The sequence below is a fragment of the Pseudomonas sp. Rh2 genome, assembly GCF_040762985.1.
GTDB classification, from domain to species: domain Bacteria; phylum Pseudomonadota; class Gammaproteobacteria; order Pseudomonadales; family Pseudomonadaceae; genus Aquipseudomonas; species Aquipseudomonas taiwanensis.
In genome coordinates, this window is record NZ_CP142890.1 from 3,248,043 (window position 1) to 3,303,452 (window position 55,410).

Annotated in this window: 58 protein-coding genes (2 of these 58 running past the window's edge); 40 read left to right on the forward strand and 18 right to left on the reverse strand. The window is 62.6% G+C overall.

The window, feature by feature from the left end; all coding sequences use genetic code 11:
• Nucleotides 1-192: the 3' end of a YMGG-like glycine zipper-containing protein gene (locus VXM67_RS14550; protein ID WP_023380695.1), read on the forward strand. 279 nt of this gene lie to the left of the window's left edge; only the last 192 of its 471 coding nucleotides appear in the window; its start codon lies beyond the left edge, outside the window; the stop codon is at nt 190-192.
• Between the two features lie 152 nt (nt 193-344).
• Here VXM67_RS14550 and VXM67_RS14555 read toward each other — a convergent pair whose 3' ends face one another.
• Genes VXM67_RS14555 through VXM67_RS14570 form a run of 4 tightly spaced genes read right to left on the reverse strand, consistent with a single transcriptional unit; the run spans nt 345 to nt 3,772 of the window.
• Entirely contained in the window at nt 345-881 is a 537-nt protein-coding gene (locus VXM67_RS14555; RefSeq protein ID WP_027907371.1) for a membrane integrity-associated transporter subunit PqiC, read from the reverse strand.
• A gap of 29 nt (nt 882-910) precedes the next feature.
• Complete coding sequence (locus VXM67_RS14560; RefSeq protein WP_367237105.1) at nt 911-2,551, reverse strand: intermembrane transport protein PqiB; 1,641 nt, start codon at nt 2,549-2,551, stop codon at nt 911-913.
• On the reverse strand, nt 2,535-3,179 hold the full coding sequence (locus VXM67_RS14565; protein WP_023380698.1) for a paraquat-inducible protein A: 645 nt from the start codon (nt 3,177-3,179) through the stop codon (nt 2,535-2,537). The genes VXM67_RS14560 and VXM67_RS14565 overlap by 17 nt, the downstream gene beginning before the upstream one ends.
• Nucleotides 3,176-3,772, reverse strand: a complete 597-nt coding sequence (locus tag VXM67_RS14570) for a paraquat-inducible protein A (protein ID WP_023380699.1) — start codon at nt 3,770-3,772, stop codon at nt 3,176-3,178. Before VXM67_RS14570 ends, VXM67_RS14565 begins: the two co-directional genes overlap by 4 nt.
• A gap of 331 nt (nt 3,773-4,103) precedes the next feature.
• Between VXM67_RS14570 and VXM67_RS14575 the strand changes: the two genes are divergently transcribed.
• Nucleotides 4,104-4,778: a DUF3313 domain-containing protein gene (locus tag VXM67_RS14575; RefSeq protein WP_027907370.1), complete on the forward strand. Its 675-nt coding sequence runs from the start codon at nt 4,104-4,106 to the stop codon at nt 4,776-4,778.
• An 89-nt stretch (nt 4,779-4,867) separates the two neighbouring features.
• Here the strand turns inward: VXM67_RS14575 and VXM67_RS14580 are convergent, their stop codons facing one another.
• Nucleotides 4,868-5,695: an amidohydrolase gene (locus VXM67_RS14580; RefSeq protein WP_023380701.1), complete on the reverse strand. Its 828-nt coding sequence runs from the start codon at nt 5,693-5,695 to the stop codon at nt 4,868-4,870.
• 149 nt (nt 5,696-5,844) lie between these two features.
• Between VXM67_RS14580 and VXM67_RS14585 the strand changes: the two genes are divergently transcribed.
• Nucleotides 5,845-6,798 carry a LysR family transcriptional regulator gene (locus tag VXM67_RS14585; protein WP_027907368.1) on the forward strand — a complete coding sequence of 318 codons (954 nt, stop codon included), beginning with the start codon at nt 5,845-5,847 and terminating at the stop codon, nt 6,796-6,798.
• 314 nt (nt 6,799-7,112) lie between these two features.
• Here VXM67_RS14585 and VXM67_RS14590 read toward each other — a convergent pair whose 3' ends face one another.
• Nucleotides 7,113-7,559 (reverse strand): hypothetical protein, encoded by a 447-nt coding sequence (locus tag VXM67_RS14590; RefSeq protein ID WP_023380704.1) that lies wholly within the window; start codon nt 7,557-7,559, stop codon nt 7,113-7,115.
• 175 nt (nt 7,560-7,734) lie between these two features.
• Here VXM67_RS14590 and VXM67_RS14595 point away from each other — a divergent pair, with 175 nt between their 5' ends.
• From VXM67_RS14595 to VXM67_RS14620, 6 genes are all read left to right on the forward strand, one after another.
• Nucleotides 7,735-8,166, forward strand: a complete 432-nt coding sequence (locus tag VXM67_RS14595; protein ID WP_023380705.1) for an anti-virulence regulator CigR family protein — start codon at nt 7,735-7,737, stop codon at nt 8,164-8,166.
• Between the two features lie 302 nt (nt 8,167-8,468).
• Nucleotides 8,469-9,017, forward strand: a complete 549-nt coding sequence (locus VXM67_RS14600; protein WP_023380706.1) for a phage tail protein — start codon at nt 8,469-8,471, stop codon at nt 9,015-9,017.
• 34 nt (nt 9,018-9,051) lie between these two features.
• Nucleotides 9,052-9,609, forward strand: coding sequence for a phage tail protein (locus VXM67_RS14605; protein WP_023380707.1), 558 nt, complete (start codon nt 9,052-9,054; stop codon nt 9,607-9,609).
• Nucleotides 9,610-9,647: 38 nt separating this feature from the next.
• Nucleotides 9,648-10,187: a phage tail protein gene (locus VXM67_RS14610; RefSeq protein WP_023380708.1), complete on the forward strand. Its 540-nt coding sequence runs from the start codon at nt 9,648-9,650 to the stop codon at nt 10,185-10,187.
• Nucleotides 10,154-10,693: a GNAT family N-acetyltransferase gene (locus tag VXM67_RS14615; RefSeq protein WP_367237106.1), complete on the forward strand. Its 540-nt coding sequence runs from the start codon at nt 10,154-10,156 to the stop codon at nt 10,691-10,693. Before VXM67_RS14610 ends, VXM67_RS14615 begins: the two co-directional genes overlap by 34 nt.
• Before the next feature lie 149 nt (nt 10,694-10,842).
• On the forward strand, nt 10,843-15,525 hold the full coding sequence (locus VXM67_RS14620; RefSeq protein WP_367237107.1) for a putative Ig domain-containing protein: 4,683 nt from the start codon (nt 10,843-10,845) through the stop codon (nt 15,523-15,525).
• 50 nt (nt 15,526-15,575) lie between these two features.
• Here VXM67_RS14620 and VXM67_RS14625 read toward each other — a convergent pair whose 3' ends face one another.
• Complete coding sequence (locus VXM67_RS14625) at nt 15,576-16,067, reverse strand: GNAT family N-acetyltransferase (protein WP_023380711.1); 492 nt, start codon at nt 16,065-16,067, stop codon at nt 15,576-15,578.
• A 93-nt stretch (nt 16,068-16,160) separates the two neighbouring features.
• On the opposite strand from VXM67_RS14625, the gene VXM67_RS14630 reads away from it, so the two are divergent.
• The gene (locus tag VXM67_RS14630) at nt 16,161-16,829 is read left to right on the forward strand and encodes a class I SAM-dependent methyltransferase (protein ID WP_367237108.1); all 669 of its coding nucleotides are present in this window, start codon (nt 16,161-16,163) and stop codon (nt 16,827-16,829) included.
• 66 nt (nt 16,830-16,895) lie between these two features.
• Here the strand turns inward: VXM67_RS14630 and VXM67_RS14635 are convergent, their stop codons facing one another.
• Nucleotides 16,896-17,777: a hypothetical protein gene (locus VXM67_RS14635; RefSeq protein ID WP_104883860.1), complete on the reverse strand. Its 882-nt coding sequence runs from the start codon at nt 17,775-17,777 to the stop codon at nt 16,896-16,898.
• A gap of 205 nt (nt 17,778-17,982) precedes the next feature.
• Here VXM67_RS14635 and VXM67_RS14640 point away from each other — a divergent pair, with 205 nt between their 5' ends.
• The 4 genes from VXM67_RS14640 to VXM67_RS14655 all read left to right on the forward strand — a co-directional run bounded on the left by VXM67_RS14640 (nt 17,983) and on the right by VXM67_RS14655 (nt 22,088).
• A complete protein-coding gene (locus tag VXM67_RS14640; protein ID WP_023380714.1) occupies nt 17,983-18,963 on the forward strand; it encodes an aliphatic sulfonate ABC transporter substrate-binding protein in 981 nt (326 codons plus the stop codon).
• Between the two features lie 16 nt (nt 18,964-18,979).
• Nucleotides 18,980-20,371, forward strand: coding sequence for an LLM class flavin-dependent oxidoreductase (locus VXM67_RS14645; RefSeq protein WP_104881721.1), 1,392 nt, complete (start codon nt 18,980-18,982; stop codon nt 20,369-20,371).
• Between the two features lie 106 nt (nt 20,372-20,477).
• Nucleotides 20,478-21,314, forward strand: coding sequence for a bifunctional allantoicase/(S)-ureidoglycine aminohydrolase (locus VXM67_RS14650; RefSeq protein WP_023380716.1), 837 nt, complete (start codon nt 20,478-20,480; stop codon nt 21,312-21,314).
• Nucleotides 21,315-21,482: 168 nt separating this feature from the next.
• Nucleotides 21,483-22,088, forward strand: coding sequence for an START domain-containing protein (locus VXM67_RS14655; RefSeq protein WP_104881720.1), 606 nt, complete (start codon nt 21,483-21,485; stop codon nt 22,086-22,088).
• Between the two features lie 102 nt (nt 22,089-22,190).
• Here the strand turns inward: VXM67_RS14655 and VXM67_RS14660 are convergent, their stop codons facing one another.
• The 4 genes from VXM67_RS14660 to VXM67_RS14675 all read right to left on the reverse strand — a co-directional run bounded on the left by VXM67_RS14660 (nt 22,191) and on the right by VXM67_RS14675 (nt 24,898).
• Nucleotides 22,191-22,898, reverse strand: coding sequence for an anti-sigma factor (locus tag VXM67_RS14660; RefSeq protein WP_367237109.1), 708 nt, complete (start codon nt 22,896-22,898; stop codon nt 22,191-22,193).
• The gene (locus tag VXM67_RS14665; RefSeq protein WP_027907362.1) at nt 22,895-23,443 is read right to left on the reverse strand and encodes a sigma-70 family RNA polymerase sigma factor; all 549 of its coding nucleotides are present in this window, start codon (nt 23,441-23,443) and stop codon (nt 22,895-22,897) included. Before VXM67_RS14665 ends, VXM67_RS14660 begins: the two co-directional genes overlap by 4 nt.
• 130 nt (nt 23,444-23,573) lie before the next feature.
• Complete coding sequence (locus VXM67_RS14670) at nt 23,574-24,101, reverse strand: DUF3455 domain-containing protein (protein WP_023380720.1); 528 nt, start codon at nt 24,099-24,101, stop codon at nt 23,574-23,576.
• Nucleotides 24,102-24,418: 317 nt separating this feature from the next.
• Nucleotides 24,419-24,898: an Lrp/AsnC family transcriptional regulator gene (locus tag VXM67_RS14675; RefSeq protein ID WP_027907360.1), complete on the reverse strand. Its 480-nt coding sequence runs from the start codon at nt 24,896-24,898 to the stop codon at nt 24,419-24,421.
• A 160-nt stretch (nt 24,899-25,058) separates the two neighbouring features.
• Between VXM67_RS14675 and VXM67_RS14680 the strand changes: the two genes are divergently transcribed.
• From VXM67_RS14680 to VXM67_RS14690, 3 genes are all read left to right on the forward strand, one after another.
• Nucleotides 25,059-26,885 (forward strand): tyrosinase family protein, encoded by a 1,827-nt coding sequence (locus VXM67_RS14680; protein ID WP_367237111.1) that lies wholly within the window; start codon nt 25,059-25,061, stop codon nt 26,883-26,885.
• A complete protein-coding gene (locus tag VXM67_RS14685) occupies nt 26,882-28,618 on the forward strand; it encodes a hypothetical protein (RefSeq protein WP_023380723.1) in 1,737 nt (578 codons plus the stop codon). The genes VXM67_RS14680 and VXM67_RS14685 overlap by 4 nt, the downstream gene beginning before the upstream one ends.
• A 61-nt stretch (nt 28,619-28,679) precedes the next feature.
• The gene (locus VXM67_RS14690) at nt 28,680-30,284 is read left to right on the forward strand and encodes a hypothetical protein (protein WP_367237112.1); all 1,605 of its coding nucleotides are present in this window, start codon (nt 28,680-28,682) and stop codon (nt 30,282-30,284) included.
• 66 nt (nt 30,285-30,350) lie between these two features.
• Here VXM67_RS14690 and VXM67_RS14695 read toward each other — a convergent pair whose 3' ends face one another.
• A complete protein-coding gene (locus VXM67_RS14695) occupies nt 30,351-30,893 on the reverse strand; it encodes an Rrf2 family transcriptional regulator (RefSeq protein WP_367237113.1) in 543 nt (180 codons plus the stop codon).
• A 278-nt stretch (nt 30,894-31,171) separates the two neighbouring features.
• Between VXM67_RS14695 and VXM67_RS14700 the strand changes: the two genes are divergently transcribed.
• The 13 genes from VXM67_RS14700 (at nt 31,172) to VXM67_RS14760 (ending at nt 46,876) form a co-directional block, all read left to right on the forward strand.
• A complete protein-coding gene (locus VXM67_RS14700) occupies nt 31,172-32,374 on the forward strand; it encodes an NAD(P)/FAD-dependent oxidoreductase (protein ID WP_367237114.1) in 1,203 nt (400 codons plus the stop codon).
• Nucleotides 32,375-32,604: 230 nt separating this feature from the next.
• On the forward strand, nt 32,605-34,230 hold the full coding sequence (locus VXM67_RS14705) for a methyl-accepting chemotaxis protein (protein WP_104881716.1): 1,626 nt from the start codon (nt 32,605-32,607) through the stop codon (nt 34,228-34,230).
• Between the two features lie 533 nt (nt 34,231-34,763).
• Nucleotides 34,764-35,825, forward strand: coding sequence for a 3-deoxy-7-phosphoheptulonate synthase (locus tag VXM67_RS14710; protein WP_023380731.1), 1,062 nt, complete (start codon nt 34,764-34,766; stop codon nt 35,823-35,825).
• 78 nt (nt 35,826-35,903) lie between these two features.
• Nucleotides 35,904-36,185, forward strand: a complete 282-nt coding sequence (locus VXM67_RS14715) for a peptidylprolyl isomerase (RefSeq protein ID WP_023380733.1) — start codon at nt 35,904-35,906, stop codon at nt 36,183-36,185.
• Nucleotides 36,186-36,201: 16 nt separating this feature from the next.
• Nucleotides 36,202-38,046 (forward strand): extracellular solute-binding protein, encoded by a 1,845-nt coding sequence (locus VXM67_RS14720; protein ID WP_367237710.1) that lies wholly within the window; start codon nt 36,202-36,204, stop codon nt 38,044-38,046.
• Entirely contained in the window at nt 38,043-39,101 is a 1,059-nt protein-coding gene (locus tag VXM67_RS14725) for a microcin C ABC transporter permease YejB (RefSeq protein WP_023380737.1), read from the forward strand. The genes VXM67_RS14720 and VXM67_RS14725 overlap by 4 nt, the downstream gene beginning before the upstream one ends.
• A complete protein-coding gene (locus tag VXM67_RS14730; RefSeq protein ID WP_023380739.1) occupies nt 39,101-40,117 on the forward strand; it encodes an ABC transporter permease in 1,017 nt (338 codons plus the stop codon). Before VXM67_RS14725 ends, VXM67_RS14730 begins: the two co-directional genes overlap by 1 nt.
• Before the next feature lie 82 nt (nt 40,118-40,199).
• Nucleotides 40,200-41,582: a sigma-54 interaction domain-containing protein gene (locus VXM67_RS14735; protein ID WP_367237115.1), complete on the forward strand. Its 1,383-nt coding sequence runs from the start codon at nt 40,200-40,202 to the stop codon at nt 41,580-41,582.
• A 255-nt stretch (nt 41,583-41,837) separates the two neighbouring features.
• Complete coding sequence (locus VXM67_RS14740; protein ID WP_367237116.1) at nt 41,838-43,229, forward strand: GntP family permease; 1,392 nt, start codon at nt 41,838-41,840, stop codon at nt 43,227-43,229.
• A gap of 10 nt (nt 43,230-43,239) precedes the next feature.
• The gene (gene hbdH / locus VXM67_RS14745; protein ID WP_023380744.1) at nt 43,240-44,010 is read left to right on the forward strand and encodes a 3-hydroxybutyrate dehydrogenase; all 771 of its coding nucleotides are present in this window, start codon (nt 43,240-43,242) and stop codon (nt 44,008-44,010) included.
• A 58-nt stretch (nt 44,011-44,068) separates the two neighbouring features.
• Complete coding sequence (gene eco, locus VXM67_RS14750) at nt 44,069-44,548, forward strand: serine protease inhibitor ecotin (protein ID WP_023380746.1); 480 nt, start codon at nt 44,069-44,071, stop codon at nt 44,546-44,548.
• A 58-nt stretch (nt 44,549-44,606) separates the two neighbouring features.
• Entirely contained in the window at nt 44,607-46,565 is a 1,959-nt protein-coding gene (locus VXM67_RS14755; RefSeq protein ID WP_367237117.1) for an acetoacetate--CoA ligase, read from the forward strand.
• 35 nt (nt 46,566-46,600) lie between these two features.
• On the forward strand, nt 46,601-46,876 hold the full coding sequence (locus tag VXM67_RS14760) for a peptidylprolyl isomerase (protein WP_023380749.1): 276 nt from the start codon (nt 46,601-46,603) through the stop codon (nt 46,874-46,876).
• 50 nt (nt 46,877-46,926) lie between these two features.
• Here VXM67_RS14760 and VXM67_RS14765 read toward each other — a convergent pair whose 3' ends face one another.
• Complete coding sequence (locus tag VXM67_RS14765) at nt 46,927-47,550, reverse strand: LysE family translocator (protein WP_023380751.1); 624 nt, start codon at nt 47,548-47,550, stop codon at nt 46,927-46,929.
• A 138-nt stretch (nt 47,551-47,688) separates the two neighbouring features.
• Here VXM67_RS14765 and VXM67_RS14770 point away from each other — a divergent pair, with 138 nt between their 5' ends.
• Nucleotides 47,689-48,510 carry an AraC family transcriptional regulator gene (locus VXM67_RS14770; protein ID WP_023380753.1) on the forward strand — a complete coding sequence of 274 codons (822 nt, stop codon included), beginning with the start codon at nt 47,689-47,691 and terminating at the stop codon, nt 48,508-48,510.
• A gap of 64 nt (nt 48,511-48,574) precedes the next feature.
• The gene (locus VXM67_RS14775; RefSeq protein WP_023380755.1) at nt 48,575-49,189 is read left to right on the forward strand and encodes a LysE family translocator; all 615 of its coding nucleotides are present in this window, start codon (nt 48,575-48,577) and stop codon (nt 49,187-49,189) included.
• Here VXM67_RS14775 and VXM67_RS14780 read toward each other — a convergent pair.
• On the reverse strand, nt 49,146-49,862 hold the full coding sequence (locus VXM67_RS14780) for a metallophosphoesterase (protein WP_367237118.1): 717 nt from the start codon (nt 49,860-49,862) through the stop codon (nt 49,146-49,148). The genes VXM67_RS14775 and VXM67_RS14780 overlap by 44 nt on opposite strands.
• Nucleotides 49,863-49,937: 75 nt before the next feature.
• On the opposite strand from VXM67_RS14780, the gene VXM67_RS14785 reads away from it, so the two are divergent.
• The 3 genes from VXM67_RS14785 (at nt 49,938) to VXM67_RS14795 (ending at nt 51,512) form a co-directional block, all read left to right on the forward strand.
• Nucleotides 49,938-50,453 carry a DUF3016 domain-containing protein gene (locus tag VXM67_RS14785; protein ID WP_023380759.1) on the forward strand — a complete coding sequence of 172 codons (516 nt, stop codon included), beginning with the start codon at nt 49,938-49,940 and terminating at the stop codon, nt 50,451-50,453.
• 76 nt (nt 50,454-50,529) lie between these two features.
• Nucleotides 50,530-51,273: a carbon-nitrogen hydrolase family protein gene (locus tag VXM67_RS14790; protein WP_023380761.1), complete on the forward strand. Its 744-nt coding sequence runs from the start codon at nt 50,530-50,532 to the stop codon at nt 51,271-51,273.
• Nucleotides 51,270-51,512, forward strand: coding sequence for a hypothetical protein (locus tag VXM67_RS14795; RefSeq protein WP_104881710.1), 243 nt, complete (start codon nt 51,270-51,272; stop codon nt 51,510-51,512). Before VXM67_RS14790 ends, VXM67_RS14795 begins: the two co-directional genes overlap by 4 nt.
• A 4-nt stretch (nt 51,513-51,516) precedes the next feature.
• Here VXM67_RS14795 and VXM67_RS14800 read toward each other — a convergent pair whose 3' ends face one another.
• Nucleotides 51,517-52,017: a methylated-DNA--[protein]-cysteine S-methyltransferase gene (locus VXM67_RS14800; protein WP_023380762.1), complete on the reverse strand. Its 501-nt coding sequence runs from the start codon at nt 52,015-52,017 to the stop codon at nt 51,517-51,519.
• A 193-nt stretch (nt 52,018-52,210) separates the two neighbouring features.
• Between VXM67_RS14800 and VXM67_RS14805 the strand changes: the two genes are divergently transcribed.
• Together VXM67_RS14805 and VXM67_RS14810 are read left to right on the forward strand one after the other, a co-directional pair.
• Nucleotides 52,211-52,426 carry a hypothetical protein gene (locus VXM67_RS14805; protein WP_367237119.1) on the forward strand — a complete coding sequence of 72 codons (216 nt, stop codon included), beginning with the start codon at nt 52,211-52,213 and terminating at the stop codon, nt 52,424-52,426.
• A gap of 61 nt (nt 52,427-52,487) precedes the next feature.
• Complete coding sequence (locus VXM67_RS14810) at nt 52,488-53,150, forward strand: SOS response-associated peptidase (protein ID WP_023380764.1); 663 nt, start codon at nt 52,488-52,490, stop codon at nt 53,148-53,150.
• Nucleotides 53,151-53,153: 3 nt separating this feature from the next.
• Here VXM67_RS14810 and VXM67_RS14815 read toward each other — a convergent pair whose 3' ends face one another.
• Nucleotides 53,154-53,480 (reverse strand): hypothetical protein, encoded by a 327-nt coding sequence (locus tag VXM67_RS14815; protein WP_367237120.1) that lies wholly within the window; start codon nt 53,478-53,480, stop codon nt 53,154-53,156.
• A 415-nt stretch (nt 53,481-53,895) separates the two neighbouring features.
• Between VXM67_RS14815 and VXM67_RS14820 the strand changes: the two genes are divergently transcribed.
• Together VXM67_RS14820 and VXM67_RS14825 are read left to right on the forward strand one after the other, a co-directional pair.
• Entirely contained in the window at nt 53,896-54,138 is a 243-nt protein-coding gene (locus tag VXM67_RS14820) for a hypothetical protein (protein WP_186598532.1), read from the forward strand.
• Between the two features lie 291 nt (nt 54,139-54,429).
• Nucleotides 54,430-54,699, forward strand: a complete 270-nt coding sequence (locus tag VXM67_RS14825; RefSeq protein WP_023380767.1) for a hypothetical protein — start codon at nt 54,430-54,432, stop codon at nt 54,697-54,699.
• 147 nt (nt 54,700-54,846) lie between these two features.
• Here the strand turns inward: VXM67_RS14825 and VXM67_RS14830 are convergent, their stop codons facing one another.
• A complete protein-coding gene (locus VXM67_RS14830; protein ID WP_104881709.1) occupies nt 54,847-55,065 on the reverse strand; it encodes a hypothetical protein in 219 nt (72 codons plus the stop codon).
• A 113-nt stretch (nt 55,066-55,178) separates the two neighbouring features.
• Here VXM67_RS14830 and VXM67_RS14835 point away from each other — a divergent pair, with 113 nt between their 5' ends.
• Nucleotides 55,179-55,410 carry the 5' portion of a hypothetical protein gene (locus VXM67_RS14835; protein ID WP_367237121.1) on the forward strand. The gene runs 5 nt beyond the window's last position, so 232 of the gene's 237 nt are visible here — the first part of the coding sequence; the start codon lies at nt 55,179-55,181; the stop codon falls past the right edge of the window.

Here is a 55,410-nt window from a genome sequence, read left to right on the forward strand (position 1 = left end):
GACGAGGCCAAGCAGCAGTACCGGCAGAACCGCGCCGGTGAAGGGGCTGCGGCCGGGGCCGCCGTGGGCGGTATGCGCCAGCGCCAGGACCGCCGCCAGGACCGCCGCACTCAGGACCAGGCACAAAGCTCGGCCTATGCCAGCGCCTACAGCGGATGCCTTCAGGGACGTGGGTATCAGGTCAATCCATGATCAGCAGTACGAGGCTCTGTACGAAAAGCCTTGGTACTCGGTGATGCTGTGCTGAAAACAGCCTCGGAGTGCTCATTTACAACCCGTAAACTCCGCTTCCTCGGCTGTTTTCGCCTTGCTTGAGCTTCATCTCAAGACTATTCACACAGAGCCTAAGCGGCAGGGCAACGACCCTGCACTGCCGCGCTACGCACCGCACCGGCCAGTTGGCGCAGGTTGCTTTGCTGGGCGCTGACCAAGCTGCTGACACTGGCTTGCGCCGGTGTCTGTACCGTGGTGCGACAAGTCAGCTCGTCCTGGCCAGGCCGCTTCAACCGCCATACCGCCTCCAGCAAAGCGTGCTGGCCTGGCACTGAATCGAAGCGCTGCACGTCAACCCGCAGCACTGAGCGGACACTGCTGCCCACAGGTCCGCCAAGCTGGTCCTGCAGGGCGCTGCGGAACTCATCCACAAGGTTGGCGCCCCACCATTCGGTATCAAGTATTGCCAGGCCGCTCTGGCCCTGGCGCACCACCAATTGCGGTCGATCCACCTGCGGCGGAACACTGACCCGCTCCACCAGCACGTTAGTACCCTCTTCGCGGGTCGGCTGTGGCGGCACCAGAGTATGGTAGTGGGTGGGCGAACTGCTGCAGCCTGCAGCCAGCACCGCCAACGCGACCAGTATCACAGCGTGAATCTGAGGCATCAGGTATCACTCCTCGATCGGGTGCGGGGTCAAGGCTGCACGTCATCGGCACCCGCCGCCTTGGGCCGCCCACGAATCAGCGATTCGGGGTGCCGCCCCAGGAAGTCGGCAAGGTCACGCAGCGAACGCGACATGCGCTCCAGTTCCTGCAGCGCATCGCCCAGTTTCTCCCGCTGCGGCGAATCTTCGGCGATGGCCGAGTTGGCCGTCCGCAAGGTTTTCTGGACATCTTCCAGCGTCGCCTTCACGCCCGGCAGTGTCTGGCCGTCAAAGCGCTTGAGGGTTGCCCTGAGCTCCCGCAGGGTACCGTCCAGGTTGCCGGCGATGCTCTCCAGCGGCAGCTTGCCGAGACGTTCTACCATGTGCTGCAACTGCTCCTGCAGCTTCTCCAGGCTGCCAGGCACCGTGGGCACCGTGATCGGGCTGGCGTTCATGTCGAAGGCCACCTTCGGCGCTGCGGGGTAGAAATCCAGCGACACATACATTTGCCCGGTGATGAGGTTGCCGCTACGCGCCTGGGCTCGCAGTCCGTGCTCGACGAAAGTGCCAATCAGCCGGCGGGCACCGGCATCGTCACCGGGGGTATGGTTGAACGCCTTGAGCATTTTCTGGTGCACCGGGCCCAAGCGTTGCGGATAGATCACCGCATCCACCACCACTGGGAAAGTCTGCTTCTGTTCGTCGTAGTCGAGCGTCACTGCCACCACCTTGCCGAACTCGACCCCCTTGAATTCCACCGGCGCGCCTGGAGACAAGCCGCGCATCGACTGCTCGAAGCGCATGCGCAGGTGCTGCTGCTTGCCCGTGGGTGGCGCCAAAGCCGCGTCGCGGTCGACGAACAGACGAAACTGCTGTTGATCGGGCGCGGGGTCGGCAGGTGCTGCGAAGTCAGGCGCGCCGAACGCCAGGCCACCCATGAGGATGGATGACAGCGACTGGGTTTCGACTTTCAGTCCATTGGCACCGATCTGCATGTCGACCCCGCTGGCATTCCAGAAGCGGGTATCGGCGGTAACGAAGGCATCGTAGGGCGACTGTACGAACACGCCGATGTCCACCCCTTTGCCATCCTGCTGCAGGGCGTAGGAAACCACCTCGCCGACCGGGATCCGCCGGTAGTAGATCGACGAGCCGACATCCAGCGAACCGAGGTCGTCCGCACTCAGGGTGAAGTGCTTGCCCTTCTCGCCATAGGTGATCGGAGGTGGTAGTTCGAGCCCGGTGAAGCGCTTGCGCGGCGCCGTCGACTCACCGGCATCGGCGCCGATGAAACTGCCCGAGAGCAAGGTGTCCACCCCTGAAACGCCCCCGGCCCCGATGCGAGGTCGCACTACCCAATAGCGCGCACCTTCGGTGGCGAACGATTCGGCTTCCTTGGCCAGTTCCACCTGCACCACCACGCTTTCGCGGTCCTTGGCCAGTTCTACCGTGGTGACCTCGCCGATCACCACGCTGCGGTAACGCACCTGGGTCTTGTGCGCCACCAACCCCTCCCCGCTGCGAAACGAGATGGTAATGACCGGCCCCTGCTGCATCCAGTTGCGCACCACCAGCGAGGCGCCCACCAGCAAGGCCAGGATAGGTACGATCCACACCAGCGACACATTCACCCGCCGGGTCAGCACCTGAGGCTGACCTGCTGCCACGGGTTTGTCAGTCTGCTGCGCCATCGCTGCGCTCTCCGTCTTGTGGCTCGCCATCCCAGATCAGTCGTGGGTCGAAGCTCATCGCAGAAAACATCGTCAGCACCACCACCAAACCGAAGAACAGAATGCCTGGACGCGGTTCGATGGTTCCCAGGCCACGCAGTTGCACCAGCGCAGCCACCAAGGCCACCACCATCACATCGAGCATCGACCAATAACCGATCAACTCGACACAGCGAAACAGTTGCGAGCGCTGACGCCTCGCCCAGGTGCTGCGTCGCTGGGCGGTTACCAACAGCAGGCCGAGGGAAAAAAACTTGATCGCGGGCACACCGATGCTGGCGATGAAGATGATCAAGGCAATGTCCCACGCCCCCGCCTCCCAGAACTCCAACACCCCACCAACGATGGTGCTGTCGGTACCCTGGCCAAGCATTTCGGTGTTCATCACCGGCAAGGCATTGGCCGGCACATAGAAGATCAGTGCTGCGCACAGAAACGCCCAGCCACGGGCAATGGGATTGACCTTGCGTCGGTGCAGCGGCGCACCGCAGCGTTGGCAGTGACAGGCATCTTCGCGCAGGTCGCAGGCCTGACCGCAGCCGTGGCACAGGCACACCTGCAGGTCGTCGGCCAACACCGGGACTGTCATACCTGCTCCCACAGGTCGCGGATATCGCGCCCGGCGATGTAGATCAGCAATACACTCAGCGCCGCCAGGGCAATCAGGCCGATACCAGGGATCACATCGAGCAAGCCGGCAAGCTTGATCACCGCCACCATCGCGCCGAGCAGGCAGACTTCCAGCATGCTCCAGGGCCTCAGCCTTTCCAGGGCCTGCATGCAAGCGCCAAACGCGGGTGAACGGCGGCCGGCCATGGCAAAGCTCAATACCCAGCACAGCACGGCGATCTGCAGCACCGGCGCGAAAATGATCGACAGCGCCAGTACCAATGCCATGAACGTAATGCTACCGCTACTCAGGACCATCACCGCGTCCCACAGCGTCGCCGAGTTGGACAGCCCGCTCATGCTGATGGTCATCACCGGGTAGGCATTGGCGAACACCAGCAGCACGCCACCCGTGATGCTGAGCGCCAGGCGCTGTTGGGGAGTCAGCCCATTGTGCCGATACAGCACGCCGCCACAGCGCGTGCACACAGCACTCTGGTGGCGCCGCAGCGGAGCACGGTGATAGACCGCGTCACAGTACTCGCAGATGATCAGGTCATTGCCCTTGCTCATGGCTTCTCTCGCGGCAGGTCCGAATGCCCTGCACAGCCCATATCGCAGGCAAGATTAGTCAAGAAATGGCCAGTGCGTATTGGCCTCGATGTACAGTCGAACAACACCGGGAAACAGTATGTTCACCTCACCCGTGGGCACTTGCGAGTAATAAGGCCTCGTCTAAAGTTTAAATGCCCGAAGCCGACGTTCGCGGGTCTCTCACCATCGCCTCGCAAACCGCGAGAAGAGTGCCTTGTTCCACGATCGCAGAGTTCAAACTTAAATCTTGCGCCACCAAGAGTCGCCCGCATGCCTGCGGGATATCACTCAACGTAGGAAGGAGTGCTGCATGAAAACCCGGCCATTGGTTGCAACCTTGTGTCTTGCTACAGTCATGCTATATGGCTGCGCGAGCAAGTACGTGGAGTCCGATCAGTACTCGGGCTTCCTGAAGGACTACAGCTTACTGAAGGAAGACAAGTCGCCTTCCGGCGCGCCAGTCATGCGCTGGATCAAACCGGATGTCGACGCCAATCGTTATACCAGCGTCTACATCGAACCGAGCCAGCTTTATCCGAAACCCCAACCCACCGAAAAAGTCCCACAGTCGACTTTGACTGGCATTACCCACTACTACGACCAGACCCTCAAAAGCCACTTCTCTGAGGTGTTACCTTTGGCCAAAGGACCGGGTCCACGCGTCCTGATAGTGCGTCCGGCAATCACTGCAGTCAGTGCCAAGACCAAAGGCCTGCGCCCGTATGAAGTCATCCCGATCGCCCTGATCGCAGCAGGTGTAAGCACGGCCACCGGTATTCGCGACCAGGACACCACCATCGCCACCGAGGCGGCGTTCATCGACGGCGGCAACCAGCAGGTGGTCGCCCAGGTGGTCCGCAAGGGTGCAGGTAGCGAGCTTGAAAACGCCGACCAGGTGATGCAAACCAAGGACGCCAAGGCTGTGCTCGATGGTTGGGCCAAAGACATGGTGGCCTCCTTCCAGGCCGCCAAAGGCAGGAAGTGAATCACCCTGCCCCGTTGCCGCGCATGCTTGCAGCGGGGCAGCCCAGCGGACTCCTGCAGTTCACTCATCCTGTACGGGTATCGCAGTGCTCAGGCAAAACCAAACAAGCGCCTTGGGGTGTCCCACATGATCTGACGGCGCTGCGTGGGGTCGGGCACCAGGCGCTCGGCGAGTTTGAGCAACGGGCCGTAATCGACACGTGAGCGTTGGCGGATAAAGGGCCAATCCGAGCCCCAGAGGCAGGCGTGGGGGCCGAACGCCTCGATCAATGCCTGGACATAGGCAGCACTTTGCTCGAACAGTGCCTGCGGCGCGGCGAACTTCTGCATGCCTGACAGCTTGACGGTCGCCCGGCCAGAACCTGCCAGGCGCAGTAACGCCTGGAAGCCCGGTTGTTGCAAGCCGGCAGCAACGTCAGGGCGGCCGCAGTGGTCGATCAGCAACCGCGTTGGCAGGCGCAACAACCGCGCTTGTACGTCCAGTAGCTGGTCTTCGCACACCTGGACCTGGGCGAACAGATCAAGCTCGGCCAGCTTGCCGAACAGGCTTTCGCAGCCGTCGAGGCAGCCTACCCCATAAAGCGCTGGATTGAAGGCAACCCCGACCACGCCTTGCTCCTTCAATGCCGCCAGCTGGCCAAGTTTCATGCCCGGCTCGACCACCGCGATGCCCCTGAAACGGCCCTGCCCGCGCGCCAGCGCATCGAGCAGGCAGCGGTTGTCGGTGTGATAGCCGCTGTTGGGGCCGACCAGCAACGCGTGTTGCACGCCATAGGCCTCCATCACTTGGGTGAACTGCTCTAGCGTGGCAACTTCCTGGCCCGAGGGGGCATAAGGCGCATCCGGATGGTAGGGAAAGCGATCGGGATCAAACAAATGGTTATGGCAATCGATCTTCGGTTCATCAAAGATGTTCATGGACAGCTCCCTGGTTGACGCTTTCTGCGCCTGAACGTAGATCCTGTTATCGTCCGCCATCGTGGCGGCGAGGCTGGAGCGACGATACTGCGCGCCGACGTTTGGCGCTCATACCCAGATGGCAGACATCATAACCAAAGGTAATACACATGCCCCAAGACCCGGACAGCCCAGCATCCAGCGCGATGGTGTTCAAACTGCGGCACATGGAGGTGTTTCGCGCGGTGATGCTGACCGGCTCGATCAGTGCCGCGGCCAAGATGCTGTATGTGTCCCAACCAGCCGTGAGCAAGCTGATCCATTACGTCGAAGGGCGTTTGGCATATCGCTTGTTCGAGCGCATCAACAATCGTCTGGTCCCCACCGAGGAGGCACATGTCCTGTTCCGTGAAGTAGAGCGGGTGTACCAGGCCGCCCTGCAGGTCAACGAGTGCGCGTTGTCATTGGCCTCGGGCAGCCACCGCAACCTACGCATTTCGTGCAGTGCATCGTTGTCGACAGTGGTGATCCCCATCGCCCTGGCGCAGCTCAAGCGCGAGTCGCCATCGCTGACCATCGAGTGGCAGACCTCGCTGATGAACGAGATGCCCAACCAGATCCTGTCGAAGAAGGTCGACCTGTCGATTGCTGCCCTTCCAGTGGTGCATGACCATCTGGTGTCCCAACCGTTCATGCGGGGGCGCATGGTTGCGGTAATGCCTGCCGATCACCCCTTGGCCCAGGAGCCGGCGCTGACGCTGCAGCAGTTGGTGGGGCACGCGCTGCTGCTGTTCCGGCCCGACATGCCGTTTGGCCGGTTGTTGGCGCATGAAATCCAGCGCCGAGGCCTGCACCTTGAGTCGTTGCTGTCGTTCACCAACGCCAACGAAGCTGTGGCCTTGGTAAAGCAAGGCATGGGCATGACCCTGATCGACGAGTTCGTGGCACAGGACAGTGGCCTTGAAGTGGTGCCGCTGGCGGAGGACATTCACTTCGATATCAGTTTCGTCTACTCACGCTTCGAGCCCCCATCCCAAGCTTCATTGCACCTGATGCGGGTGCTGCATGCCCAGGCACTGAAACTTGACAGGGCCATCACCGGGTTCGAACTGCCCCAAGGCTGAACGTCTGTTGCTGTGGCTCACCGCGCTGCCGGTGGACCGCGTGGAGTTGCCTGGGGCAGCCACCAAGCCCTGGCCATGCAGGGCGATGTCCGGGACGCTCGGACGCTGGCGCAGGAGGCCTAGTGCCTGGGGTTCGCTCACGACATTGCGCCGATTGCGCGGATGCCAGTGATGGTGCCTGGTGGTAATCGTCGCCTGCCGGTTGTCGAGCAGATACTGGCAGAGCTGCAGCGCTCGCCTACTTGTCGCGGGTGAAGTCGCGGAGAACGACCCAGCCTATGGCGAGCATAGACTGGGCGTTGCTCATTCAGCCTTCAGCGGTCGTTCTTGGAGGACGAGCGAACGGCATTGCTCAAGCCCTTGGTGTTGTGGTCGCCCGGCGTGGTGCGCGACACGGCGGTCGACTTGGCCAGGCCACGGGTATCCTTGGAATGCGCAACACCGGAGGTGGCGGTGCCGTGCCCACGGTCGTCGTTACGGGTACTGCCGTAGTGATTTCCGCTTACGCCATGATCACGGGTGGCTTTGCCCGCATGCTCACCCGTCGAGCCTTTACCGTTGCCATTGCCGCCCATACCACCCTGGCCGCCGCCATTTCCGTTGCCACCGCCATGACCGCCGCCATTGCCGCCGCCGTGGCCACCCCCGTTACCACCGCCCTTGGCATAAGCCGCGCCAATCGGCGAAACATCAGCCGGTAACAACGCCGCACTCCCCAGCGCAAAGGCACAGGCAAACACGGCTACCAAGGTCTTTTTCATTTTCTATACGCCTCCATGGGCGAGGTGGGATCGCCGTAAGACCGGTGAACCGCCTTTAAGTTTTGTACCAGGCGACGAAATGCAGTGCGTTACACACAGCCACACGGGCTTTCAACACACGCTGGCGGCTTGGCTAAGCTGTAGTTGACCTTCATGTGCTCAAGGAACAGCCCACATGCTCAAGCTCAAGACGCTGCTGTCGACCGCCCTCAGCCTGCTGCTGATGGGTACAAGCCCTGCCCTGCTCGCCGACCCAGGCAAGGGCAAAGGCCACGACAAGGGCGGGCAACACGGAAATTCGGGGCATCAGGGAAACGGCAACGACTGGCATGGTGGCCCATCGATCGATGTGGGCGGCGTGCGGATCATTCTCAACGATAACCGGGACTATTGGAACGCCGGCACTGCGCTGCCACCCGGCATCCAGAAAAACCTGGCACGCGGCAAGCCCTTGCCACCCGGCATAGCCAAGAAGCTCGATGGCCGCCTGCTGGGGCGCCTGCCGCACTACGACGGCTATGAATGGCGGCAGGCTGGTACCGACCTCATATTAGTGGCCCTCGCTTCAGGCTTGATCTACGAAGTGCTGCACGACGTGCTGGACTGATGCACTTACGCGCGGCCTTCGACAGCCGCATCTGATCGTTGCAAATAATCTTCAAATATCCCTGCAAAAATGATGGCATTTACCCATCAGCTAACTAGACTCCAGCTATCTCCGAGGCATCCAGCCTCCTCTGTTCGGGCCCCAAGGAAAGGATCATGCCCAAGCTACTAGCACGGTAGTAGTAGTCGGCCCCCGGCCAAAGCGGTTCTGTCTATCACCTGTTTCGTCGTACGCGGCGCTCAGCTCCCTGCGGAGATGGGCATTTACAGTGCATGCAGTTTGGGTAATGGAGACGTTGAAGCATGGAGAATTTTCTAGGTGAAATCCGCCTGTTCAGCTGGCCGGTGATACCAAAAGGCTGGTTGCCCTGCGACGGCCGGCTGCTGCCGATCGTTCAGAACCAGGCACTTTTCGCATTGCTGGGTGTGCAGTTCGGAGGAGACGGCAAGGCCACCTTCGCACTGCCCGACCTGCGTGGTCGGGTGGCGATGGGGCGCAACGACTGGCCACCCGTGAACCCGGCATTCGCCTCTCACAGCACCGGACAAGCGGGTGGCGTCGAGTCTGTGATGCTGCCGCTCAGCGCACTGCCCGAACACACCCACAGCGTACAAGTCAGCAACGCCACTCTCGGCAATGGCGGCCCGGCCGGCAACTACCCCGCGACCAGCGCCAATGCCAACGGTGTTGCCGCGCAGCCGACCTACATCACCGCCGACACGAACAAGCTGGTGACCCTCCACGCTGACACCATCGCAGCCACCGGGCAGACGCCGATACCCAACATGCAGCCCTCGATCTGCCTGAGCTACTGCATCGCCACCCAGGGCGTCTTCCCGCCACGCCAGTAACGGCTACCACACCTATCATCTCAAGGGGCAAGTCATGTCAGATAACTACCTCGGGGAAATTCGGCTGTTCGCAGGTTCATACGCACCCGTTGGCTGGGCTTTTTGCGACGCATCCGTGCTACCGATCAGCCAGAACGAAGCGCTGTTCTCGCTGATCGGCACCACCTACGGTGGCGATGGCATAACCACCTTCGCCCTGCCCGACCTGCGCGGCCGGGTGGCTGTTGGCACCGGCGCAGGCAACAACCTGACACCCCGTACCCTGGGGCAGATCGTCGGCACCGAACAAGTGGCGATGACGGCTGCCAATACCCCGGCCCACAGCCATGGTTTCAGTGTCACCAACGCCCCCGCCACCACGGCGGAGCCGGCAGGCCCTTCCGCCCACAACACCTGCACCTTCGCCGCCTTCACCCCAGCCGGTCCGGTCAAGGGGCTGTACAGCACGGCAAACACGGATACCGCCGTCACGCTGAACAACGGCGCCTTGGTGCGCTCGGGCGGCATCGGTTCACCACACGACAACATGATGGGGTCGCGCGCCATCAACTACATCATCGCCCTGACCGGCATCTACCCGAGCCAATTCTGAGACCCAGGCCTGCTCTTCACTTTTCAGGGATATGACTCATGGACGCTTTCACTGGAGAAATTCGACTGTTTCCGTATACCTACATTCCCGATGGTTGGCTGCTCTGCGACGGTTCGGCAAGGCCGATCCAGCAGTTCCAGAGCCTCTTTGCCGTTTTGGGGTACGGGTTTGGCGGTAACACCAACCAATTCAACCTGCCCAATCTCAACGGTCAGGTCGCCATGGGCGTGGGTGCCGGCCCCGGATTGACCGCGCGTGCGCTCGATGCCAGCGCCGGAGCGGATGAGGCCACGCTGACACCAGCCAACTTCGCGCCTCATACCCATGCGCTCCGGGCCCAACCTGGGACGAATTTCGCGGCGGCCGTCGATACGCCCACCAGCCAAAGTTTTCTCAGCCAGCCGCGCAACCTGCGCCTGTACAACGGTGTAGCCGGCAACACCGACTACACCTTGGCCCCTGTCACCGTGAGCAAGGCGGGTACCCCGTTCAACAGGACGACCCGCAACGCCCAGCAACCTTATCTGACCCTGGCCTACTGCATATGCTACGACGGCAACTTCCCTGCGCGCCCCTGAGCGAGCGTCTTGCGCTGGCGCTGCCAGTAGGCATCGGGTTTGGTCTTCGGCGGCAGGGCGAAGGTGATGTCAGTCTGCTGCGGGCGCTGTTCGTGGCCCGACGAGGCATCGAGTTCGAGGGCTTGCCCTTGAGCGATGCACAGCGTCTGGCGTTTCTCGACGGCCAGGCCGACCTGCAGTCACGTCACTATGCCGAGCACTATCCACAGGCCGCATTCCTGATCGTCGAACGGGCCGGACAGGCCATCGGTCGCTTGTGCGTAGACGAGAAACAGGCCGAGCTGCGGGTGGTGGACATCGCCCTTATGCCGGCCTGGCAGCGCCAAGGCATCGGCACCGCACTGCTGCGGGCGGTACTGGCGGTGGCGGACCTGCACGGCAAGGCTTGTGCGCTCAGCGTCGACGCCTGCAACCCGGCCCAGGCGCTTTACCGGCGCCTGGGCTTCGAGGTACAGCCCGGCGATGGCCTTTACCTGCCTATGCACCGTTTCCCTGTAACGGCCTGACACGAACACCCAACGCAATGGAATGCGCACATGGACAGTTAGCCATTTTGCCTGAAGTCATGAAGAGGGCCGGCCCATCGCTCAGCCCCAGTTCTCCCCCACTCTGAGTCCGTAGGCGATCACTGATCGGAAACATGGCAGGAAGCCCCATGATGCACTCACTCGCGTACCACCGTGCCTGGCTGACCAGGTCGTTCCTTCTGCTGTGGCTGTCGGCGCTCGCCCTGATGATGCCAGCCCAGGCCATGGCGATGACGTTCAGCCCTGCCCCAGGCAGCAACCTGGGCAGTTTCCCCGCAGGTCAGAGCCTGAGTATCCCGCTGAGCGTCTCAGGCGGCGTCCTGCCGATGACCGGCTGGTACGAGTGCGATGTCAGCGTGACCTACGACCCCTCATTGAAGTGCTTGCCAACAGGCCTGACCATCGCCGAGTCCACGAACAGTGAGTCGACTACCATCAATGGCACCCCAAACGTCGCGCCCGGCGTTTACAGCTTCACCCTGACGGTGTTCGACAGCTTCACTCCCGCGACCGTGAACTACTCGATCACCATCACCGGCGGCCCCACGGTGACCAGCTTGAGCCCCACCTCGGGCAGCACCAGCGGGGGCACCAGCGTGACCATCAGCGGCACTGGTTTCACCGGCGCCACAGGGGTGGCATTTGGCGGCAACGCAGCGACATTCTCGGTCAACAGCGACACCTCGATCACCGCGACCACCCCCAGTGGGTCAGCGGGTACCGTGCCGGTGGTGGTCACCACGGCAGCGGGCTCCTCCGTGATCAATGGCAATAGCCAGTACACCTACGTCGCACCGCCCATTGCCGGTGCGGTGAGCGCAACTGTGGCAGCCAACAGCAGTAGCAACCCCATCCCCCTGAACCTTAGCGGCGGCGCGGCCACCAGCGTGGCGGTGGCCAGTCAGGCCAGCCATGGTACGGCGACCGCCAGCGGTACCAGCATCACCTATACGCCCACAGCAGGCTACTCAGGCCCAGACAGCATCACCTATACCGCTAGCAACGCCATTGGCACCTCCGCACCGGCAACCATCAGTTTCACGGTTTCGCCGCCCACCTTGGCACTAAGCCCTGCGACCTTGCCCAGCGGAACCGCTGGCACCGCCTATAGCAGCACGTTGAGCGCCAGCAACGGCTCGGCGCCTTATAGCTTCAGCCTTACCAGCGGCGCGCTTCCCCCCGGACTGAACCTCAGCGGCAACACGCTGGGTGGAACGCCGTCCGCCAGCGGTACCTTCAACTTCACCGTCACCGCAACCGACAGTTTCGGTGCCACAGGGTCGCAACCTTACGCCCTGTCCATCGCAGCGCCGACGCTCAACCTCACGCCGACCTCCCTGAGCGATGCCAGCGCAGGAGTTCCTTACACCAGCACCTTCAACACCACGGGCGGTACGGCACCCTACAGTTATGCCATCATCGCGGGCAGCCTTCCGGCTGGATTGGCCCTGATCGGGAATGCGCTGAGCGGTACGGCCACCGTCAGCGGCACCTTCACCTTCACCGTCACGGCAACCGACGCCAACAGCTTCACCACCTCGCGCAGCTACACCTTGACCGTGGCGTCACCGACCATCACCGTCTCACCGGTCTCCCTGAGCGGTGGCATCGCTGGCGTGGCCTACAGCGCTACCCTCGGTGCCAGCGGCGGGACTGCGCCCTACACCTTTGCCGTGACGGCGGGTGCTCTGCCAAGTGGCATGACCCTCAGTGGCGACACCCTGAGCGGTACGCCTACCGCCGATGGCACCTTCAATTTCACCGTCACCGCAACCGACGGCAATAACTTCACTGGTTCGCGGGCCTACAGCCTGACCATTGTCCAGCAGCCCCCCGTGGCGGGCACCGTCAACCTGTCGGTGGCGGCCAATAGCACCACCAACGCGGTCACACTCAACCTCGGTGGGGGCCCTGTCAGCAGTGTTGCCGTGGTCAGCGCGGCCAGCCATGGCACGGCAACCGCCAGCGGCACCAGCATCACCTACACCCCGAATGCCGGTTACTCCGGGGCCGACAGCTTCACCTACACCGCCACCGGCCCGGGCGGTACCTCGGCACCGGGCTCCGTCAATATCAGCGTGGGCGCCCCAACCCTGGTCATCACCCCTGGTACCTTCGGCGGTGGCATCGTCGGCTCGGCGTACAGCACCCCACTCAGCAGCGTGGGCGGCACCGCACCCTACAGTTACAGCGTCACTGCCGGCAGCCTGCCCACCGGCCTCGTCCTGTCCCCGGCCGGCGTACTCGGCGGCACACCGACCAACAGCGGCAGCTTCAACCTGACCATCACCGCCACCGACGCCTACGGTGCCACCGGCAGCCAGGCGTACACCTTGGTAATCGCTGACCAGGCGCCGGTGGCCGGTGCGGTCAGCACTACGGTCGCTGCCAACAGTTCGACCCATGCCATCCCCCTCGCTTTGAGTGGCGGTCCGGTCAGCAGCGTGGCGATCAGCACCGCCCCCAGCCACGGCACCGCAGTGGTCAGCGGCACGGCGATCAGCTATACCCCCACGGCAGGTTTCTCAGGCAGCGACAGCTTTGCCTATACCGCCACCGGCCCCGGCGGCACTTCGGCGCCCGCCACGGTCAGCCTGAGCGTGACCGCACCGACCCTGGCGCTGAATCTCGCCAACCTGGTCGATGGCACCCTGGGCACTGCGTACAGCGCCAGCCTGGGTGCTTCAGGGGGCACCGCGCCTTACACCTATGCGATCAGCACAGGCAGCCTGCCAGCCGGTCTGAGCCTGTCACCGGCCGGCGTGCTCAGCGGCACGCCGACCAGCAATGGCAGCTTCGCCCTCACCTTCACAGTAAGCGACGCCTATGGCGCGGTCGGTAGCCAGGCTCATACGCTGGTGATCGCCGACCGCGCCCCCATAGCTGGCAACAGCAGCGCCACGGTTGCTGCCAACAGTTCAGCCAACGCCATCAGCCTCGCCCTCAGCGGCGGCGCCGCGACCAGCGTGACCGTGACCAGCGCTCCCGCACATGGCAGCGCCATCGCCAGTGGCCTGGGTATTCGCTACACCCCCAGCGCCGGGTACTCCGGCAGCGACAGCTTTGCCTATACGGCCAACGGCCCTGGCGGTACTTCGGCACCGGCGACGGTGACAGTGTCCGTCAGCGCACCGACCCTGGATGTCGAGCCCAGCGCTGGCAGTGTCGAAGGCGGCACCTTGGGCAGTGCCTATCGCATGAGCTTGCGCGCGCTCGGTGGCATGGCGCCGTACCGCTTCACCTTGAGTGCGGGCAGCCTGCCGACAGGCTTGGTCCTGGACAGCGGCAGTGGGGTGATCAGCGGCACGCCCCAGAGCACAGGCACCCACACCCTTGAGGTGACTGTCACCGACGTCAACGGCGCGGTCGGTACCTTCAGCTTCGCCCTGAGCATCGCGGCCCAGACGGTCACCGTGGTGTCGTCCAACGAAGCCCTGGTACCTGGCCAGGTGGCGAGCGTCGACCTGACCCAGGGTGCCACCGGTGGCCCGTTCCTGCGCGCGCGGCTGTTATCGCTCAGTCCGGCATCAGCCGGTAGCGCAAGCCTGAGCGGCCCGTTCACCCTGCGCTTCGCACCGACCACGGTGTTTGCCGGCACTGCCGTAGCCACCTTCAGCCTGGAAAATGGCAACGGCGGCAGTGCAACCGGCACCGTGACCTTCACCGTGCAGGCCCGCCCAGACCCCGGCCAGGATGCCGAAGTGATCGGCGTGCTCAACGCCCAATCACGCGCCGCTGAACGTTTCGCCAGCACCCAGATGGACAACTTCAACCGCCGCCTGGAACAACTGCACCGGCCAACCTGTGACCGCAACGCGTTTAACGCCAGCGTCAAGCATGGGCGCGAAGATGTGCGCCTTGGCGATCTGGGCAAGGCGCTGCGCGATGAACTGCAAGGCAACGACGCGGAGTCGGATGAGCAACGACGCAAGGAACGGGACAGCGCGCGGACAATCGATGGTGAATGCCGTGAGGCGCCGCTGGCCTTCTGGACCGATGGATTCATCAACACCGGCTCCAATCGCGCCCGTGGCGCCAAAGACAATAGCTACACCACCTATGGCTTGAGCGCCGGCGTGGACTATCGTCTTTCACCACGGACCGTGGTGGGCATGGGGGTCGGTTACGGCACCGACCGCACCGATGTCGGCGACCATGACACCCACAGTGAAGGTGATGCGCTGGGCCTGGCGGCCTACCTGAGCACCCATCCGCTGTCGGAGGTGTATGTGGACGCGCTGCTTGGCTACAACCGCATCCGCTTCGACTCGCGCCGCTACGTCACGTCCGACCCGTCGAACGGCTACGCCCACGGCTCGCGGGATGCCGACCAGTGGTACGCGTCGCTGACCGCCAGCTACGAGTACCGTGCCGGCGCGCTTTCACTGGCCCCGTATGCACGGGTCAACGGCAGCGTCACCACGCTGGACGACTACCGCGAGCGTGGCGGTGGCATCTATGGCCTGAGCTACGACGAGCAGCATCAACGCACCTTCACCTCGTTCCTCGGCCTGCGCGGTGCCTACGACATCCAGACCCGCGCTGGCGTGCTCACGCCGCGAGTGGGGCTGGCCTGGGGCCACAACTTCAGCCATAGCGACGACTACCGCATGCGCTACACCGACCAGGGCGACGACGGTGTGCTGTATCGGCTGTCACCCGACCCGATGGACAGCAACTTCATCGACCTGGACACTGGGCTTGAGTTGAGCCTTGGGCGCAGTTGGCGTCTGGGCCTGTCCTACAAGACGGCCCTAGGTAGCGACGAGCGCAACGAGATGTTCCGAATCGGGCTGGACGGACGCTTCTGACCCGCGCGCCGCTTCAGGGGCTGCCCCATCAGCCTGTGAAGCGGCATCGCTCACAGCGTCATTTCCATCTCGTGCCAGGCCATGCCACCATGGTCGGATGCCGAGGGCTGCACGTAGCGGTATCCCATCTTCTCGTACAGCGCCACGTGCCTGTCCTTGCACATCAAGTGAATGCGGCGCTTGCCCATATCCCGCATGCGTTTGACGAATTCGCTCATCAAACGACCCGCATGGCCTTTGCCCTGGTGGGCCGGATCGACCACTACCGACATGATCACCACGTTCGGCGCAGCGGCGTCATGGCCTACCAGCGATTTGAACGCTTCGTCCGACATCACCACTTCCCAGGCACAGCCACTGTTGATGAAGCCGATCACCTCACCAGCGTCCTCGAGAATCAAAAACCCTTCAGGGTACTGGTCGATCCGCTTGCGGATCTTTTCCAGGGTCGCTGCCTCGTCGCCTTCGTAGGCCGTCGACTCGATCTGGAAACAACGCTCGGCGTCGGTGGGTACGGCAGTTCGGAAGGTTGCAGCGCTCATCGGGTTCCTCGCAAATAGCAGGCGGCAAAAAGCGATAGCTTACCGCTTTTTATTGCCTATGCTTGAACCGCCTCCCCCTCATTGGACCTTGCCATGTCATCACCCGAGAGCGATCTGCAAGCGAGCTGGCAGCGCAACGCCCAATCCTGGATCGACGCCGTGCGCAGCGGTGCCATAGACAGCAGGCGGCAGGTGACGGACCAGGCGATCTTACTGGCCATTCTCGGTCGTCAACCCAAACGGGTGCTGGACCTGGGCTGTGGCGAGGGCTGGTTGCTGAGGGCACTGGCAGAACGCGGCATCGAGGCCGTGGGGGTCGATGGAGACGACGGATTGGTGCAAGCAGCGCGATCGGCTGGGTCGACACTGGTCTACCAGGCCAATTATGGGCAGTTGGTCGATGCCGAAATAGACGTGGGTTCAGGTTATGACCTGATCTGTGCCAACTTCGCGCTGCTGCATCAGGACATCATCCCGCTGCTGGCGGCCATGAACGCATTGCTCACCCCAGGCGGTGCGCTGGTGGTCCAGACGCTGCACCCCTGGAGCGTGGCTGCCGGGGACTATCAGGATGGCTGGCGAGAGGAATCATTCGCCGGAATGGCCGGGCAGTGGCAGCCGATGCCCTGGTACTTCAGGACCTTGTCCAGTTGGCTGAATGCGCTGGAGATGGCTGGGTTGCAGTTGGTCTGCCTACAAGAGCCCCAGCACCCGCAAAGCAGTGTGCCCCAGTCGTTGTTGATGATTGCGCAGCGCCGTTGACGTCATCGGTACTATCGCCTGCAAGCCGGTGCCTGCTGTGTCACTCCTAAGGAGGCCGTGGGTCATTCACTGCAGTGTCGCGGTGACGGGCGCCACAGGCGGACGCAGGTGCAACACGCGGTCTCGCCCACCTTCAGCCAGCAAGTATCCGCCCTTGCCGTCCGGCACGATCGCCTGGGGCGCTTTGAGGAAGGACAGCACGGTGTGCTGGTCGCCCTGGGCATCGATACGCAGCAACCGTGCACGATGGGTGTTGTCTTCGCTGATCCACAGGCCGCGCTGGTCGCAGAAGAGGAAGGTCGGGTTGCGCAGGCCTTCGACCACCACCGGGTCCTGACCATCGTCGGACACCGCACGCACTTTGCCAGTGGCTTTCTCGGTATACAGCAAGCGCCCGTCGCTGCAGCGGGTCAGGCCTTCAGTTTCAGTCAGGCCCGAGCGCAAGACATCGAGCTGGCCACTGTGCCAGTCGTAACGCAGCAAGCGGCCATTACCTTTGCGGTCTTCGATGGCGTAGAGCGTGTCGCCGTCGTTCCACAGGCCCTGCACACTGTCGCCCTCGAACAGCGCAGTGACCTGACCATCACGGGCAAGGCTTACGGGCGCTCGACCACCTTCCTGGCTGAACACCCATCCCCCTTGGGCGGCCACCATGCCATCTGGCTTGGACAGATGATCGACCAGCACCACCCGGTCGCCTTGGGCAGTGATCTTTAGGATGCTGCCTTTGCCATCGTCCAGTTCGCGGCTGACCAGCAGGCTGCCGTCGGCCTGGGGCAGCAAGGAAGCGGCTTTGTCTACCTGGCGATGCAACACTTCGACGTCCCAACCCTTGGCAGCCTGCACTGGATAGAAGCTCTGCCAGGCGAAGAAACCCAAGGTGGCAGCCAGCAGGCTGGCGGTGGCGGTCAGGGCAATACGCGTGCTGCGCTGGCGCAGGGTGGGCATGGACACAGGCTCCTTGAAATGGCCCGTCGATGCTAGCAAGGCAATGTGAAAAAAATGTCGTTGACACCGCTGAAGGTAATCAACAAAAAGGATATAAAAATAAGAAAACAATCTAACTAAGGAGAATAAAGGAATTGAAAGCAACAGGCCTCCTCCTTAGGCTGGGTTCACGGTTTGCCCTATAAGAACTGAAGGAGCGTCAGCCATGTCCAAACGAACTTTTTCCCCTCTGCGCCGCCTGCTGCTCGGAGGCCTGCTGGCCGGTGTCGCCAGTGCCCTGCTGCCGTGGTCCAACGCCCTGGCCGAAGAGGCCAGGACACTGCGCATCGGTTATCAGAAATTCAACAGCATCAACATTCTCAAAGGCAGCGGCGCACTGGAAAAAGCCCTCGCGCCACAGGGGGTGAACGTCAGCTGGCATGAGTTCGCGGCTGGCCCGCAATTGCTCGAAGCCCTGAGTACCGGCGCCATCGACCTCGGCCACGCCGCCGATGCCCCGTCGGTGTTCGCCCAGGCCGCTGGCAAGCCTGTGGTGTACCTGGCCGCTGAGCAACCCTACCCACGGGGCATCGGTGTGGTGGTGCGCGAGCAGGACAACCTCGGCTCGGTACAAGACCTCAAGGGCAAGCGCGTGGCCACTGGCCGTGGCTGGAACGCCCAGTACCTGCTGGCGGTGGCCCTGGAGCAGGCTGGCCTGAGTTACAGGGACATCACCCCGGCCTATGTCAACAATGCCGCCGATGCGGTGGCAGCCCTGCAGTCGGGCAGCGTCCAGGCCGTCACCCTTTGGGACCCGTTCCTCGCTGCAGCCGAAAGCCAGCCCGGCCTCAAGAACCTGCGCGATGGCAGCGGCCTCTCCAACAACCGCACGTTCTACCTGTCCACCGCAACATTCGCCGACCAGCACCGCGACCTGCTCAAGACCTTCTTCTCCGAGTTGGGCAAAGTCAGCCAGTGGGCCAACGCCAAACCGGGGGAAGTTGCAGCCTTGCTGGCACCGCAATTGGGTATCGACGCCAAGGTGCTGGAAGTGGCCAGCGAGCGGCGCAACTACAACGCCGTGGCCATCACTGCGCAGATCGTCGCCGAGCAGCAGAAACTGGCCGACACCTTCCAGGGCCTGGGCCTGATTCCGCACAAGCTGCACGTGGCCGACGCGGTCTACCCAGCCTCCGTGCTGCCCTGAGCGGAGCTTGCCTACCATGCCACGCCCGATCCGCTTCAACGCCTTCAGCATGAACGCTGCCAGCCATCAGTCCCCCGGCCTGTGGCGACACCCGCGCAACACCAGCGTGGCGTTCAATCGCCTCGACTACTGGACCGACTTGGCCCGCCTGCTGGAGCGCGGACTGTTCGACGCCTTGTTCATCGCCGATGTACTGGGGATCTACGACGTGTACCAGGGCGGGCCACAGGCAGCCCTGCGCGGTGGTGTACAGGTGCCGGTCAACGACCCGTTGCTGCTGGTGCCGGCCATGGCCGGGGTGACCGAGCACCTGGGTTTTGGCGTGACTTTCTCGCTGACGTACGAGCACCCCTACCCGTTCGCCCGGCGCATGTCGACGCTCGACCACCTGAGCAACGGCCGGGTGGGCTGGAACATCGTCACCGGGTATCTGGACAGTGCCGCGCGCAACCTGGGCCTTGCCCGGCAATTGGGTCATGACCAGCGCTACGACCTGGCCGAGGAGTACCTGGAGGTGTTGTACAAGCTCTGGGAAAAAAGCTGGGACGAGGACGCCGTGGTGCTGGAGCGCGAGACGGGCCGCTACGTCGAGCCGTCCAAAGTGCACGCCATCGGCCATCTGGGCGAGCACTTCCAGGTCCCAGGCATGCACCTGAGCCAACCGTCGCCGCAGCGCACCCCGGTACTGTTCCAGGCTGGCGCCTCGGCGCGCGGCCAGCAGTTCGCCGCGCGCCACGCCGAATGTGTGTTCATCAGTGGGCCGACGCCCACGGTGTTGCGCCGCTATGCCGAAGGCATCCGTCAGGCCAGTGACGCACAGGGTCGCGGGCGTGATGAGGTGTTGATCTACGCCCAGGCACTGTTGATCGTGGCGCCAACGCGGCAAGAGGCCGAGGCACGTTTTGCCCAATACAGACGCTATGTCGACCTGGATGCCGCCCTGGCCCTGCTATCGGGCTGGACCGGTATCGACTTCGCAGGCCTGGACCCGGACGCGCCCATCGAGTACGTCGAGAACGACGCCGGCCGCGCCGCGCTGGCCGCGTTCACCGCCGCCGACCCGAACCGCCGCTGGACCGTACGCGAAGCCGCCGAGTTCATCGGCTTGGGCGGGCGTGGTCCGGTGCTGATCGGCTCGCCCGGCGAAGTTGCCGACCAACTGGAAACCTGGCTCGACCAAACCGGTATCGACGGATTCAACCTGACCTATGCGGTGCAACCGGACGACCTGACCAACGTGGTGGAGCTGCTGGTGCCGGAGCTCCAACACCGTGGCCGCTACCCCACGGCCTATACGGAGGGCACCTTGCGGCACAAGTTGTTCGGTCAAGGCGCGCACCTACCCGGGGCGCACGCTGGGCGTCAGGTCAGCATTCAGCCGGCAAATACCGGGTATTCCAACATTTAATTTGTGGATGATACAGGCTCGCCCCTATGCTGTCCGTGCATCCCCTGCGCCGCACCGGCCGGTGCGGTTCACGGCACGGGGAGAGAACAACAAGTCGAGATTGTCCATGTCGAATCATTCGTACTTCGCCCCCCACGGTGGGCACCCGGCTCAGACCGAGCTGTTGACTGACCGTGCCATGTTCACCGAAGCCTATGCCGTCATCCCTAAAGGCGTGATGCGTGACATCGTCACCAGCCACCTGCCGTTCTGGGACAAGATGCGCATGTGGGTCATCGCCCGCCCGCTGACTGGCTTTGCCGAGACCTTCTCGCAGTACATCGTCGAAGTGGCCCCGGAAGGCGGCAGCGAGCGCCCGGAACTGGACCCTAACGCCGAAGCCGTGGTATTCGTCGTCGAAGGCGAAATCGACATCACCGTCGAGGGCAAGCACCACACCCTGGGCCAAGGTGGCTATGCCTTCCTCGCCCCTGGCGCCGAGTGGAGCCTGCGCAACAACAGCAAGGCCAACTGCACCTTCCACTGGCTGCGCAAGCACTACCAGAAAGTCGAAGGCCTGGACGTGCCGGAATCCTTCGTGACCCACCGCGACAACGCCACCGTCATTGAAATGCCGGGCACCGAAGGCCGTTGGGTTACCACCCGCTTCGTCGACATGGCCGACATGCGCCATGACATGCACGTCAACATCGTGACCTTCCAACCGGGCGGCGTGATTCCGTTCGCTGAAACCCACGTCATGGAGCATGGCCTGTACGTGCTGGAAGGCAAGGCGGTGTACCGCTTGAACCAGGATTGGGTCGAAGTGGAAGCCGGCGACTTCATGTGGCTGCGCGCCTTCTGCCCGCAAGCCTGCTATGCCGGTGGCCCAGGCAAGTTCAGCTACCTGCTGTACAAGGACGTCAACCGCCACGTGCACCTGACCCTCAACCCACAGCGTTGAGCCCAGGCTGACGGCCATCGATCACGCCGACTGCCACAGGAACGAGCAGGTCCTGTAGCAGTCGGTTCGCCGGCGCAGCGCTACCTCGCAGCCCCATGCCACTGGCGCTTGTGGCGCGCTTTTTCTTTGCCGCGCATACTGCTACTCCCCCCTTGCGCGGTGTCCATCATGCTCCGCTACCGCCTGTTCGCTGCCCTGCTTTCTCTCTCGCCCATCGGCCCGCTGGCCGCTGAAGACTGGAACCTGGCCTATGACCGCGAAGGCATCAAGGTGTACCTGAGCGCTGTCACCGACTCACCCTACCAGCAGTTTCGCGGCGTCAGCCGGATGAAAGCCAGCGTGCGCACCCTCACCGACCTGCAGGAAAACCTGCGTGTCGCCTGCAAATGGCTCTACGCCTGCGCCCAAATGCGTCTGCTGGAGGTAGCAGGCGACAGCACCTGGGTCTACCTCACTACCAACCTGCCCTGGCCCACCATGCCGCGTGACATCGTGGTGAAGGTGACTACCGAGCGCCTGGAAGACGGCACCCTGTTCCGTCATCTGAGCGCCGACCCGGACAAGCTGCCCGAGGTGCCGGGACTCATTCGCGTACGACGGCTCAGTGGACAATGGATCATGAAGCCGTTGGGTGAGCGCGATACCGAAGTGACCTATGCCCTACAGGCAGATCCCGCCGGGGATGTACCCGGTTGGCTGGCCAACCGTTTCGTGGTGGATGCGCCAGTGGTCACCCTGCGCACGTTACGCGCCGTGGCTGAGCGCCAGCGTTGAGGCCAGGCCCGCGCATGTGGTTGCTACGCGGTGCCAGCAAGCGCCGCCAGCGAGGGCCTGCACCTGGGTTTCGCGGGCAAGCCCACGCCCGGCCCGCCCGGATCAGATCACCTTGACTGCACGGCCGATGAACTTTACCGGGCCCGTGGGGGCACCGGTAGGAGACCCTCCCGCTTTTTCAAGCGTCAACTCGAACAACTGGTTCGGCTCGAGCGCTGGCAGGCGCTTCACAGGCACACGGTAGGGCTCGCCCGGCTTGACCAACCCCAGCGAAACAGGTGCGCGCCACTGTTCACCTTTGGTCCAGAACTGCAAGGTCATGCCATCGGGCACAGTATCGCGGCCAAGGGGTATCAGTTCGATCATCCGCGCATCATTGGCGTGCACTACCCAGCCAGGGGCTTGGCCCGACGGCGCCACGAGCACGACTACATAGGTGGTCTCCGGTGGTGTGCGGGTCCACAGCGCCAGGGCCAGAAGCAAGCTTGCAGCCAGCCCGGCAGCACTCAAGCCTTGCCACAGGCCGACGCGGCGCCACCGACTGGCATAGCGCGGACCTGGAGATTGGGACTCGTCAAGGCTGCGCTCAATGCGCCACCATAGGCGACGCGGGGGCTCGAGGGGCTCGGCCAGCTGGGTCAATGCGAGCAGTCGGGCCTCCCAAGACTCGACCGCAGCGCGTGCGGCGGGCTCTGCTGAAAGCCGCGCGTGCAAGGCGGCACGCTGCTCTGCATCCAGGGTTCCCAGGACGTACTCGGCCGCCAGATCGTCCAGCTCCTGATCACCTGCATCCACTGGGGTACCTTTCATGTCATGCACTCCCGCAAGGCCTTCAGGCTGCGCTTGATCCATGCCTTCACAGTGCCCAAGGGGGCGCCGAGCAGAATCGCGATTTCAGCGTTGCTACAGCCATCGACATAAGCGTGCAAGATGCAGCGCTGCGCGGCGGGCTGCAGTCGCTCAAGGCAGCGGTAGATCTTCGTCGACCCTGACCATAACTGCATGTCGCCACCGTCGGCCGGCAGCGTCAGCGCGGCCACCATGGAGGTTTCGTCCAGGTCGGTTTGGCAACGACTGTCGCGCACGTAGTTCAAGGCCAGGTGACGCGTGACGCTGTAAACCCAGCCGCGCGCTGAACCTCGCGTCGAATCGTAACTGGCGGCGCGCGTCCAGATGCGCAAGAAGGCATCGTGAACGATGTCTTGCGCTGCCGCCGGGTCCCGCGCGATGCGTTGAACGACCCCGAGCAAGCGGGCCCCCTCATGCTCGTACAGCGCCTGTAAGGCGCGGCGGTCTCCCTGGGCGCAGGCAGCGAGGCAGCCCTCGTAGTCAAAAGCAACAGCGGGCGCGTTCAAAGGTGGGACGCTCCTTTCATCATGCTCACGACGATGCCCCTGGCAACCCGCCAGGGGCTCGTCCAGCAGCGTAGCTGAGCAATGGAGACAGCGCTTCAAGCCCTGGTTACCCAGGCCGTCGGGTGGATCGTCACTTGGCTGACCAGAACACGTAGTCCGCCTGGTACTTGACGATCTGCTGCGCCCCTTTGTTTTGCTCCGTGCAACTCACCGCCGGTGCCACACCGCCACGGGTGGCGAGGCGCTGTATGTAGCTGACGCCTTGCATGGCGCCCGCACCGTCTGCCGGGTTAGCTTTGACCAGTTGATAAGGCAGGTCGCCTTTGGCCGCAGGCGCAACGGCGAGCTGGGTGCCAGTCACTTTCGAGCCATCCTTGGCTTGCCAGGTGGCGGGCGGACCGAAATAGTCACCCACTGGCTTACCAGCGCGGTCATTCAGAACGGCTTTGGGGCCAATGAAGAACCATTCTGTTTGACCTGGCGCATTGGCCTTGTCTCTGCACTCGTAGGTAATGTCCCCCACCCCCACGGTTTCCAGCATGACTTTGTGGCCGTCGGGTACCTTGACGGCATCCGGAATGCCAGACTGGGCATGGACGGGGGTAACCCCGAGTGCAAGACAAATCGCGAGCATTGCGGTTACGGGCTTGGTGCTCATAAGGAAGCTCCTGAAGAGGGTATCGGCAGCGCGATGAGCGACTGCCTGATAATCACTACCCGCCAACTGCCGATATGGATGCACTGCCGCGAAAAAATAGAGGGGCCGGAAGAGACCTCGAATGGATAAGGGCCAATGGCGACTGCGCAGAAAGGTCTTTTGGTTTCCGCGAGGAAGCAGCAGGGTATGTTCCTGCAACTGCTCATCCCGCTGATGTCGAGCAGCTCATCACGCGTCAGTGGATGGGGCTGGGAAATGGAAAGAGAGACCCACCGTGCGAATCTGCGATGGTTGCCCTTCATTCAGCTAACACAACGTCAGACATCGACGGCCCGGTGTAACCCACCTTCCAGCGGTAGCTCGTAGGATTTCTTCACCGTACGCACCACCAGGGTGGAAGAGTAAGTGCGAATCGGAATATCCCGGTACGTATCGAGAAACCGGTAGATGTAGTCGGTGTACTCGGTGGCGTCGCGAAACTTGGCAACCATCACGAAATCGAACTCGCCGGTCATCAGGTAGCAATCCTGGATCTCCGGGTGGCTGGCGAGGATGTGCTGCATCTTGCGGTCGATGTCGTTGCTGTCGCGATCGAGCTTGACCAGAAAGAACGCGGTCACCTGAATTCCCAGTTTGCGCTCGTCCAGTATGGCGACCTTGGCCTTGATGATGCCGGCGCTCTCCAATCGCCTGATCCGCCGGTAGCAACTGGTGGAAGACAGCCCGACGCTGTCGCTGAGCAATTCCAGATTCTGGCTGCAATCCTTTTGCAGCTTTCCAAGAATCTTCAGATCCATGGCGTCTGTCATTTTTCCCGTGTCTTCCTTGAAAAACTGCAATGAATCCGCCACGAGGACGCGCCAATTTGCACGATTCCCTGCGGGCTGGCTCTTTACCATCAACTGAGCTTAGCAGCCCGGCCAAATCTGGCCCGCAGGGCCGCATGAGAGGGACCTCATGATCATTGCCAAACCCACATGGGCCGCGGACATCCACGGCCTTTTCACCGCCCCGTACTGGATTCCCGCCGCGCAGCGAGCGGACGTGGCCGCCTCTTGGATCGGGTGCATGAATGCCTATTTCGTGTATCTGGACGACCCTGGGTCGGTAAAGGCCTGGTCAGAAACCATTTACCAGCACCTCGCCTCGCGCAACATGCCGCTGACGCTGGACCAGCAGCAGTTCTGGCCAATCGATGCGCTGGAAACCTTCAGGTTGTGGGTCAACCAGGGCTGGCGCCTGGACGACAGTTCTCCCTTCGACCTGGCCGAGCGCATCCCACCGCCGGACCTGCCGCAGCCGGTCAAGCGGGTGAGGCAGGACATCCGCGCCCTGAGCCTGGAGGAGCTGAACCTGTACCGCGCGCGCTTGGACGACGTGATGCACGTGGGCGCCCCTGACAGCGGCTCGCCCTGGCAACGTTACGCCTATATCCACACCAATTGGTGCCTGCATTATCAGGAGGCCTTTGCGCTCTGGCATCGGGCCTACCTGTTGTACCTCGAAGAACTGATCGACTGCGCAATCCCGTACTGGGACTGGATGGCCGAAGACGCCAGCGTCGATGGCAGCGCGCAAGCCGGCCTGCCCCAGGCCTTCCTCGATGAAACCTATGTGCACCCGCACACCGGCCAGACCCGGCCCAACCCCTTGCGCTATGCGGCTGCCAAGGATGGCTGTTCCAAGGTCTGCGCCAGCGGCGCGGGCGACGGGGTGGATTGCCGGTACGTACAGCGCGATCCATTGTTCTACACCCATGGCGACGAGTCGCGCTTCGCTCGCACGCGCTTGTTCGGCATGAGCCGGATCTTCCAGCAGCAGGTGGTCGATGCCCTGAAGTTCGCCACCTTCAGCCAGCCACAGGGCGTGCCCGGCTATCCATGGGCCAACATTCCAGTGTTCGATCCACCCCAGGAAGACCGCCTGTACCCCAATCGCAGCCTCAACTTCGATGGCCTGTACGAGCAACCTCATGACAACTACCACGGTTGGATCGGCGGCGACATGGCCGATAACGCCTACACCGCGTTCGATCCGGTGTTTTGCTCCTACCACGCCAACATCGACCGCATGCTCGAAGTCTGGATCAGGGCCCACCCCGGGGCGCAATTCACCACGCAGTGCCTGCTCCAGCCGTTCGTTGGGCGTGACGCCACGCAACTCAACTTCACCACTGCCGACCCTTGGCGCTACACCACCCTGGGTGACATGGCCCAGGACAGCCGACACATCGGTTACGACTACGGCGTGCCGGTAGCCCCGCAGTTTGGCGCACCCAAGGCAGCCAACAGTGCCTGCTGCAAGCACAGCGCAACATCCGCCTCGACTGCGGATACCGCTGCAGGGCCCGGGCCGTGGGTGGTGTTCGACCATGTTCGTTGCACCCATGACACCTACCTGATCGACGTATTCCTCGACCAGCCCGACGCCAGTGCGCAACACGTAAGCGCCGACAACCCTCATTACGTGGGGCGCTTCAGCCGTATCGGCATGGGGTTGGTGGACGACAAGGGCCGCTGCATCACCCACGGCGTGTCCCGCGCACTGAATGCGGCCCGCAATGCCAGCGCGCTGGGTCTCTCGCCCGACGCTACGACGCCGTTATCGCTGGTGGTCACACATGTGGACAGCGGCCGCGTGCTGACACCCGACCAATACACGACCCTGCCTGGATTCATCGCCCGACTGGTGTGGGATGACCCGCGCCAAACCCCTGCCGGTCCGCCCCCGGTGACCGGCTGTTGTTCTGCTTCCACCTCACGCCTACCAGGAGAACCGACATGAGCACGTCCTTCACACAGTTCACCTCGCCCGCCGGCCAAGCCCCCAAGGACTACAACAAGCTGGGCCTGGAAGACCAGTTGCCGCAGTTTGAAACCGACTGGAACAACAACCTCACCGGCTGGACCCAATCGTCCATCATCGGCAACCCCTGGTCCAACCTTAACGACGCCCCCCGCTCGGGTTACTACAATCCGCTCGTCGAAGGCTTCGGTGACGTGACTGTCCCCGCGATCACCTGGGCGCCCTTCCCCAACCGGCTCTGGACGTTTTTCTACAACAACGGTGCGGCGATCGTTCCCCAACTGGGCGGCAACGCCATGACTCTGGAGCAGGTGATGGAATTGGCCGATCACGGCCAGATCACCCTCAACAACACCCTCTACAAACTCTACGATCCCGACAACCAAGGGACCTTGCTGCAACTGCCGGCCAAGCGCTGCCCCAGCATCGACTGGAAAGGCCAGTACACGGCGTTCTCGCCCTCCGGCCCACGGGGCTGGCTCGACGAGTACTGCGAGTGGTCCATCGTGCGCGATACCGACGGCAACATGCGCAAGATCACATTCACCTGCGAAAACCCCGCCTATTTCCTGGCCATGTGGCGCATCGATCCGAACGCGGTACTGGGCCTGTACCGGGACTACATCGACCCGAACGTGCAACTCGAAGACCTGTACCTGCGCTATGCCGTCGATTGCCCGACCGGCAAGGCCGGAGATCCAGTGATCGACCCCACCACCGGCCAGCCGGCCTATGACACGGTCAACAAATGGAACGCCGGTACGGCCTGTGTACCCGGCCAGTACGGCGGCGCGATGCACCTGACGTCCGGCCCCAACACCCTCAGTGCCGAGGTGTACCTGGCTGCCGCCGCCACCCTCCTGCGACCGGTGAGCAGCAGCCAGAACGCCCAGTCGCTGATCTGCTGCGCGCAGTACGGACAGAACTATCGCAACTCCGACCCGCACATCGGCTTCATGGCCAATACCAAGGCGGTGAACAATCGGCTGTCGCTGACCAACCCCATTGGCCTGTACCTGCAACAGCCCACCGATTTCAGCGCCTGGAAAGGCCCGCAGGGCCAGGACGTGAGCCAGTATTGGCGCATCACGCGCGGCACGGCCAAGTCGGCGGCCAACGGCTCCGACCAGATCCTGCAGGCGGTGTTCGAGGTTCCGCAAAGCGCAGGCTTCTCGATCAATGACATCACCATCAATGGCCAACGGGTCGACTATGTGTGGGTCATCGCCCAACAACTGCTGGTGGGCCTGAGCGTCACCGCCAAGCCGATCACCGTCACACCCCCGTCGTTCCCTTGCGTACAGGCGCGGGTTGAGGGGCTGCAACCCTGGCCGGTTCAACTGCTGCCAGTAGACCTGTTCTACGGACAATCACCCACCGACCTGCCCGCCTGGCTTGCACCGGGCAGCAGCAACTCGTTCGTACTGGTGGTGCAGGGCGCCGACCCGAGCACCACGACGCAGAATGCACGGGTGCAATTCTCCAACCCCGGCATCACGGCGCAGGTCACCCACTACCTGCCAGACGCATCCGCCATTCCCGGACAGACCAACTCCGGCGGTACCCAGGCCTACATCCTCACCATCACGGTGAGCCCGACGGCAGCACCCGGTCTGGTCATGGTGCGCGCGCTCAATCCGGGCGAAGACGCGAACGTGAGCGCGGCCGATCACCCTTGGGAGGCCGGCCTGGCGCTGGTGCCCGGCGCCTGAACCACGCCCCTCTCGTGCCGCACCTTCGGGTGCGGCTTCACAGCTTGCAAGGAGCGCAATGATGTCCAGGTCACGCTTCAGTCTCATCTCGCTGTTGAGCGGCATGTTGCTGTATCTGTCGGCCCTGCCTCCCGCTGCGGCAGCCACGATGTCGGATGCCGACAGCTGTGTGCAGCAGCAATTGGTGTTCAATCCGGCCAGTGGAGGGTTCCTGCCGGTCAACAACTTCAATGCCACCAACCAGGCGTTCATGAACTGTTTTGCCTGGCAGTTGTTCATCGCCCTGAACTGGCCGGTCAATCCCGGCTGGCCTGCCACCGCCAGCCTGGCGGGTGAACCCGACATGAACAGCACCCTGGCGCAATTCGGAGTGCCCTCTTCCCCAGGGCAACCCATGAGCGTGGCGCCCGTGTGGGCCAGCTACAAAGATGCCAACGACATCTTCCTGCCCGGCGCGCCCACGCCCACCGGTTGGGGCGTGCAAACCATGGTACCGTCCGGTTGCAGCACCCAGGGCAGTCTGAAGGCCCTGAAGGTAGGTGCACGCAAGTTCATGAATGCCACCTCAGAAGGCGCGATCAACGCCTTGCATGGTTTCCACCTCTCGACCGGGACGGTCGCTTCTATTCCCGACCCCGTCATGGAAGCGTCCGGCGGCTGGCTGACGGACCAGTCTGGCAACTTGGTGTTCTTTGAACGCAAAGTGGGCAAGGCCGAGTTCGACTACATCGTCGAGAAGGGGCTCTATGATGCCGCCAATCAGTTGAAGGTCGCGCAAAACCTCGATGGCAATACACCGGAAGGCCTGTCGCTGCCCCTCGGCGAGCCAATGCGTTCGCTGCCGCCGACCCCTGTGCCACAGGAGCAGCTGGGCGCGCTTGAGCTCAAGGCCGCGTGGCGTGTGCTGACCGGCAAACCCGAGCTGTTCGGGCGCTACCTGACCACCGTCGCCTGGCTCAAACGCCCCGACACACTGGAGTGCACCCAGGAAGTGGTGGGGCTGGTGGGCCTGCATATCATCAACAAGACCCAGGCGTCGCCCAATTTCATCTGGACCACCTTCGAGCAGGTGGACAACGTGCCCGAACCGGACCAGGCCCCGCCGCAAGGAACCCCGCCGAACGGTTTCTCTTTCAACAACCCCGACTGTGGGAGCGGCCCTGCGTGTGAACCCAATGTGGCTCGTATCCAGTGCAAGCAATACCACCCCGACAAGGACTGCACCGATCTCTTTCCACGCGACCAGCCGGTACAGACCACCCGTGAGCACCCCGTCCCCAGCGACCTGCAAGCCCTGAACAGCGCGGTGCAATCCAACTTTGCACAGCAGACCCACGGCCAGTCGGTGTTCCAGTACTACAAGCTGATCAACGTACTGTGGACCCTCGCGCCCAATCCTCCCAGCCCGGAGCCGGGCGCCAATGCCCAGGTGCCGCTGTCATACGGGCCGTTCATCAGTCAGGGCAACGTGCCGGTGGCCAACACCACCATGGAGACTTACGTACAGGGCGATGACTGCAACAAATGCCATCAGTACGCGACGATTGCCGGCAGCCCCTCCTTGGCCTCGGACTTCTCCTTCCTGTTCAACAGCGCGAGTTCCGCCGGCCATAAAAGCCTGATCAAGCGCGTCAAAGCCTTCGAAACGCTCACGGACCGCCCCTGACGCGCAAATGAGGTGATCGCTGTTCGCACCGAACTGGGCCCCGGAGCCGGTGACGCAGGATGAAAGCTACACCTGCTTCACCGGTATCTCTAAGGCGCCGCCCTTTCCCTCGCGTCGCTCACTGATCCACGCGTTGACCTGCTGGCCAAACGCTGCCGGCGCTTTGCGCCCGAAACGCCGGGCAAGGTCAAGGATAGTTTGCTGGGCCAGCGCTTCCTCCATGCGTTTTTGTGCATTGAGCATCACCGCGTGGATCGCACAGGTGCCCTCGGTCGCCCATCCAGGAGGCGAGCCATCAAAGAGTGTGCAGCGCTCGCGAATTTCTCGGCAGTCGAAGATTTTCTTCGGGCCATCGATCGCCGTGACGATGTCGAGCACGGTGATTTCATCCGACGGCCGCGCCAGGCGGAAACCGCCACGCACCCCTTCGGTCGCCGCCACCAACCCCGCGCGCGCCAACTTGGTGAAAACCTTGGCCAGGTACTCCTGCGGCACGCCTTGCAACTCGGCCAGGTCGCGGACGCTGGACTCGCGCATCTCACCACGCTCGTCCACCAAGTACAACAAGCAGTGGATGCCGTATTCGACCCCAGCACTGTAGAGGGACATATCTATCTCCGACTAATCCTGTCGCAAATGTTACGCGCTAACCGTCGTAATAGCAAAGTAGTCGATCGCCGTTCGTCGTTCACAAACATGCCTAAACCGCTGTTACAACCCCGGGATAAATGGCTTTCTCTGCGATTGATCGTCATCTTGCCAGGCGCCGAAGAGAAAAAAAGCTTGCGGCCATCAACTACGATCAATACAGTCGTAGTTATTCGAACGACTCAGCTGACGTCATCGAATCCTTCCAGACCTCGTGAACGACCCCTGCGGAGCCCCTCATGAAATCCAACATCCTGATCATCGGTGCCGGCTTTGCCGGTGTTTGGAGCGCCCTGAGCGCCGCCCGCCTGCTGGACCAGGCTGGACGCGACGATGTGCGCATCAGCGTGCTTGCACCACAACCTGAGCTGCGCATTCGCCCGCGCTTTTACGAAGCGGATGTCCACAGCATGAAAGCGCCGCTGGGCGAGCTTTTCGAAGCCGTTGGCATTCACTTCATCCAAGGCAGCGCCGACACCATCGACGCCCAAGGCCGCAGCGTCAGCTACACCGACAATCACGGCCAGCTGCAACGGATCACCTATGACCGTCTGATTCTCGCCGCCGGCAGCCAAGTCGCGCGCCCCGCCGTGCCGGGCCTGGTCGAATACGCTTTCGATGTCGACCAGATGGAGTCGGCCATGCGTCTTGAACAGCATCTTGTAGCCCTCGCGTCGCGACCGGAGTCGCCAGCACGCAACACCGTGGTCGTGTGTGGCGGTGGTTTCACCGGCATCGAAACAGCAACTGAAATGCCAGCTCGCCTGCGGTCGGTGCTGGGCGAACAGGTTTCGTTACGGGTACTGGTCATCGACCGTGGTGCCACCGTGGGAGGGGCGCTTGGCGCAGGCATCACACCTTCGATCGTCGCGGCCTGCGAACAAGCGGGCGTGCAATGGCTGACCGGCAGCTCGGTAGTAGCAGTCGATGCCGGAGGCGTGACCCTCGACAACGGCGAATACGTCGCTAGCCATACGGTTATCTGGACAGTCGGCGTGAAGGCCAGCCCACTGACCGCGCAAATTGCCGGAGAGCGCGACAGCCTTGGACGTCTGCGGGTCGACGAGCACCTGAAAGTGATCGGCCAATCGCATATCTATGCCACCGGCGATACCGCTTGGGCGGCGGTGGACGATCTGGGCAACCACGCGCTGATGACCTGCCAGCATGCCATCCCCATGGGCCGCCACAGTGGTAACAACGCAGCGGCCGACCTGCTCGAGCTGCAACCGGTCGCCTACCGTCAACCCAAGTACGTCACCTGCCTGGACCTTGGTGAATGGGGCGCGGCATTCACCGAAGGCTGGGAACGTGAGCTCAAGCTGCAAGGCCTGGAGGGTAAGCATCTCAAACGCCAGATCAACTCGGTATGGATCTACCCGCCCGCTGCGGACCGTACCCAGGCCCTCGCAGCTGCCGACCCGTTGATTCCTGTCGTCTGACCGCCAGGGAACTGACAAGTCCGCCAACGAGGGCGGACGCGTCTTTTGCACAACGAAGTTGAATGGCTGTTCAGCAATGATGGCACCGTGGCATCATTCAAACAAAAAAGAAATGAGGGTGAGAAAAACACACTTAATTCGCAGCGCATCAAGAGCCTGGCGCCAGCCCCAGTGACCCGGCCTTGCGACCATGCTCTTGACGCCTGCACGACGACGTCAAGGAGCAATCAATGCAGCTAAGGAATATGAAGATCGGCATTCGCGCTGCCAGCGTGTTCGCCTTGTTGGGCATCCTGGTCCTGGCCATGGGCCTGATCGCGCTATTCGAAACCCGGCAAATGGACAAGGCCACGGATGAGATCCGCATGACGTGGATGCCTTCGGTGGTCGCATTGAGCGAGATCAGCAGCAATCTCGGTCGAGCCCGTGCCATCACCCTGCGCGCCGCACTGGACGACAACGACAGCGAACGCGCCCGCAACATCGAGCAGCTCAAAGGCATCAACGAGCAGTTGCAAAGCGGCCTCAAGGACTATGAGACAACCATCATCGACGCCGACGACCGCGCCCTGTTCGCTGCATTCACCACGGCTCACCAGCAGTACTACGAGGGCCAGGCCCTGGTGATCGAAGACCTCGCCGCCGGCCGTATCGCTCAAGCCAAGCAGCGTATCAGCGGCCCGCTGACCCAGCACGCCGATAGCATGATGAAGGCCATGAGTGCCCTCATCGCCTACAACGGCAAAGGCGCCGAAGACGCTTCGCAACGCAGCAGCGACATGGCGGACGAAGCCTTCCTGGCCATCACTGTTTCGCTGGTGGTCATCATGCTCGCCCTTGCCGCCATCGCCACCCTGCTCACGCGCAGCATCGTCGTGCCACTGGGCGAAGCCGTGAGCGTGGCCGAGCGCGTCGCTACCGGTGACCTGACCCAGCCGATCAAGGTGAGCGGCCGCGATGAGCCCGCCCTGCTGCTGGGCGCACTGAGCCGCATGCAGGAGAGCCTGCGCGACACCATTCGCAAGATCGCCGCGTCTTCCGACCAGCTGGCGTCGGCATCCGAAGAGCTGCACACCGTCACCGAAGACACCAGTCGCGGCCTGCACCAGCAGAGTGCGGAAATCGACCAGGCCGCCACTGCGGTCAACCAGATGACCGCCGCGGTGGAAGAAGTGGCCAACAATGCGGTGAGCACCGCCGATGCCTCCAAGGGCGCCGACCGCACCACTCGCGACGGCCGTGACCAGGTCAACCAGGCCCTGGAGTCGATCCAGCATCTGGTCCAGGACGTCTCCGGCACCTCACAGGAGATCGAACAGCTGGCCAGCAACGCCAACGAAATCAGCCGCGTGCTCGACGTGATCGGTGCCATCGCCGGTCAGACCAACCTGCTGGCCCTCAATGCCGCCATCGAGGCCGCACGCGCCGGTGAAGCGGGCCGAGGTTTCGCCGTAGTGGCTGACGAAGTCCGCGCCCTCGCCCACCGTACCCAGCAGTCCACCGCCGAGATCGAGCAGATGATCGTCGGTATTCAGTCTGGTACCGAACGGGCAGTGTCCGCCATGCACAGCAGCCAAGGCCGGGCCAACGGCACCCTGGAGGTGGCGCAATCAGCAGGTCAGGCGCTGGAAGTGATCGCCGAGGCAATCGCCTCGATCAACCAGCGCAACCTGGTGATCGCCAGCGCGTCCGAGCAGCAGGCGCAGGTGGCACGCGAAGTGGATCGCAACCTGGTGAACATCCGTGATCTGGCGATGCAGACCTCAGCGGGGGCCAACCAGACCAGCGCGGCAGCCCAGGACCTCTCGCGCCTGGCGGTTGACCTGAACGGCATGGTGGCGCAGTTCAAGGTGTGATCGGCTCAATAGTATTTATCCATTGAATACCGCGCGGCACCTGAAGTATGCTCGGGCTCATTCATTGGAGAGCAACATGCCGAAACACACCTGCAACCCCGCCAAACACACCGGTCGCACCGCGCGTCCCGTGCTGGCCGTTGCTGGCTGCGAGGCTGTCGCCAGCTTTTATTTTGGGTATTGGTTTAGCCACTAGGCGCCGCTGATACCCACACGGCGCCCACTTTCGAGGGGCCGCCGAATACGAGAATACTCAAACCCCCGGTCGGCTCCCCGACCGGGGGTTTTGCTTTTCAGGCCATCGACAACACCGATTCACACTGAGGACAGATTCATGAACTACGCCACTTACTGCTACGCAAATACCTATGCCTGGCGATTTAGCCAATCCCGTTCGGGCCAGCCTGCCGCCTCCGTACGGTCGATCTCCGGTGGCACTGCCGCACAAGAACCGAATTTGACGATCTGTCGAACACCTCGATAGGGCCGATCGAGCGGGCCAGCACCCGCCGTCCGCCCAGGGATACCACGCCATGCAAGCTTCCAACCTCGCCCTGCCCCTTTCCCAGCCTCAAGCTGCCAACACCACCGTCAGCAAGCGCCTGCCCAGCCCGCACTTGCTCAAGCAGCAGATGCCGCTGTCCCTCGAGCTCGCCCAACAAGTCCAGGCCCACCGCCAAGCGATCCGCGCCATTCTCGAAGGCCGCGACGAACGTCTTTTGGTAGTCGTCGGCCCGTGCTCGATCCACGACCCGCGCTCGGCCCTGGAATACGCCGACCGCCTCGCAGCCCTCAGCCGCGAAGTGAACGACCAGCTGTTGCTGGTGATGCGTGCCTACGTCGAAAAGCCACGCACCACCGTCGGCTGGAAAGGCCTGGCCTACGACCCGCACCTCGATGGCAGCGATGACATGCACTCGGGTATCGCCTTGTCCCGTGGCCTGATGCTCAACATGATCGAGCGCGGCCTGCCGATTGCCACCGAACTGCTGCAACCGATGGCCGCCAGCTACTTCGACGACCTGCTGGGCTGGGCCGCCATTGGCGCACGCACCACCGAGTCGCAGATTCACCGCGAGATGGTCAGCGGGCTCGAACTGCCAGTGGGCTTCAAGAATGGCACCGATGGCGGTGTCGGAATCGCCTGCGACGCCATGCGTAGCGCCGCCCATCCCCATCGCCACTTCGGCATGGATGCGCAGGGCTACCCGGCGATCATCGAAACCCTGGGCAATCCGGATACCCACCTGGTACTGCGCGGTGGCCACAAAGGCCCCAACTACGACGCACAGAGCATCGCCCAAGCCCGCCAGGGCCTGGCCAAAGCAGGGCTGGCAGCACGGATCATGGTCGATTGCAGTCATGCCAACAGCGGCAAAGACCCGGCTCGCCAACCGGCCGTGTTCGAGCAGGTGCTGAGCCAACGCCTGGCCGGTGATCGCTCGATCGTCGGCGTGATGCTCGAAGGGCATCTGTTCGACGGTTGCCAGGCACTGGACAAGGGCACGTTGAAGTACGGCGTGTCGATTACCGATGGTTGCCTGGGTTGGGCGTCGACCGAAACGCTGTTGCGTGACGCGGCAGCGCGCTTGTAGGAAACGTACAGCAAGCCTTGCGAGACATATCCCAGACAAGTGCGTTAGGCTTGCTTTTTTACCCAAGGAGTAGTTCCCATGGCACGTGCCACTGCCCGCCACATCCTGGTCAGCTCGGAAGAGAAATGCAACGAGCTCAAAGCCCAGATCGAAGCCGGTGCCGACTTCGCTGAAGTCGCCAAGGCCAATTCCACCTGTCCGTCCAGCCGTCAAGGCGGTGACCTGGGCTCGTTCGGTCCAGGCCAGATGGTTCGCGAATTCGATACCGTGGTGTTCAGCGCCCCGCTGAATGTTGTCCAAGGCCCGGTGAAGACCCAATTCGGTTACCACCTGCTGGAAGTGACCAGCCGCCAGGACTAAGTCACCGTTGCCGGTGATGTTCCCCAGGGGAGCAAGCGTGTGGGGACTCGCACTGTTGTGCCTGTCCCTCACAGCCAATGCAGCCCCCACCCACGCCCTCACCGTCTATGGTGAAGCCCCCCGTTATGGCCAGGCCTTCCGCCATTTCGACTACGTCAACCCCGATGCACCCAAAGGCGGTAGCATTCGCCGTTCGGCCATCGAAATCGGCCAGTTCGACCACATCCTGCCCTACATCGACAAAGGCATCGGTGTTTCCGAGGTCGACGGCTGGCTGTATGCGCCCCTGGCAGTGCGCTCGTTCGACGAACCCTACACCGTCTACGGGCTGATCGCCCGGCGCATGGAACGTGGGCCAGACGATGCCTGGCTGCGTTTGGAGATCGACCCGCGCGCCACCTTCGCCGATGGCAAGCCGGTGCGCGCCGAAGACGTACGGTTTACCTACCAGTTGCTGATGAGCAAGGGCAGCCTCAAGTTCCGCACCCAGTTCGCGGAAGTTACCAGCGTGACGGTGGAAAGCCCGCATCGGGTACGCTTCGATTTCAAGCAACCCCATGGCCGTACCCTGGCCTTGGACGTGGCCAGCCTTCCGGTACTGCCTGAGCACGACTGGCAGAACCGTGACTTTGCCAATGGCGCAGGCTTTGAAAAGCCCGTCGGTAGCGGCCCTTACCGAATCGGCCGGATCGACAACGGCCGCAGCATCACCTTCGAACGCAACCCCGGCTGGTGGGCCAAAGATTTGCCGGCCAGCCGTGGCCGCTACAATTTCGACCAGATCCGCATCGAGTACTTTGGCGACACCGAAGTGGCCCGCCAGGTGCTCAAGGGCGGCGGCTACGACTACAACCGCGAGTTCTCCGCAACGGCCTACACGCTAGGCTACAATGGCGCGCAGCTGGACGATGGTCGCTTGCAACGGGCCCATCTAGGCCCTGCCAAGCCGCAAACGGCCCAGGGCTTCGTGTTCAACCTGGACCGCCCGCAATTCAACGACCGCCGTGTGCGCCAGGCGCTGGCGATGCTCTGGGATTTCGAATGGAGCAACCGGCAGATGATGCGCCGCCTGTACATCCGCCAGCAGAGCATGTTCTCCAACACCCCCCTTGCTGCCCGTGCGCTGCCCGACGCCAGCGAACTGCAGGTGCTCGAACCGCTACGGGGCAAGGTCCCCGATGAAGTATTCAGCCAGGTGTATACGGCACCGGTGACCGACGGCTCTGGCATCATCCGAACTCAGCAGCTGCAGGCACTGGCCTTGTTGCAGCAGGCCGGCTGGCACCCCCAGGGTGACCAGCTAGTGAATGCGCAGGGCGAACCGCTGGCGTTCACCTTCTTGAACGGCCAGTCCGGGATGGAGCGGCTGCTACTGCCGTGGAAGCGCAACCTGGCGCAGATCGGCATCACGCTGAATATCCGCAACGTCGACTCGGCTCAGTACATCAACCGTCTGATGGCCCGAGACTACGACATGATCGTCACCGGCTACCCTGTCACCTTGTCGCCCGGTGCCGAACTGTACAATTACTTCGGCTCGGCAGCGGCCAACGACCCGGGGTCGAACAACCTGATGGTGCTCAAGGACCCGGCGGTGGACACCTTGATCGATGGCCTGGTCCGCGCCAGCACCCAGGCCGACATGCTGCGCCACGCCCATGCCCTGGACCGGGTGCTGCAATGGAACTACTACTGGATCCCCAACTACTATCCACCCGGCAGCTCCACCGTCTGGTGGAACCGTTTTGGCCTGCCCAAGGTCCAGGCTGCCTATGATGAAGGCCTGGACACCTGGTGGGAAATCAGCCCGACCGCACTGACCAATGCGCAGATGGCCGAGCGCCGGAAGATGTCGCCATGACTGCCTATATCCTGCGTCGCCTGTTGTTGATCGTGCCTACCCTGCTGGCCATCCTGCTGGTCAACTTCGTCATCGTCCAGGCTGCGCCGGGCGGTCCGGTCGAACAGGCGGTGGCCAGACTGCAGGGGCTGGGTGGCGGTGCGCCCGGGGCACGGGCCGAGGCCGTGCATGGCGAGTCTCGCGCTGGCCGTGGCCTGGACCCCAAGCTGCTCGAAGAGATCAAGCATCAATACGGCTTCGACAAGTCCGCCCCCGAGCGCCTCTGGTTGATGCTCGAACAGTATGCCCGGCTGGATTTCGGCCAGAGTTTCTTCCGCGGCGCCAAGGTGACCGACCTGATTCTGGAGAAACTGCCGGTGACCCTGTCCCTGGGTTTCTGGGCCACCCTGATCACTTATCTGGTGTCCATCCCGCTGGGGATCCGCAAGGCAGTGCGCCACGGTAGTCGCTTCGATGCCTGGAGCAGCGCGCTGATCGTGGTCGGCTATGCCCTGCCCTCGTTCCTGTTCGCCCTGTTGCTGATCGTACTCTTCGCAGGTGGCACCTCGCTCAACTGGTTCCCGGTGCGTGGGCTGGTCTCGGAGAATTTCGACCAACTCAGCCTACTGGGCAAGGTCGCCGACTATTTCTGGCACCTGATACTGCCTGTCGGATCGCTGGTGATCGGCGGTTTCGCCACGCTCACGCTGCTGACCAAGAACGCTTTCCTCGACGAGATTTCCCGCCAGTACGTGGTCACGGCGCGGGCCAAAGGCCTCAGTGAGCGCCGGGTCCTGTACGGGCATGTATTGCGCAACGCCATGCTGCTGGTCCTGGCCGGCCTGCCCCAGGCATTGATCACAGTGTTCTTCGCCGGTTCGCTGATGATCGAGGTGATTTTCTCCCTCGATGGCCTGGGCCGCCTGAGCTATGAGGCCGCGGTGTCGAGGGACTACCCGATCGTGTTCGGCACGCTGTTCATCTTCACCCTGGCGGGGTTGCTGATTCGCTTGATCGGCGACTTGTCCTACACCCTGCTCGACCCACGCATCGACTTCGACGCGAGGGTACGCTGATGCTTTCGCCTGTCTCCCGCCGCCGCCTGCAGCGTTTTCGCAACCACCGCCGCGGCTGGCTTTCCTTGTGGCTGTTCGCCGGATTGCTTGTGCTGAGCCTCGGCGCCGAGCTAGTGGCCAATGACAAACCCTTGCTGCTGGGCTACAAGGGCGAGTTGTACGCTCCAGCGTTCAAGCGCTACAGCGAGCAGCAGTTCGGCGGCCAATTGCCGTTTCAGCCTGACTATCGCAGTGCCTATGTGCGCCAACTGATCGAAAGCCAGGGTGGCTGGATGCTGTTCGCCCCAATTCCCTTCAGCGCCGACACGCCAAACTACGACCTGCAGGTGCCCACACCCAGCCCACCCAGTGCCAGCAACTGGCTGGGCACCGACGACCAGGGACGCGATGTACTGGCCAGGGTGCTTTATGGCACACGGGTGTCGCTGCTGTTCGCCTTCGCCCTTACCGTCGTCAGTGTGCTGATCGGGGTAATGGCCGGCGCCCTGCAGGGCTACCACGGCGGCTGGGTCGACCTGCTCGGGCAACGGTTGCTGGAGGTATGGTCAGGGTTGCCGGTGCTGTACCTGCTGATCATCCTCAGTGGTTTTGTCGAGCCTGACTTCTGGTGGCTGCTGGGGATCATGGCGCTGTTCTCATGGCTTAGCCTGGTCGATGTGGTGCGCGCCGAGTTCCTTCGTGGGCGTAACCTTGAGTACGTCAAGGCCGCCCGTGCCCTCGGGTTGCCCGATACCCAGGTGATGCTGCGGCATATCCTGCCCAACGCCATGAATGCCACCCTGACCTTCATCCCCTTCATGCTCACCGGGGCCATCACCACCCTGACCGCATTGGACTTCCTTGGCTTCGGCATGCCGGCAGGGAGCGCTTCGCTGGGCGAACTGGTGACCCAGGGCAAGCAACACCTAGAGGCACCGTGGTTGGGCTTTACCGCGTTCTTCGCCCTCGCGGTGATCCTGTCGCTACTGGTGTTCATTGGTGATGCCCTGCGCGAAGCTTTCGATCCTCGCCGCTAGCGCGGCGCGGACAAGGCAGCACAGTCTTCACCCAGGCCATACCTCACCGCATAATGCGTCTCCCCCTCAACAGGCCTCCTCCATGCACGACAGCGACAGCCTCAAGGACTATCCCCAGGTAAGGCAACTGGCGATCCGCTCGCTGTTCGAGATCATCGAGCAATCCAGCGAAGGCACGGTGATCGTCGACCGCCAGGCCCGCATCGTCTGGATGAACGAGCGCTATGCCCGGCGCTTTGGCCTGGCCGATGCCGCGAGCGCCATCGGCCAGCCGTGTGAGTCGGTGATCCCTGGCAGCCTGATGCGGGAGGTGGTCAGCAATGGCCGGCCAATCCTGCTGGACATGCTCGACACCCACAACGACCCATTGGTGGTCATGCGCTTGCCCATCCACGATGACCAGGGCGCGCTGATCGGGGCCATCGGCTTTGCCTTGTTTGACGAACTGCGCAGCCTGTCGCCACTCCTCAAACGCTACTCGAGCATGCAGCAGGAATTGGCGTCCACCCGCTCACAGCTAAGGGCACGTCAGGCCAAGTACAGCTTCGCCCAGTTCGTCGGCAGCAGCGCGGCCAGCCTCGAGGCCAAGCGCCGGGCGCGGCGTGGCGCGAGCAGCGATTCGCCCGTGCTGTTGCTGGGCGAGACCGGCACCGGCAAGGAGTTGCTGGCCCATGCGATTCATACCGCCTCGGCGCGCGCGCACAAGGCGTTCGTCAGCATCAACAGCGCGGCCATTCCAGAGACCTTGCTGGAGGCCGAATTCTTCGGCACCGCCCCAGGTGCCTTCACCGGCGCCGACCGAAAGGGCCGCAGCGGCAAGCTGCAACTGGCCGAGGGCGGCACGCTGTTCCTGGACGAGATCGGTGACATGCCGCTGGCCCTGCAGAGCAAGTTGCTGCGCGTGCTGCAGGAAAAGGAATACGAGCCTGTGGGTTCGAACCAGATGCTGCGCAGCGACGTGCGGATTATCGCCGCCACCTCCATCGACCTGCAGGCCGCCATGGACCGTGGAGCATTTCGCGCCGACCTGTATTACCGGTTGAACGTGCTGCCCATCGACGTGCCGCCATTGCGTGAGCGCCTGGAAGACTTGCCAGCGTTATGCGAAGCGATCCTGGCCGAGCTGGGCAGCCAGTACGAGTTGGAGCCCGAGGCATTGCAGCTATTGGCCCGGCACGCGTGGCCAGGAAATATCCGGGAGTTGCGCAATGTGTTGGAGCGGGCCACGTTGTTGGCCGACCAGCCGCGGCTGGGGCCTGCGGAAGTACGCTCGGCGCTGGGGCCATTTAGCCCGGTGGCGGCGGCTGTGACGCGGCAAACATACCGAGAGGCCTGTGAACAGTTCGAGCGCAAGTTGATTGGCGATGCCTTGCTGGAATGTTCGGGGAATGTGCCGCACGCCGCGAAGTTGTTGGGGCTGGGGCGCTCCACCTTATACAAGAAGATGGTGGCGCTTGGGCTTTAGTCTCATTTTTGAGATTCTTGTCTCTATATAGGGATACCACCCCAACCGCCGGCAATCCTTCGCCTACACGACACGTGTTAGGACCCGGCGTGCCGGCGAGGGACTGCAAAGCGGGCCCAACCGTCTCAAATCAGAGACAAATACGTCATAACCACCAAATTTATCTATGTAATTCAATCACTTATAAGGTTGGCACGATTCCCGCTATCCCCTGGTAACCGATAACAACAAGACCCACCCAGGAGATTCATCCCGATGACCGTGCTCATCGCACTGGCCGCCCTGGCCCTGCTGATGCTGGCCGCCTACCGCGGCTACAGCGTGATCCTGTTCGCCCCTATCGCCGCCCTCGGCGCGGTACTGCTCACTGACCCGGCCGCCGTGGCCCCCGCATTCACCGGGGTGTTCATGGAGAAAATGGTCGGCTTCATCAAACTCTACTTCCCGGTCTTCCTGCTAGGCGCGGTGTTCGGCAAGCTGATCGAACTGTCAGGCTTCTCTCGCTCCATCGTCGCGGCTGCCATCGGTCTGCTCGGCACCCGGCAAGCCATGCTGGTGATCGTACTTGTCTGCGCCTTGCTTACCTACGGGGGCGTGTCGCTGTTCGTGGTGGTGTTCGCGGTTTACCCGTTCGCCGCCGAAATGTTCCGCCAAAGCGACATCCCCAAGCGACTGATCCCGGCGACCATCGCCCTCGGTGCGTTCTCCTTTACCATGGACGCCCTGCCCGGCACGCCGCAGATCCAGAACATCATCCCCAGCACATTCTTCAATACCACCGCCTGGGCCGCACCCTGGCTGGGACTGATCGGCACCTTGTTCGTGTTCTGCGCAGGCATGCTCTACCTGCAACGCCAGCGCAACAAGGCCCAGCGCGCAGGCGAAGGCTATGGCAAGGACCTGCGCAACGAGCCGGAGACCGCCCCCGACCTGACCTTGCCCAACCCCTGGCTGGCCTTGTCGCCCCTGGTGCTGGTGGGGGTCATGAACCTGCTGTTCACCCATTCGATTCCACAGTGGTACGGCCCCAGCCACACCCTGCAACTGCCGGGCATGAGCGCGCCGGTCAACAGCGACGTGGCCAAGCTCACGGCCATCTGGGCAGTGCAGGCAGCCTTGCTGGTGGGTATCTTGATGGTACTGGTGTGTGCCTTTGGCGCCATTCGTGCACGCCTGGCGGAGGGCACCAAGAGCGCGGTCAGTGGTGCGCTGCTGGCGGCAATGAATACCGCCTCGGAGTACGGTTTCGGCGCAGTGATTGCGTCGCTGCCGGGATTCCTGGTACTGGCCGATGCCCTGCGCGCCATCCCCAACCCGCTGGTCAACGAAGCCATTACCGTCACGCTGCTGGCGGGCATCACCGGCTCGGCATCCGGTGGCATGAGCATCGCCCTGGCTGCCATGAGCGAAAGCTTCATCGCCGCTGCCAACGCCGCCAACATTCCGCTCGAAGTGCTCCACCGGGTGGCCGCCATGGCCAGCGGCGGCATGGATACCCTGCCGCACAACGGCGCGGTGATCACATTGCTGGCGGTGACGGGCCTGACCCATCGCGAGGCCTACAAAGACATTTTCGGCATTACATTGATCAAGACCCTGGCGGTATTCGTGGTCATCGCCACTTTCTACGCCACCGGCATCGTCTAAGGAGCTTTACATGACGCTCAACGGCAAGACTGCACTCGTCACCGGTTCCACCAGCGGCATTGGCCTGGGCATCGCCCAAGTGCTGGCGCGCGCGGGTGCCAACATCGTGCTCAATGGCTTCGGCGACCCGGCGCCAGCCCTGGCCGAGATCGCCCGCCACGGCGTGAAGGTAGCGCATCACCCGGCGGATCTGTCCGATGCGGCCCAGATCGAGGCGCTGTTCGCCCTCGCCAATCGCGAATTCGGCGGTGTCGATATCCTGGTCAACAATGCTGGTATTCAACATGTGGCGCCGGTGGAGCAGTTCCCGGTACAAGCCTGGGACAAGATCATCGCCCTCAACCTGTCGGCGGTGTTCCACGGAACCCGGCTGGCGCTGCCAGGCATGCGCGAACGCAACTGGGGGCGGATCATCAACATCGCCTCGGTGCATGGCTTGGTCGGCTCCAGCGGCAAGGCCGCGTATGTGGCGGCCAAGCATGGCGTGGTCGGGCTGACCAAAGTGGTCGGACTGGAAACCGCTACCGACAACGTCACCTGCAACGCCATCTGCCCTGGCTGGGTGCTGACGCCATTGGTGCAAAAGCAGATTGACGACCGTGCAGCCCATGGCGGCGATCCGCTGCAAGCCCAGCACGACCTGCTGGCCGAGAAACAACCTTCATTGGCCTTCGTCACTCCCGAGCATCTGGGTGAACTGGTATTGTTCCTCTGCAGCGAGGCCGCAAGCCAGGTCCGCGGCGCCGCCTGGAACGTCGATGGCGGCTGGCTGGCCCAATGACAGAGGGCGACCGGGGCCTGGCGGCGGCATTGCACCCGTTTGATTGCAAGGAGGCCCTATGCGCCCTACCCGTCTGTTCGCGATGTGTTCCCTGACCCTGGCCATGGCCGCCCCGGCGATGGCCGCCAAACTTGAAGATGTCGCACCCTACCCCAAGGCTGAAAAAGGCTTCACCCGGCAGGTGATCCACCTGCCGGCCCAGGCCGATGAATCGGCCCACACTCTGGAAATCCTGGCAGGCAAGACCTTGCAGGTGGACTGCAACCGCCAGCGCCTGGCCGGCAGCCTGGAAGAAAAAACACTGCAAGGCTGGGGTTATAGCTACTACCGTCTGGAGAAAGTCGGCGGCCCGGTCAGCACCCTGATGGCCTGCCCGGACGGCAAGAAGACCGAGGCCTTCGTGCCAGTGGTCGGTGAAGGCTTCATGGTCCGCTACAACAGCAAGCTGCCGGTGGTGGTGTATGTACCCGAAGGCGTCGAAGTGCGCTATCGCGTCTGGTCGGCATCGCAGGACGTACAAAAGGCTAAAGTGGAATAAGAGACCCTCTGTGGGGCTGCTTCGCGGCCCCACGCCCCAGATCCTGCGGAGGTTCGGCATGAACGATGTGCTCTGGCGCCCCTCCACGGCGCAGATCGAGGCCAGCCGGATGGATGCGTTCCGTCGCCGAGTCAACCTGCGCTACAACCTTGAACTCAACGACTACCCGGCGCTGCATCGCTGGAGTATCGAGCACCGCGCCGCCTTCTGGCAGACGCTGGCCGAGTACTTCCATGTGCGTTGGCATACCCCTGCCAGCCAGGTGCTCAGCGAAGGGCCACTGATGCCGGACGCCCGGTGGTTTGCCGGCGGGACCCTGAATTTCGCCGAGCACTTGCTGCACCGGCGCGATGATCGTCCGGCGCTGATCAGTGTGCGCGAGGATGGCCTGCGCGTGGTGCTGACCCATGCTCAACTGGCAAGCCATGTCGCCGGTCTGCAAAGGGCCTTCATCGCCGCCGGCATAGGCGTCGGCGATCGGGTAGCAGCGATCATGCCCAACACCTGGGAAACCCTGGTAGCGATGCTTGCCTGCACCAGCCTCGGGGCGGTGTGGTCCAGTTGTTCGCCGGAGTTTGGCTTGCACGGCATTATCGACCGCTTCGGGCAGATCGAGCCGAAGCTGCTGATCGCCTGTGCTGGTTATCACTACGCTGGCAAGACCCTCGACCTGGTGGACAAGATCAACCAGGTCTGCGCCCAGTTGCCAGGCCTCGAACAGTTGCTGATAGTGCCCTACACCCGCACCCAAACCCACGCCGATGCGTTCAGTGCACCGCAGGCAAGCCTGTGGGACGATTTCTACCGGGCCGGCGGTTCACCCAACTTCGTCCCGCTGCCGTTCGATCACCCGCTGTACATCCTCTACTCCAGCGGAACCACTGGAGTACCCAAGTGCATCGTTCATGGCGCCGGTGGCGTGCTGCTGCAGCACCTCAAGGAGCATGGCCTGCACAATGACCTGAAGGCCGACGATGTACTGTTCTACTACACCACCTGCGGCTGGATGATGTGGAACTGGCTGGCCAGCGGCCTGGCGGTCGGGGCCACCTTGCTGTTGTATGACGGCTCTCCCTTCCACCCCGGCCCCGAACGACTGCTCGACCTCATCGACGCCGAGGGCATCCGTGCCTTCGGCACCAGTGCCAAGTACCTGGCCGCACTGGAGCAGGAAGGCATCGAGCCGTGCAACAGCCATCGACTCGACAAGCTGCGACTGATCATGTCCACCGGCTCACCGTTGTCGCCGCACAGCTATGACTACGTCTACGGCAAGATCAAGGCGGACCTGTGCCTGGCGTCGATGTCGGGTGGCACCGACATCGTCTCGTGCTTCGTGCTCGGCAATCCGACCTTGCCGGTACGCCGCGGCGAAATCCAGTGCAAGGGCCTGGGTATGGCGGTCGAGGTGTGGGACGAACACGGCAGGCCGATAACAGGTGAGAAGGGCGAGCTGGTGTGCATCCATCACTTCCCCTGCATGCCGCTGGGTTTTTGGAACGACCCCGATGGCAGCCGCTATCACGACGCCTACTTCAGCCAGTTTCCGGGTGTCTGGGCGCAGGGCGATTATGCCGAGCAACTGACCAGCGGGGGCTTAGTGATCCACGGTCGTTCCGATGCGGTGCTCAACCCTGGAGGGGTGCGTATCGGCACGGCGGAGATCTACCGCCAGGTGGAAAAGGTCGAACAAGTGCTGGAAAGCGTTGCCATTGGCCAGGAGTGGCACGGCGATGTGCGTGTGGTGCTGTTCGTGCGCCTGCGCGACGGTCTGCTCCTGGATGACGATCTGCGCCAGCGTATCCGCCAGGTGATCCGCCAGTACACCACACCGCGTCATGTACCGGCGGTCATCGCGCAGGTCACCGACATTCCCCGCACCATCAGCGGCAAGCTGGTGGAATTGGCGATTCGCAACGTGGTGCATGGGCGGCCGGTGAAGAACACCGATGCCTTGGCCAACCCAGAGGCACTGGACCAGTTTCGCGACCGCACGGAGCTGCGCGATCAGGCATAATGTCGCCCTTTTTTGCCCCGAAGCACAGGTGTCCCATGAAAGCCCAAGCCCGCCATATCCTGGTCAAGACCGCTGAGGAAGCCGAGAAGCTCAAGCAGCGCATCGCCAACGGCGAGGCTTTTGACGTATTGGCCAAGAAGTTTTCCACTTGCCCATCGGGCAAGCGCGGTGGCGATCTTGGCGAAGTACGCCCCGGGCAACTGGTAGGGGCAATCGACCAGGTGATCTTCAAGAAGGCGTTACGTGTGGTGCATGGGCCGATCAAGAGCAAGTTCGGCTATCACCTGGTGCAGACCTTCTACCGCGACTGATCGAGCAGTCACCGCGCAAGCCACGGCGTCAACCTGGGCTTGAGCCAATCCTAGCGACGTGCCGCCAGCAGTCCGAGGCCAGCGCAGCCAAGCAAGGAGGCGCTGACCCGGTTGAACAACCGACGCGGCGCAGGCTGGCTGAACCAGCGTTGCAGGTATGCACCAAGCCCGGCGTAGAGGGCGATGGCGGCCCACTCCAGCAGCAGGAACAGCACGCCCAACCACAGGAACTGCTCACTCACAGGCGTGGCGCTGCCCACGGACACGAACTGTGGCAGGAAAGCGGTGAAGATCAAGATGGCCTTGGGGTTGCCCGCTGCCACCCAGAACTCCTGACGAGCCAGGCGCCAGGTGCCGCGCGGATGGTCGGCTGCCAGCACGGCATCACCCACTGGAGCACGCCACAACTGCCAGGCGATATAGAACAGATACGCTGCGCCCACCACCTTGATCGTCAGGAACAGGTATTCGCTGGTGTGCAGCACCACGGCCAGGCCCATGGCCGCCAGCGCGATCATGCCACTGAAGGCGACGATTCGCCCGCCGCCGGCGACACAGGCCGTACGCAGGCCATAGCGGCTGGCGTTGTGCAGCGAAAGCAGGTTGTTTGGCCCCGGTGCCATGTTCAGGGCAAAGCAGGCGGGTATGAATAACAGCAGGCTCGACAGGTCCATTCGCGTTCTCCCAGACGTCAAGTGCTTATTTCGACGTTCGCCCGCACCAGGGTCAAGGTACAGCCATGGGAAAAAACTGTACGGTCGCCCCCTTGGCCTTGGCGCTGGTAAGCTGCCTGAGTGATCAAGGAGCCTGCCATGCCCTCTTCCTCGTCCCCCGCGCTGTGGCGCGATGCGGCGCTGCCCTTCGTCGAAAGCCGCCGCGCCTGCGATAGCCGGGCCTGCTACAAGGCCCATAGCCACCCAACCTTCTCCATGGGTGCGGTGGATGCCGGCAGCAGCTATTTCACCGGCGCCGGTGCCGGGCAAACGCACCTCACCCCTGGCACCCTGGTGCTGGTTCCGGCGCAGCGTGTGCATGCCTGCAACCCCGAACCCGGTCAGGCCTGGAGCTACCAGATGCTGCACGTGGACGCGCACTGGCTGGCGCAGTTGCGTCTGGAGTCCGGTCTTGCCGCAGCCGAGACCGGGGCCCCCGCACGCATCAGTCGATCCCCTGCGCTGTACCGTGAGTTCTGCGATCTGAACGCCCTGCTGTTCTCCACGGCAGCCGCGTCGGAGAAGGAAGCTGCACTGGTAGCCTTCCTCGGCGACCATGACTTTTCCGTGCATCCGCCACTGTATCCTGCACCTGCGCCGTCGCTGGATGCGCCCACACTGAGAACACTGATCGAACGCATGGAAGCCGACGACCCGGCTGAACTGAGCCTGGCTGCGATGGCCAGCCAGGCAGGCCTGGGCCGCTATCAGCTGATCCGTGCCTTTCGCGCGGCCACCGGGATGACGCCCCATGCCTACCTGCTGAACGCTCGCGTCAATCGGGGGCGGCGTTGGCTCCTTCAAGGGCATGACCTGGCCGAAATCGCCTATCGCTTGGGCTTCGCCGACCAGAGCCATTTCCAGCGAGTGTTCAAGGCCCATGTGGGTGTGACACCAGGGCAGTACCGGGCCACGCAATAATCTTCAATACGCGCCATCGGGCCGACGCCAGACTGGGGTTTTGATAACCCGAGTGACCTGCCTCATGGAGCAGTTTCTGATTGTCGCCTTCGCCCACTTCCTTGCCCTGCTCTCGCCCGGCCCGGACTTTTTCCTGGTCGCCCGAAGTTCGGTATCCGCTGGCTGGCGAGTTGCCAGCGGCGCATGCCTGGGTATCGCCTTGGCCAATGGTCTTTTCATCGTCAGCGCCTTTGCCGGCCTTTCCATCCTGCGCGACGGCAGCGCCTTGTTTATCGCCTTGCAAGTGGCTGGCGCGGGTTACCTGCTGTACATCGGTACGTTGTTCGTTCGCCACGCCGGGAAAACCGAATTGGCAATGGCAGGCGAAGTGCAAGCGGCCGGTGGCTGGAGCCGCTGCTTGGGCATGGGCTTTTTATCCGGAATCCTCAACCCGAAGAACGCCTTGTTCTATGCAAGCCTGGCCAGCATGGTCGCCAGCAGCAGCGGTGCCTGGAAGACCGTCTACGCTGGCTGGATGTTCAGCATCGTGCTGGTCTGGGACCTGCTGGTCGCTGTGACCATCGGCAATCGCAGGGTGCTGAAACGCTTCGCGTACGCCTTGCCGTGGCTGGAAAGGCTCAGTGGCGCATTGCTGATCATGTTGGCCATGGCGCTATTCGGTCACCTGGTAGCGGGTTGACCAAGGTCAGTGTGCGCAGGTCCATCAGGCTGAAATGACCAAGGTTCCAGCCGCCGGTATCCAAGTGCCAGACATTGCCCAGCAGCGTGGCCTCGACCAGCGGCGTATGCCCCACCAGCAGTGCCCGCAGACCTTCCACCGCGCGGCTGTCGCGTTCGTACAGGCGCCTGCGCGACCACTGGCAGAATTCGCAGACTTTGGGTTCGAGCACGCCTTCGAGTTGGTCACGCAGCACGCTCCAGTCGGCGAACGGGCTGTCAGCGTGCAACAACCCGACAAGGCCTTCGGAGGTCTGTACTTCCATGGCGATTGGCAAGCGCTCGAACGCATCGACGAAACGCTGCTGATCCGTCCTGGGCAGATCCAGAAACCAACCTCCGCCGGCAGAGCGATACATCTGCGGATCCAGCTGACCGCCGTTGAGGTGGTTCACCGCCAGCGACTCGTGGTTACCCTGCACGGCATGAAACCAAGGCCGGGCAAGCCAATCCAGCACCGCTTCGCTTTCCGGGCCCCGATCCACCAGGTCACCGACACTGAACAGGCGATCTACCTCGGGGTCGAAACCCACGGCATTCAACAACTGCTCAAGGCGGCTGAAATGCCCGTGGATATCACCCACCGCCAAGTCACGCCCCTTGCCATTGGCGGTTACCCGCCGAAACCGGCTCATTGCACTATTCCTCTACGGCAGCTCCCATGGCAGGCGTAAAATGGTTTGACACGCAGTCCGCTCCGGAGGTGCCTCGTGCGTAACGTCCTTGCCTGTGCCGTGCTCATGGTGCTTTCACTCAATAGCATGGCACAAGGCACACAAACCCTGCAGGTTCAGGTGCATTTCGATCACCCTGAGCACTTCCGCGATGCCAGGCTGGATCGCGCAGGTTACGCACGTGGCGCTGACGACTACGTCCTGAAGACCCTCACGCACTATCTGCAAAAGCTTGGCCAGCGCTACCTGCAACCCGGCCAGCAACTGGTCATCGATATCCATGACATCGACCTGGCTGGGGGCTTCGAACCCTGGCACGTCAATGCCTACGATGTACGCTTCATGCGCGAGACCACCTGGCCGACCATCGACCTGAGCTACACCTTCAGCCAGCCGGGCAAACCCGACCAGCATGCCCAGGAACGGGTCAGCGACAAGATGTACCTCAGCCGCCCCGGACGGGTAGCCAGCAGCAGCGAGCGCCTGTATGCGGAAAAAGCCATGCTCGCCGACTGGTTCCGCCAGCGTTTCGCCGCCCAGCCAGCGTCATGATGGTCTCTTCACTGGCGAGGCGTAGCGTGCCGGTAGTATCCTCGGGGTTTGGATCCGTACCAAGGAAGGGCTAGCCATGAAACTCTGTGCCATACAACTGGCGTCGCACAAGGGCGACCTGGATAGCAACCTCGACCGCCACCGCTACTGCATCGAGCAGGCCGCCGCCCTGGGCGCCAGGCTGGTGGTGTTTCCCGAACTGTCCCTGACCGGTTACGAGCCGACCCTGGCCCGCCAATTGGCCCTGCCCCTCTCATCTGCCCGACTGGACCCGCTGCAAGCACTCTGCGACCACCATGACATAACGGTTGCAGTGGGCCTGCCACTGCCGACCCCCAATGGCATACAGATCGGCATGCCCATCCTGCGCCCGGGCCAACCCAGGCTGAGCTATGCCAAGCAGCGCTTGCACGACGATGAGCTGCCGTTCTTCACGCCTGCCGGGCAGAGCCTCGTATTCGAGGTAGACGAACACACCATCGCGCCAGCCATCTGTTACGAATCCATGTTCATGGCACATGCCGAGAAGGTCCGCGCCCAAGGGGCTGGTCTGTATTTGGTCAGCGTCGCTAAAACCGTCAAGGGTATCCGCGAAGGTTACGAGCACTACCCGGAGGTGGCCCGGCGTTTGAACATACCCGTATTGATGGCCAACTGTATCGGGCCGGCAGACACCTTCATCGGGGCCGGCGGGTCCGCGGCCTGGGACCCTCGAGGGCAGTTGCTGGCGGCATTGGATGAGCGGACCCAAGGCCTGGTGATGCTCGATCTGGCGACAGGCAGTGCCACTGCCCTGGTGTTACCGGAACTGCCTGCATGAGGTATCTGCTGCTTGCCTTGGCATGTTACGGGGCCACCTACTACCTGGTCGGTTTGACGATTCAAGGCCAACTGGCAAACATCGCCGACGGGCTTAGCCATCGACCGGATGCGCCAACGCCCGCTCAATATCTGCGCGAAGTACGCCACCAGGCGCGCCGCGCCCATCGTCACTACACGTTGTTGGCTGGCTCGGTACTGGCACTTGGGTGTTGCCTGGTGGTCAGTTGGGCAAGCTGAACGCCTACCATTCCAGCGCCAGGCTCTGCCGTCCTTCCAGTGCCAGCAAGTATTGCTTGGCCTGCAAACCACCCGCGAAGCCGGTCAAGTTGCCGGAAGCGCCGATCACCCGGTGGCAGGGCGCGATGATCGAAATCGGATTGCGCCCGTTGGCCGCGCCGACGGCCCGAACTGCGCTGGGGTTGCCGATCTGCCGGGCAATCTCGCTGTAGCTGCGGGTTTCACCGAAAGGAATGGTCAGCAGCGCCGCCCACACCTGGCGCTGAAACTCGGTGCCGACAAAATCGAGCGCCAATTCGAAGCGCTGCCGGGTACCGGCAAAGTATTCACCCAGCTGACGAGCGGTTTCGCGCAACAGCGGATGGTCGTCGTCGCGCTGCAGTTCGCCAAGGCAAACGCGGTTTTCACGTTCATGCTCCCACAGGACGGCTGCCAAACGCTGGTTGCGGGCCACCAGGGTCAGCGTGCCGACAGGGGATGCCATCAGGGTGAATGAACTGGACATGGAAGATTCTGCTCAGCAAGACGTTCGCCGCACTCTAACCCTGCCTGCGGCGCCCTGCACCCGCTTTCTTGCTCAAGCAACGCCAGCCGCGGGTGTACCGACGGTAAGCGAACTGTCATTTATTCATGAGCTTCCTTGATGCTTATCCGCAGCAGGACTAATACTTAGATCTCTGCCTGGGGAGGCACAAAAAATGCAACCAAGATTCGTTATCGTTCCGGCGGTACCCATCGAAAAGGAGTCATTTCGTATCGGTGCGCGCTACTATGCGGCGACCACGGGTGGTGGCTTCGACATCTACGATAACCAAGCCAAGGAGCGGCTCAAACCTAGCTATCCGGACAGGACGGCCGCAGAGGCGCAATGCGTTCGCATGAATGCCGCGGGTGATGTGCCCCCCAAGTCGTGAGCCAATCGCCACCTTGAGAGCGGCGACGCTATGCAGACAGTTCCGGCAGGAGGGTTGGTTGATGTGCGGGCGCCTCTCTCAATACCGTGGCATTCACGAGTTCGTCGACACCCTTGGTATGCCCGGAGCCTGGCGTAACGTCATCGACGGGCCCGTCACGCCTGGCTACAACGTGGCCCCGTCGACCCCGGTGGTGGTCTTGCGCGTAGACGGTGCCGGCCTCAGGGCCGACCGAGTGAGATGGGGCTGGCGGCCACACTGGGCCGAAGACCGCGCACCACCGATCAACGCGCGCGTCGAGAAAGTCGCCCATGGCGCCTTTTTTCGCGCGATCTGGCCCCACCGGGCAATTACCCCAGTCGACAACTGGTACGAATGGGTCGATGAAGGCGGCCCGAAAAAGCAGCCTTACCTGATCAGGCGTCGCGACGGCCGCCCTGCCCTCTGTGCCTCGATAGGACAGTTCACCGGCCACGACAATGACGGCTTCGTGATCATCACCGCCGACGCCCAGGGCGGTATGGTCGACGTACACGACCGACGCCCCGTCGTGTTGTCGCCCGCGCTTGCCAGGGCCTGGCTGGCCCCGTCGACAGCACTGGCACAGGCTGAGCAGATGGCGTTGCACCTGGGCGAACCCGCCGAATCCTTCGAGTGGTACCGTGTGAGCGTGGCTGTGGGCAATGCGCGTAACCAGGGGCCGGAGTTGATCCAGGCCGTATGATCACTACAGGCAGTCGCGCGCCGCCTGGCGCAACTTGTCACCCGCGAAGAAACCACCTTTGTAGAACGTGGCGAGGCCGCCGTCGTGGTGCTTGACGACTTCCAGCACCTCATCGGATGCCAAGGCACTGTGCACCGTCAGACGGTAGCCGTTGTTGATCGATTTCTGAACCGTGAGCGGGGCTATGGCTTTCCATTTAGGCAGCACGCACGCGGCGTAATCCTCGGGTGATTTTTTCGTGGTTTTACTGCCAGTGGGGGCCGCTGGCGATGCACAGGCAGTCAGGAAAGCGGCCAGCGCAAGCGGAAACAGAATGCGAAAGGTATGCATGGACAAAGTGACCAAATCAAAGTGATGGCAGTTTACTGAGCTACTGTAAGGAACTCCAACCCACCAAAGTCGCCCCCAACCCTCTTGTACGCACTTCATCGCACATCCGGGCAAGCCGCGACACGCCACTGAAGGCTGACCGGGTCTGCGACGTATTACCAATAGGCCAATGCCGGCGACTGTCTACAATGGGCCTCGCTGACGGATCAGCACCCATCGGAAAGCCCGCCTCGGCGGGCTTTCCCCTGCCACCCTGCGACCTCATGCCATTCGCCGCCCTGCGGTAGGCCCTAGCAGCACCTGCCATGCCGGGTATCCACTGGTCAGATCCGCACCGCAGCGAGACAAAACGGGCGCTTACTGAGGGTCATGCCTTCTGGCTCGGCATAGCAGATGTCCATCGAGGTGAGCCGCCATGAAACGCATCCACAAGATCATCCAGTTACACCGCCGTCAGCTGCACTTCCATCTACCACCCAGCGGGCTGGACAGTGAACTGCCTGCCCTACCCCCACACCCGATTGTCACTCTCCAGTTGGCCCAGGTTCGGGAGGTCGCCATACCCAGTAACGGGGATCAAGCGCTGGCCTGCAAGAACACGAATATCGCCACGACATCCACGGTCAACACCGCCGTTACGATGAAACTCAAGAAGTAGAGGTCATTCTGGAACATGGCTGCACCCCCCATTTTTGTCAGTGTTACTGGGAGTGCAGCAAAACCTGTTCCACCCTAGCGGTACGCATGAACTTCAACGTGTGACTTACCAGGGCCCGGTCAAACTTCGATCAGGACCGCTGAGCCCGACCGTAGGGGCCCATGCCATAAATAGGCTAAGCTGCAATCTCCGGCGCCTCGATGGCACTGGGCGTTTCGACACGCAGCTATCCATCGTCGCTCTGGCGATTCACACCAACGAGCCGGAATCTGGCTCAAAGAGGGTGTACCAATGGCGACAATCGAGACAAAGGCGTTCGCTCGCGGGCTGCAACGGGTGGAGAACAGCTGGCAGGCCTATGTCCTGTCACAAAAGTCCGCCGCGGGTCTGGTGGGAAAGGAGCTCGAATTAGCCTTGGCGATCAGTGCTCGACACTTCACGAAATTTCAGAATCAGAGCCAACAGTTCTATGCAGAGGTTCGAAAGCGTGTGGGAGACGCCGAAAAACTGGAAAGGGACATGGCGTTGTATCCCCATTACTACCTGCCTAAACCCCAATAGCCGCCACGCTTCGGTCTGCGCCGGCTGGAGTAATGGGCGAGATCCTGCGGCGCGGATCCCTCCTTCACCTGAACACTCACCCTAAGAGCATGCTGATGCATGCCCTGGGTGATACAGCTGCATGGGTTCTTGGATCAGCACGCAACCTCAAGGTCTGGCCGTGTGGCTTTTGCTCCATTGCGTTTTCAGCGGCAAGCGGTTGAAACCGCTAACCCCTGGGTCGACGTTCTGAATAGAACCGCCATTGGAGAGAAATCGCTCGACTTGCTCCGAGATCCGTAAATGCGCTTCTCGGTTTTGGGCGGGCTGGGGCGGGAACATGATGACAACCTCACTGTTGTGCCACTGTAATCCAGTACTCGGCATCCACTATACGCCAAACCCTACAAAAAATACGCAATTCGCCGCAATATTATGCAAAATAGCCACAACATAGAGACAATCAACCAATCACGCAGCGCTTGCAGCGGGAGCACGTCATGACCCTTCGAAGCCTGGCCAGGAATCTTCCGTCAGATCCAGAAAGAGAGGGATGGGTGCTTGGCTGGGGCGTCCTGCGCGCCCTGCACCCCTGGCATTTTGTCGACGTCTATGCCGACCGGAACACCGCCTGGGGGGAAGCGCAGCGCCGCGGATCAGATTATGTCGTTGAGTTCGGCTCGCATCGCCTTGGATCGGATGAATTCATCTGCGGGATAACACCGCCTGAAG

Bases quoted from the DNA above. Each gene is read 5' to 3' on its own strand.
- VXM67_RS14555 (WP_027907371.1), bottom strand. From the start codon at position 881: ATGCCTCAGATTCACGCTGTGATACTGGTCGCGTTGGCGGTGCTGGCT.
- VXM67_RS14560 (WP_367237105.1), bottom strand. From the start codon at position 2,551: ATGGCGCAGCAGACTGACAAACCCGTGGCAGCAGGTCAGCCTCAGGTG.
- VXM67_RS14565 (WP_023380698.1), bottom strand. From the start codon at position 3,179: ATGACAGTCCCGGTGTTGGCCGACGACCTGCAGGTGTGCCTGTGCCAC.
- VXM67_RS14570 (WP_023380699.1), bottom strand. From the start codon at position 3,772: ATGAGCAAGGGCAATGACCTGATCATCTGCGAGTACTGTGACGCGGTC.
- VXM67_RS14575 (WP_027907370.1), top strand. From the start codon at position 4,104: ATGAAAACCCGGCCATTGGTTGCAACCTTGTGTCTTGCTACAGTCATG.
- VXM67_RS14580 (WP_023380701.1), bottom strand. From the start codon at position 5,695: ATGAACATCTTTGATGAACCGAAGATCGATTGCCATAACCATTTGTTT.
- VXM67_RS14585 (WP_027907368.1), top strand. From the start codon at position 5,845: ATGCCCCAAGACCCGGACAGCCCAGCATCCAGCGCGATGGTGTTCAAA.
- VXM67_RS14590 (WP_023380704.1), bottom strand. From the start codon at position 7,559: ATGAAAAAGACCTTGGTAGCCGTGTTTGCCTGTGCCTTTGCGCTGGGG.
- VXM67_RS14595 (WP_023380705.1), top strand. From the start codon at position 7,735: ATGCTCAAGCTCAAGACGCTGCTGTCGACCGCCCTCAGCCTGCTGCTG.
- VXM67_RS14600 (WP_023380706.1), top strand. From the start codon at position 8,469: ATGGAGAATTTTCTAGGTGAAATCCGCCTGTTCAGCTGGCCGGTGATA.
- VXM67_RS14605 (WP_023380707.1), top strand. From the start codon at position 9,052: ATGTCAGATAACTACCTCGGGGAAATTCGGCTGTTCGCAGGTTCATAC.
- VXM67_RS14610 (WP_023380708.1), top strand. From the start codon at position 9,648: ATGGACGCTTTCACTGGAGAAATTCGACTGTTTCCGTATACCTACATT.
- VXM67_RS14615 (WP_367237106.1), top strand. From the start codon at position 10,154: ATGCTACGACGGCAACTTCCCTGCGCGCCCCTGAGCGAGCGTCTTGCG.
- VXM67_RS14620 (WP_367237107.1), top strand. From the start codon at position 10,843: ATGATGCACTCACTCGCGTACCACCGTGCCTGGCTGACCAGGTCGTTC.
- VXM67_RS14625 (WP_023380711.1), bottom strand. From the start codon at position 16,067: ATGAGCGCTGCAACCTTCCGAACTGCCGTACCCACCGACGCCGAGCGT.
- VXM67_RS14630 (WP_367237108.1), top strand. From the start codon at position 16,161: ATGTCATCACCCGAGAGCGATCTGCAAGCGAGCTGGCAGCGCAACGCC.
- VXM67_RS14635 (WP_104883860.1), bottom strand. From the start codon at position 17,777: ATGCCCACCCTGCGCCAGCGCAGCACGCGTATTGCCCTGACCGCCACC.
- VXM67_RS14640 (WP_023380714.1), top strand. From the start codon at position 17,983: ATGTCCAAACGAACTTTTTCCCCTCTGCGCCGCCTGCTGCTCGGAGGC.
- VXM67_RS14645 (WP_104881721.1), top strand. From the start codon at position 18,980: ATGCCACGCCCGATCCGCTTCAACGCCTTCAGCATGAACGCTGCCAGC.
- VXM67_RS14650 (WP_023380716.1), top strand. From the start codon at position 20,478: ATGTCGAATCATTCGTACTTCGCCCCCCACGGTGGGCACCCGGCTCAG.
- VXM67_RS14655 (WP_104881720.1), top strand. From the start codon at position 21,483: ATGCTCCGCTACCGCCTGTTCGCTGCCCTGCTTTCTCTCTCGCCCATC.
- VXM67_RS14660 (WP_367237109.1), bottom strand. From the start codon at position 22,898: ATGAAAGGTACCCCAGTGGATGCAGGTGATCAGGAGCTGGACGATCTG.
- VXM67_RS14670 (WP_023380720.1), bottom strand. From the start codon at position 24,101: ATGAGCACCAAGCCCGTAACCGCAATGCTCGCGATTTGTCTTGCACTC.
- VXM67_RS14675 (WP_027907360.1), bottom strand. From the start codon at position 24,898: ATGGATCTGAAGATTCTTGGAAAGCTGCAAAAGGATTGCAGCCAGAAT.
- VXM67_RS14680 (WP_367237111.1), top strand. From the start codon at position 25,059: ATGATCATTGCCAAACCCACATGGGCCGCGGACATCCACGGCCTTTTC.
- VXM67_RS14685 (WP_023380723.1), top strand. From the start codon at position 26,882: ATGAGCACGTCCTTCACACAGTTCACCTCGCCCGCCGGCCAAGCCCCC.
- VXM67_RS14690 (WP_367237112.1), top strand. From the start codon at position 28,680: ATGTCCAGGTCACGCTTCAGTCTCATCTCGCTGTTGAGCGGCATGTTG.
- VXM67_RS14695 (WP_367237113.1), bottom strand. From the start codon at position 30,893: ATGTCCCTCTACAGTGCTGGGGTCGAATACGGCATCCACTGCTTGTTG.
- VXM67_RS14700 (WP_367237114.1), top strand. From the start codon at position 31,172: ATGAAATCCAACATCCTGATCATCGGTGCCGGCTTTGCCGGTGTTTGG.
- VXM67_RS14705 (WP_104881716.1), top strand. From the start codon at position 32,605: ATGCAGCTAAGGAATATGAAGATCGGCATTCGCGCTGCCAGCGTGTTC.
- VXM67_RS14710 (WP_023380731.1), top strand. From the start codon at position 34,764: ATGCAAGCTTCCAACCTCGCCCTGCCCCTTTCCCAGCCTCAAGCTGCC.
- VXM67_RS14715 (WP_023380733.1), top strand. From the start codon at position 35,904: ATGGCACGTGCCACTGCCCGCCACATCCTGGTCAGCTCGGAAGAGAAA.
- VXM67_RS14720 (WP_367237710.1), top strand. From the start codon at position 36,202: ATGTTCCCCAGGGGAGCAAGCGTGTGGGGACTCGCACTGTTGTGCCTG.
- VXM67_RS14725 (WP_023380737.1), top strand. From the start codon at position 38,043: ATGACTGCCTATATCCTGCGTCGCCTGTTGTTGATCGTGCCTACCCTG.
- VXM67_RS14730 (WP_023380739.1), top strand. From the start codon at position 39,101: ATGCTTTCGCCTGTCTCCCGCCGCCGCCTGCAGCGTTTTCGCAACCAC.
- VXM67_RS14735 (WP_367237115.1), top strand. From the start codon at position 40,200: ATGCACGACAGCGACAGCCTCAAGGACTATCCCCAGGTAAGGCAACTG.
- VXM67_RS14740 (WP_367237116.1), top strand. From the start codon at position 41,838: ATGACCGTGCTCATCGCACTGGCCGCCCTGGCCCTGCTGATGCTGGCC.
- hbdH (WP_023380744.1), top strand. From the start codon at position 43,240: ATGACGCTCAACGGCAAGACTGCACTCGTCACCGGTTCCACCAGCGGC.
- eco (WP_023380746.1), top strand. From the start codon at position 44,069: ATGCGCCCTACCCGTCTGTTCGCGATGTGTTCCCTGACCCTGGCCATG.
- VXM67_RS14755 (WP_367237117.1), top strand. From the start codon at position 44,607: ATGAACGATGTGCTCTGGCGCCCCTCCACGGCGCAGATCGAGGCCAGC.
- VXM67_RS14760 (WP_023380749.1), top strand. From the start codon at position 46,601: ATGAAAGCCCAAGCCCGCCATATCCTGGTCAAGACCGCTGAGGAAGCC.
- VXM67_RS14765 (WP_023380751.1), bottom strand. From the start codon at position 47,550: ATGGACCTGTCGAGCCTGCTGTTATTCATACCCGCCTGCTTTGCCCTG.
- VXM67_RS14770 (WP_023380753.1), top strand. From the start codon at position 47,689: ATGCCCTCTTCCTCGTCCCCCGCGCTGTGGCGCGATGCGGCGCTGCCC.
- VXM67_RS14775 (WP_023380755.1), top strand. From the start codon at position 48,575: ATGGAGCAGTTTCTGATTGTCGCCTTCGCCCACTTCCTTGCCCTGCTC.
- VXM67_RS14780 (WP_367237118.1), bottom strand. From the start codon at position 49,862: ATGAGCCGGTTTCGGCGGGTAACCGCCAATGGCAAGGGGCGTGACTTG.
- VXM67_RS14790 (WP_023380761.1), top strand. From the start codon at position 50,530: ATGAAACTCTGTGCCATACAACTGGCGTCGCACAAGGGCGACCTGGAT.
- VXM67_RS14795 (WP_104881710.1), top strand. From the start codon at position 51,270: ATGAGGTATCTGCTGCTTGCCTTGGCATGTTACGGGGCCACCTACTAC.
- VXM67_RS14800 (WP_023380762.1), bottom strand. From the start codon at position 52,017: ATGTCCAGTTCATTCACCCTGATGGCATCCCCTGTCGGCACGCTGACC.
- VXM67_RS14805 (WP_367237119.1), top strand. From the start codon at position 52,211: ATGCAACCAAGATTCGTTATCGTTCCGGCGGTACCCATCGAAAAGGAG.
- VXM67_RS14810 (WP_023380764.1), top strand. From the start codon at position 52,488: ATGTGCGGGCGCCTCTCTCAATACCGTGGCATTCACGAGTTCGTCGAC.
- VXM67_RS14815 (WP_367237120.1), bottom strand. From the start codon at position 53,480: ATGCATACCTTTCGCATTCTGTTTCCGCTTGCGCTGGCCGCTTTCCTG.
- VXM67_RS14820 (WP_186598532.1), top strand. From the start codon at position 53,896: ATGAAACGCATCCACAAGATCATCCAGTTACACCGCCGTCAGCTGCAC.
- VXM67_RS14825 (WP_023380767.1), top strand. From the start codon at position 54,430: ATGGCGACAATCGAGACAAAGGCGTTCGCTCGCGGGCTGCAACGGGTG.
- VXM67_RS14830 (WP_104881709.1), bottom strand. From the start codon at position 55,065: ATGCCGAGTACTGGATTACAGTGGCACAACAGTGAGGTTGTCATCATG.